General features: G+C 58.8%; 53 protein-coding genes and 1 riboswitch. Of the genes, 37 read left to right on the forward strand and 16 right to left on the reverse strand.

The window, feature by feature from the left end; genetic code table 11:
* Positions 1–30: 30 nt before the first annotated feature.
* The 5 genes from proX (QEP12_RS02005) to QEP12_RS02025 all read right to left on the reverse strand — a co-directional run bounded on the left by proX (QEP12_RS02005) (position 31) and on the right by QEP12_RS02025 (position 5,826).
* Positions 31–1,113, reverse strand: coding sequence for a glycine betaine/L-proline ABC transporter substrate-binding protein ProX (gene proX / locus QEP12_RS02005; RefSeq protein ID WP_284213206.1), 1,083 nt, complete (start codon positions 1,111–1,113; stop codon positions 31–33).
* A gap of 91 nt (positions 1,114–1,204) precedes the next feature.
* Positions 1,205–2,218, reverse strand: a complete 1,014-nt coding sequence (proX, locus tag QEP12_RS02010) for a glycine betaine/L-proline ABC transporter substrate-binding protein ProX (RefSeq protein ID WP_284213207.1) — start codon at positions 2,216–2,218, stop codon at positions 1,205–1,207.
* A gap of 74 nt (positions 2,219–2,292) precedes the next feature.
* Positions 2,293–3,396, reverse strand: a complete 1,104-nt coding sequence (gene proW / locus QEP12_RS02015; RefSeq protein ID WP_174863444.1) for a glycine betaine/L-proline ABC transporter permease ProW — start codon at positions 3,394–3,396, stop codon at positions 2,293–2,295.
* Complete coding sequence (proV, locus tag QEP12_RS02020) at positions 3,393–4,727, reverse strand: glycine betaine/L-proline ABC transporter ATP-binding protein ProV (RefSeq protein ID WP_284213208.1); 1,335 nt, start codon at positions 4,725–4,727, stop codon at positions 3,393–3,395. Before proV ends, proW begins: the two co-directional genes overlap by 4 nt.
* A 529-nt stretch (positions 4,728–5,256) precedes the next feature.
* Positions 5,257–5,826: a TIGR00645 family protein gene (locus QEP12_RS02025; RefSeq protein ID WP_257469230.1), complete on the reverse strand. Its 570-nt coding sequence runs from the start codon at positions 5,824–5,826 to the stop codon at positions 5,257–5,259.
* A 257-nt stretch (positions 5,827–6,083) separates the two neighbouring features.
* Between QEP12_RS02025 and acs the strand changes: the two genes are divergently transcribed.
* Complete coding sequence (acs, locus tag QEP12_RS02030; RefSeq protein ID WP_284213209.1) at positions 6,084–8,084, forward strand: acetate--CoA ligase; 2,001 nt, start codon at positions 6,084–6,086, stop codon at positions 8,082–8,084.
* 261 nt (positions 8,085–8,345) lie between these two features.
* Positions 8,346–8,861 carry a LapA family protein gene (locus QEP12_RS02035; protein ID WP_174863395.1) on the forward strand — a complete coding sequence of 172 codons (516 nt, stop codon included), beginning with the start codon at positions 8,346–8,348 and terminating at the stop codon, positions 8,859–8,861.
* Between the two features lie 298 nt (positions 8,862–9,159).
* Here QEP12_RS02035 and QEP12_RS02040 read toward each other — a convergent pair whose 3' ends face one another.
* On the reverse strand, positions 9,160–9,465 hold the full coding sequence (locus QEP12_RS02040) for a c-type cytochrome (protein WP_174863396.1): 306 nt from the start codon (positions 9,463–9,465) through the stop codon (positions 9,160–9,162).
* Between the two features lie 106 nt (positions 9,466–9,571).
* On the opposite strand from QEP12_RS02040, the gene QEP12_RS02045 reads away from it, so the two are divergent.
* From QEP12_RS02045 to QEP12_RS02060, 4 genes are all read left to right on the forward strand, one after another.
* Complete coding sequence (locus tag QEP12_RS02045) at positions 9,572–9,826, forward strand: TIGR04438 family Trp-rich protein (protein WP_174863397.1); 255 nt, start codon at positions 9,572–9,574, stop codon at positions 9,824–9,826.
* Between the two features lie 150 nt (positions 9,827–9,976).
* Positions 9,977–11,836: a dihydroxy-acid dehydratase gene (gene ilvD, locus QEP12_RS02050; protein ID WP_284213210.1), complete on the forward strand. Its 1,860-nt coding sequence runs from the start codon at positions 9,977–9,979 to the stop codon at positions 11,834–11,836.
* Positions 11,837–12,082: 246 nt separating this feature from the next.
* Positions 12,083–13,087 carry a Bug family tripartite tricarboxylate transporter substrate binding protein gene (locus tag QEP12_RS02055; RefSeq protein ID WP_284213211.1) on the forward strand — a complete coding sequence of 335 codons (1,005 nt, stop codon included), beginning with the start codon at positions 12,083–12,085 and terminating at the stop codon, positions 13,085–13,087.
* A 192-nt stretch (positions 13,088–13,279) separates the two neighbouring features.
* The gene (locus QEP12_RS02060) at positions 13,280–14,710 is read left to right on the forward strand and encodes a malonyl-CoA decarboxylase (RefSeq protein WP_284213212.1); all 1,431 of its coding nucleotides are present in this window, start codon (positions 13,280–13,282) and stop codon (positions 14,708–14,710) included.
* 80 nt (positions 14,711–14,790) lie between these two features.
* Here QEP12_RS02060 and bfr read toward each other — a convergent pair whose 3' ends face one another.
* A complete protein-coding gene (gene bfr / locus QEP12_RS02065) occupies positions 14,791–15,267 on the reverse strand; it encodes a bacterioferritin (RefSeq protein WP_174863398.1) in 477 nt (158 codons plus the stop codon).
* A gap of 202 nt (positions 15,268–15,469) precedes the next feature.
* Between bfr and lgt the strand changes: the two genes are divergently transcribed.
* The 4 genes from lgt (at position 15,470) to QEP12_RS02085 (ending at position 18,533) form a co-directional block, all read left to right on the forward strand.
* A complete protein-coding gene (gene lgt / locus QEP12_RS02070) occupies positions 15,470–16,282 on the forward strand; it encodes a prolipoprotein diacylglyceryl transferase (protein ID WP_284213213.1) in 813 nt (270 codons plus the stop codon).
* Positions 16,283–16,357: 75 nt separating this feature from the next.
* Positions 16,358–17,338 carry a Bug family tripartite tricarboxylate transporter substrate binding protein gene (locus QEP12_RS02075; RefSeq protein WP_284213214.1) on the forward strand — a complete coding sequence of 327 codons (981 nt, stop codon included), beginning with the start codon at positions 16,358–16,360 and terminating at the stop codon, positions 17,336–17,338.
* Position 17,339: 1 nt separating this feature from the next.
* Positions 17,340–18,116 (forward strand): enoyl-CoA hydratase/isomerase family protein, encoded by a 777-nt coding sequence (locus tag QEP12_RS02080; protein ID WP_284213215.1) that lies wholly within the window; start codon positions 17,340–17,342, stop codon positions 18,114–18,116.
* 36 nt (positions 18,117–18,152) lie between these two features.
* Positions 18,153–18,533, forward strand: a complete 381-nt coding sequence (locus tag QEP12_RS02085; protein WP_174863401.1) for a hypothetical protein — start codon at positions 18,153–18,155, stop codon at positions 18,531–18,533.
* An 84-nt stretch (positions 18,534–18,617) separates the two neighbouring features.
* On the opposite strand, the gene QEP12_RS02090 is transcribed toward QEP12_RS02085, so the two are convergent.
* Entirely contained in the window at positions 18,618–19,061 is a 444-nt protein-coding gene (locus QEP12_RS02090) for a universal stress protein (protein ID WP_174863402.1), read from the reverse strand.
* 71 nt (positions 19,062–19,132) lie between these two features.
* Here QEP12_RS02090 and QEP12_RS02095 point away from each other — a divergent pair, with 71 nt between their 5' ends.
* From QEP12_RS02095 to QEP12_RS02135, 9 genes are all read left to right on the forward strand, one after another.
* Positions 19,133–21,601, forward strand: coding sequence for a heavy metal translocating P-type ATPase (locus tag QEP12_RS02095; protein ID WP_284213216.1), 2,469 nt, complete (start codon positions 19,133–19,135; stop codon positions 21,599–21,601).
* Positions 21,602–21,611: 10 nt separating this feature from the next.
* Positions 21,612–21,749 carry a cbb3-type cytochrome oxidase assembly protein CcoS gene (gene ccoS / locus QEP12_RS02100; RefSeq protein WP_174863403.1) on the forward strand — a complete coding sequence of 46 codons (138 nt, stop codon included), beginning with the start codon at positions 21,612–21,614 and terminating at the stop codon, positions 21,747–21,749.
* 64 nt (positions 21,750–21,813) lie between these two features.
* A complete protein-coding gene (gene ccoN / locus QEP12_RS02105; RefSeq protein WP_284213217.1) occupies positions 21,814–23,253 on the forward strand; it encodes a cytochrome-c oxidase, cbb3-type subunit I in 1,440 nt (479 codons plus the stop codon).
* Between the two features lie 18 nt (positions 23,254–23,271).
* On the forward strand, positions 23,272–23,895 hold the full coding sequence (ccoO, locus tag QEP12_RS02110) for a cytochrome-c oxidase, cbb3-type subunit II (RefSeq protein WP_219164296.1): 624 nt from the start codon (positions 23,272–23,274) through the stop codon (positions 23,893–23,895).
* Between the two features lie 13 nt (positions 23,896–23,908).
* The gene (locus QEP12_RS02115) at positions 23,909–24,046 is read left to right on the forward strand and encodes a cbb3-type cytochrome oxidase subunit 3 (RefSeq protein ID WP_174863406.1); all 138 of its coding nucleotides are present in this window, start codon (positions 23,909–23,911) and stop codon (positions 24,044–24,046) included.
* A gap of 26 nt (positions 24,047–24,072) precedes the next feature.
* Entirely contained in the window at positions 24,073–24,990 is a 918-nt protein-coding gene (gene ccoP, locus QEP12_RS02120; protein ID WP_174863407.1) for a cytochrome-c oxidase, cbb3-type subunit III, read from the forward strand.
* A 71-nt stretch (positions 24,991–25,061) separates the two neighbouring features.
* The gene (ccoG, locus tag QEP12_RS02125; RefSeq protein ID WP_284213218.1) at positions 25,062–26,492 is read left to right on the forward strand and encodes a cytochrome c oxidase accessory protein CcoG; all 1,431 of its coding nucleotides are present in this window, start codon (positions 25,062–25,064) and stop codon (positions 26,490–26,492) included.
* A 68-nt stretch (positions 26,493–26,560) separates the two neighbouring features.
* Entirely contained in the window at positions 26,561–26,848 is a 288-nt protein-coding gene (locus QEP12_RS02130; RefSeq protein ID WP_284213219.1) for a FixH family protein, read from the forward strand.
* Positions 26,849–27,086: 238 nt separating this feature from the next.
* Complete coding sequence (locus tag QEP12_RS02135; RefSeq protein WP_321207387.1) at positions 27,087–27,278, forward strand: hypothetical protein; 192 nt, start codon at positions 27,087–27,089, stop codon at positions 27,276–27,278.
* A gap of 98 nt (positions 27,279–27,376) precedes the next feature.
* Here QEP12_RS02135 and fnr read toward each other — a convergent pair whose 3' ends face one another.
* The gene (gene fnr, locus QEP12_RS02140) at positions 27,377–28,102 is read right to left on the reverse strand and encodes a fumarate/nitrate reduction transcriptional regulator Fnr (RefSeq protein ID WP_219164300.1); all 726 of its coding nucleotides are present in this window, start codon (positions 28,100–28,102) and stop codon (positions 27,377–27,379) included.
* Between the two features lie 203 nt (positions 28,103–28,305).
* Here fnr and hemN point away from each other — a divergent pair, with 203 nt between their 5' ends.
* Together hemN and QEP12_RS02150 are read left to right on the forward strand one after the other, a co-directional pair.
* Positions 28,306–29,685, forward strand: a complete 1,380-nt coding sequence (gene hemN / locus QEP12_RS02145) for an oxygen-independent coproporphyrinogen III oxidase (protein WP_284213220.1) — start codon at positions 28,306–28,308, stop codon at positions 29,683–29,685.
* A 5-nt stretch (positions 29,686–29,690) separates the two neighbouring features.
* Positions 29,691–30,404, forward strand: coding sequence for a sulfite exporter TauE/SafE family protein (locus QEP12_RS02150; RefSeq protein WP_174863410.1), 714 nt, complete (start codon positions 29,691–29,693; stop codon positions 30,402–30,404).
* Positions 30,405–30,617: 213 nt separating this feature from the next.
* Here the strand turns inward: QEP12_RS02150 and QEP12_RS02155 are convergent, their stop codons facing one another.
* Both QEP12_RS02155 and QEP12_RS02160 read right to left on the reverse strand, forming a co-directional pair.
* Positions 30,618–31,139, reverse strand: coding sequence for a cell division protein ZapA (locus QEP12_RS02155; protein WP_174863411.1), 522 nt, complete (start codon positions 31,137–31,139; stop codon positions 30,618–30,620).
* Positions 31,136–31,348, reverse strand: a complete 213-nt coding sequence (locus tag QEP12_RS02160) for a DUF904 domain-containing protein (protein ID WP_174863412.1) — start codon at positions 31,346–31,348, stop codon at positions 31,136–31,138. Before QEP12_RS02160 ends, QEP12_RS02155 begins: the two co-directional genes overlap by 4 nt.
* Before the next feature lie 171 nt (positions 31,349–31,519).
* Positions 31,520–31,762, forward strand: a riboswitch (cobalamin riboswitch).
* A gap of 65 nt (positions 31,763–31,827) precedes the next feature.
* Here QEP12_RS02160 and QEP12_RS02165 point away from each other — a divergent pair.
* From QEP12_RS02165 to cobT, 13 genes are all read left to right on the forward strand, one after another.
* Positions 31,828–33,690 carry a TonB-dependent receptor domain-containing protein gene (locus tag QEP12_RS02165; RefSeq protein WP_284213221.1) on the forward strand — a complete coding sequence of 621 codons (1,863 nt, stop codon included), beginning with the start codon at positions 31,828–31,830 and terminating at the stop codon, positions 33,688–33,690.
* Position 33,691: 1 nt separating this feature from the next.
* Positions 33,692–35,080 carry a cobyrinic acid a,c-diamide synthase CobB gene (locus QEP12_RS02170; RefSeq protein WP_284213222.1) on the forward strand — a complete coding sequence of 463 codons (1,389 nt, stop codon included), beginning with the start codon at positions 33,692–33,694 and terminating at the stop codon, positions 35,078–35,080.
* Positions 35,081–35,092: 12 nt separating this feature from the next.
* A complete protein-coding gene (locus QEP12_RS02175) occupies positions 35,093–35,704 on the forward strand; it encodes a bifunctional adenosylcobinamide kinase/adenosylcobinamide-phosphate guanylyltransferase (protein ID WP_423119676.1) in 612 nt (203 codons plus the stop codon).
* The gene (locus QEP12_RS02180) at positions 35,701–36,627 is read left to right on the forward strand and encodes an ABC transporter substrate-binding protein (RefSeq protein ID WP_284213223.1); all 927 of its coding nucleotides are present in this window, start codon (positions 35,701–35,703) and stop codon (positions 36,625–36,627) included. The genes QEP12_RS02175 and QEP12_RS02180 overlap by 4 nt, the downstream gene beginning before the upstream one ends.
* Positions 36,617–37,645: a FecCD family ABC transporter permease gene (locus QEP12_RS02185; protein ID WP_246254326.1), complete on the forward strand. Its 1,029-nt coding sequence runs from the start codon at positions 36,617–36,619 to the stop codon at positions 37,643–37,645. The genes QEP12_RS02180 and QEP12_RS02185 overlap by 11 nt, the downstream gene beginning before the upstream one ends.
* A 2-nt stretch (positions 37,646–37,647) precedes the next feature.
* Positions 37,648–38,472, forward strand: coding sequence for an ABC transporter ATP-binding protein (locus QEP12_RS02190; RefSeq protein WP_246254327.1), 825 nt, complete (start codon positions 37,648–37,650; stop codon positions 38,470–38,472).
* A gap of 49 nt (positions 38,473–38,521) precedes the next feature.
* Positions 38,522–39,091 (forward strand): cob(I)yrinic acid a,c-diamide adenosyltransferase, encoded by a 570-nt coding sequence (gene cobO / locus QEP12_RS02195; protein ID WP_174863418.1) that lies wholly within the window; start codon positions 38,522–38,524, stop codon positions 39,089–39,091.
* 10 nt (positions 39,092–39,101) lie between these two features.
* Positions 39,102–39,842, forward strand: coding sequence for a 5,6-dimethylbenzimidazole synthase (gene bluB / locus QEP12_RS02200; RefSeq protein ID WP_284213224.1), 741 nt, complete (start codon positions 39,102–39,104; stop codon positions 39,840–39,842).
* On the forward strand, positions 39,839–40,924 hold the full coding sequence (gene cbiB, locus QEP12_RS02205) for an adenosylcobinamide-phosphate synthase CbiB (protein WP_284213225.1): 1,086 nt from the start codon (positions 39,839–39,841) through the stop codon (positions 40,922–40,924). The genes bluB and cbiB overlap by 4 nt, the downstream gene beginning before the upstream one ends.
* Positions 40,914–41,945 (forward strand): aminotransferase class I/II-fold pyridoxal phosphate-dependent enzyme, encoded by a 1,032-nt coding sequence (locus QEP12_RS02210; RefSeq protein ID WP_284213226.1) that lies wholly within the window; start codon positions 40,914–40,916, stop codon positions 41,943–41,945. Before cbiB ends, QEP12_RS02210 begins: the two co-directional genes overlap by 11 nt.
* 186 nt (positions 41,946–42,131) lie before the next feature.
* Positions 42,132–43,583 (forward strand): cobyric acid synthase, encoded by a 1,452-nt coding sequence (locus QEP12_RS02215; RefSeq protein WP_284213227.1) that lies wholly within the window; start codon positions 42,132–42,134, stop codon positions 43,581–43,583.
* 117 nt (positions 43,584–43,700) lie between these two features.
* Positions 43,701–44,270 carry a hypothetical protein gene (locus QEP12_RS02220; RefSeq protein WP_284213228.1) on the forward strand — a complete coding sequence of 190 codons (570 nt, stop codon included), beginning with the start codon at positions 43,701–43,703 and terminating at the stop codon, positions 44,268–44,270.
* A gap of 145 nt (positions 44,271–44,415) precedes the next feature.
* Positions 44,416–45,495: a nicotinate-nucleotide--dimethylbenzimidazole phosphoribosyltransferase gene (gene cobT / locus QEP12_RS02225; RefSeq protein WP_174863428.1), complete on the forward strand. Its 1,080-nt coding sequence runs from the start codon at positions 44,416–44,418 to the stop codon at positions 45,493–45,495.
* A 218-nt stretch (positions 45,496–45,713) separates the two neighbouring features.
* On the opposite strand, the gene QEP12_RS02230 is transcribed toward cobT, so the two are convergent.
* The 3 genes from QEP12_RS02230 to QEP12_RS02240 all read right to left on the reverse strand — a co-directional run bounded on the left by QEP12_RS02230 (position 45,714) and on the right by QEP12_RS02240 (position 49,443).
* A complete protein-coding gene (locus QEP12_RS02230; protein WP_284213229.1) occupies positions 45,714–47,021 on the reverse strand; it encodes an NAD(P)/FAD-dependent oxidoreductase in 1,308 nt (435 codons plus the stop codon).
* Positions 47,022–47,275: 254 nt separating this feature from the next.
* Positions 47,276–48,745 (reverse strand): sensor histidine kinase, encoded by a 1,470-nt coding sequence (locus tag QEP12_RS02235; protein WP_174863421.1) that lies wholly within the window; start codon positions 48,743–48,745, stop codon positions 47,276–47,278.
* Positions 48,742–49,443, reverse strand: coding sequence for a response regulator transcription factor (locus tag QEP12_RS02240; protein WP_174863422.1), 702 nt, complete (start codon positions 49,441–49,443; stop codon positions 48,742–48,744). Before QEP12_RS02240 ends, QEP12_RS02235 begins: the two co-directional genes overlap by 4 nt.
* 174 nt (positions 49,444–49,617) lie before the next feature.
* Here QEP12_RS02240 and QEP12_RS02245 point away from each other — a divergent pair, with 174 nt between their 5' ends.
* From QEP12_RS02245 to QEP12_RS02255, 3 genes are all read left to right on the forward strand, one after another.
* Positions 49,618–50,583, forward strand: coding sequence for a Bug family tripartite tricarboxylate transporter substrate binding protein (locus QEP12_RS02245; protein ID WP_284213230.1), 966 nt, complete (start codon positions 49,618–49,620; stop codon positions 50,581–50,583).
* A 107-nt stretch (positions 50,584–50,690) separates the two neighbouring features.
* Complete coding sequence (locus QEP12_RS02250) at positions 50,691–51,245, forward strand: tripartite tricarboxylate transporter TctB family protein (RefSeq protein ID WP_284213231.1); 555 nt, start codon at positions 50,691–50,693, stop codon at positions 51,243–51,245.
* Entirely contained in the window at positions 51,245–52,768 is a 1,524-nt protein-coding gene (locus QEP12_RS02255; protein ID WP_284213232.1) for a tripartite tricarboxylate transporter permease, read from the forward strand. The genes QEP12_RS02250 and QEP12_RS02255 overlap by 1 nt, the downstream gene beginning before the upstream one ends.
* A gap of 83 nt (positions 52,769–52,851) precedes the next feature.
* Here QEP12_RS02255 and QEP12_RS02260 read toward each other — a convergent pair whose 3' ends face one another.
* Both QEP12_RS02260 and nth read right to left on the reverse strand, forming a co-directional pair.
* A complete protein-coding gene (locus QEP12_RS02260) occupies positions 52,852–54,381 on the reverse strand; it encodes an SLC13 family permease (RefSeq protein ID WP_219164319.1) in 1,530 nt (509 codons plus the stop codon).
* A gap of 140 nt (positions 54,382–54,521) precedes the next feature.
* On the reverse strand, positions 54,522–55,163 hold the full coding sequence (gene nth, locus QEP12_RS02265) for an endonuclease III (RefSeq protein WP_174863423.1): 642 nt from the start codon (positions 55,161–55,163) through the stop codon (positions 54,522–54,524).
* Positions 55,164–55,486 lie beyond the last annotated feature (323 nt).

Genomic DNA, 55,486 nt, shown 5'->3' on the forward strand with positions numbered 1-55,486 from the left:
ATCCCATCGTCAGATGAAAGCGCGTTGCGTTTAGCGAGTGGCCGCAGCGCGCGCTTGGATGAGCCACGCATCGAATGTGGTTTGGTGGGCTTTGATCCATCCGTTTACATGGCGCTCAATATCGGCGGGCTTATTCTGACCATCGTGGAGCAGCCGGTTTTGCTGGCTGATGTCGTTCAGCGGAATCTGCATCACCTCAAACAGCTTGGCTGCGGCGGGGTGTTGCGCCGCCCACGTTTTGTTGGCAACGATGTACTGGTTGTTCAGCGGGAAGCCGTAATTCTTGCCGTTAGGAAGCTGGGTATCGGTATTGGCTTGCACACCCGGCATTGATGAGGACGGTACCTGCAGCCACACGACTTCGTGCCCCGGGCGCAGCACATTGCTGAGCCAGTAAGGGGTCCAAGCGTAGTACAGCACGGGTTTTCCGGCTTTAAAGCGCGCCAAGGTGTCGGCAATCAGGGCTGGGTAATTGCCTTGGGTGTAATTCACGGTGTTTTGCAAACCGAATGCGCTGATTTGGTGGGCCACCACGGCCTCGCCACCCCAGCCAGCATTGGGACCAATCAGGTCGGCTTTGCCATCTCCGCTGGCATCAAACAATTGCGCCAGTTGGGGGTCTTTCAGCTGATCCAGGTGCGTGATGCCGTGGGCATCGGCGGTTTTTTTGTCGATCATGTAACCCTGAACCGCTCCTGCCGCGTAGACCCCTTTGCGCGAGAGTTTGGCATCACCGCCTGCGCGCAGGTAGAACTCGGCATGGTGCGGGTTCCAGTGGTTGGCCATGAATGTCGCTTCACCATTGGCTATGGCGATATGTATCAAGGGATAGTCCAGCTCCTCCCAGGGCTTGACCGTGTAGCCCAACTGTTCCAAGGCTTTCATGACCAGCAGGGTTTGAAAGCTCTCTTCGGCCAACGCGCTTTTCAGGGGCTGCACGGTCACGCCTTGCCCTGGTAGCGCGTTGCTTGGCAAACTCTGACCTGTCGCCCATGCAGCAGGGTGCAGCAGGCTGAGTGTGGCCGCTGCAGTGGCACCCAGTAACCACTGGCGTTTTTGGTGGTTGCGGGCGGTGAGTGGGCGAGGGGTCATGGTTTGCAAAGTCTTGGTCATCCTTGGGGGTTCTCCTTGTAGAACAGTGGGCCAAAGCCCTATAAAAAAACGGCGCCCGCCGGAGCGGATGCCGTGGTGCATCGTTGCGAAATCAGGATTTCTTGGCAGCAGCCAGGGCTTGCTGGATCCAGCTGTCAAAAGTCTTTTGGTGGGCTTTGATCCAGCCGTTCACATGGCGCTCAATGTCTGCAGCTTTGCCTTGGCCTTGGCTCATCATGTAGTTCTGTGCATTGATGTCCGAAACGGGCAGTTGCATGATGGCAAACAGCTTGGCAGCGGCAGGGTTTTGGTCAGTCCATGCTTTGTTGGCCAAGATGTGCTGCTTGTTCACCACAAAGCCATAGTTTTTGCCGTTGGGCAACTTGGTGTCGACACCCTTTTGTGCACCCGGCGAGGATGAAAAAGGAACCTCCAGCCACACCACGTCCTTGCCTGGCTTGAGTTCATTGCTCACCCAGTAAGGTGTCCATGTGTAGTACAGCACGGGCTTGCCCGATTTGTAGCGGGTGATGGTGTCGGCAATCAGGGCCGAGTAGGTACCTTGCTGGTGGGTGACGGTGTTGCGCAGCTTGTAGGCATCCAGGTGGTGTTCAATCATGGCTTCGCAGCCCCAGCCGGGGTTGCAGCCCGTCATATCGGCCTTGCCGTCACCGTCGGTATCAAACAGTTTGGCGATCTTGGGGTCTTGCAACTGCGCAATATTGGTGATGTTGTGTGCTTCGGCAGTCTTCTTGTCGATCAGGTAGCCCTGTGCAGCGTTGTCTGAGTACACGCCTTGGCGGTAGAGTTTGGCATCACCACCTGCGTTCTTGTAGTAATCCGCGTGTAGGGGATTCCAGTGCGATGCGATGAAGGTGGCGTCGCCGTTGCCAATCGCCAGGTGGGCCGTGGGGTACTCGACTTCTTTGATGGGCTGTACGTCGTAGCCCAGCTGTTCCAAGGCCTTCATGACCAGCAGGGTCTGGAAGGTCTCTTCAGCGATCGAGCTTTTGAGCGGATAAACCTTGACGCCTTTGCCGGGCAGTTCATTGGCGCTGACGCTGAAACACGTCAGCGCGAGGGTGCTTGCGGCCACAGCGGCCAGGGTGCGGGTGATTGCGGTCATCGTCGTCCTCCTGGTTAAAAAAATAGTCAAATCGGCCTCTAGCGCTTATTGAATAAGCGCTAGAAGCTATTAAATTAAGATTGCTTGCGAGGTTTGAGTAGCAAACCCAGAGGGCCGCGGTGCCACCAGCGTTCACCACCGCGCTGGGCTTGACCCATGGCCTGGGTGATGCGATCCAGCACAATGGCCAGCAGCACAATGCCCAGGCCGCCTACGGTGGCCAGACCCATGTCCAGGCGGCCAATACCGCGCAGCACCATCTGGCCCAGACCGCCCACGGCGATCATGGAGGCGATCACCACCATGGACAGCGACAACATCAGCGCCTGGTTGATGCCCGCCATGATGTTGGGCATGGCCAAGGGCAGTTGCACCTTCCACAGCAGTTGCCAGGGCGAGGCGCCATAGGCGCGGCTGGCCTCAATCAAATCAGGGCGCACTTGGCGAATGCCCAGATTGGTCAGGCGCACCAGCGGTGGCAATGCAAAGATGATGGTGACAATGACCCCGGGCACATTCCCGATGCCGAACAGCATCACCACAGGCACCAGGTACACAAAGGCCGGGGTGGTTTGCATAGCGTCCAAGATGGGACGGGTCCAGCGCTGGGCACGGTCACTGGAGGCAATCAAAATCCCCAGTGGCAGGCCAATCACAATACAGAACACCAGTGAAGTCAGCACCAGCGACAAAGTCACCATGGCTTCTGGCCAAATGCCCAGGGCTGCCACGGCGATCAGCGATAACGCGGTACCAATCGCCAGGCCACGGCCTGCAAACTGCCAGGCAAGCAGCGCAACCAAGGCGGTCAACACAGGCCATGGCAATGCCAGCATGGCCTGTTCTACGCCCGACAAGGTGGCATCAATCGGCGTGCGTACCGCCTGAAAGAAGGGGCGGAAGTTCTCGACCACCCAGCCCAGACCTTGGTTGATCCAGGCTTCAAGTGGCAGGCCATCCGTTTGAATTTGTGCCCACCAGCTCAGCGGTGCATCTGGCGTGGCATCGATGGGAGCACTGAGCCAGTCCCCGCCTCCGGCGGCGTCGGGGCTGGTTCCGGAGGCTCCCCAGGGATCGCTGGCAGCTTCTGCCGGGGCGCTAGCGGCACTCCAGGGATCCGCACTCGCTGCTGCGGTGCTGCTGCTCCAAGGATCGGTCGTTGTTGTCGTTTCACTCATTGTTGTTCTCCTTGTGGTTGGCGGGTAGCGCTGTCCGAGTGCTCTTGCAGCATGGACGGCGAATCGGCTTCACCAGTGGGGAACAAGGGGTTGAGTGTGACGGGAGGCTGCACCTGCTGTGGTGGTGGCACAGGAGGGGTGTCACGGTCCAAAAAGCGCAGCATGGTGGTGCGACTGATGATGCCCAAAAACTTGCGGTCTTCGCCCAGTACGGGCAGCGGGCACGGCGCAGTCGCCATGGGGCCAAACAAGTCGGCCACGGGGGTGCTGGCATCAATTGGTGTCACGTTGTCGATGAAAGCATGCTTGAGGCCCAGCATGCCTTCGTGCCCGTGTAGCGCATCACGCAGCGACTGGGCCGACACCACGCCCAGCAGACGTTGGCGGGCATTGAGCACGTAAGCATGGTCACGGTCCGAGTCTTCAATCAAACGCAGCGCAGCGCGGCAGCCACGGTCGTTGTGCTCAGAGATGATGGTCAGCGCCTGGCGAGTAATGTCGCAGGCCTTGAACACTGCGGCCGCATCGACGCCCTTGATAAAGCTGCGTACGTAGTCGTTGGCAGGACTGCGCAAGATTTCATCGGGCGTGCCTACCTGGATCACCTGGCCATCTTTCATGATGGCAATGCGGTCACCAATGCGCATGGCTTCGTCCAGATCGTGCGAGATGAAGACGATGGTGCGGCGTTTGGTTTCTTGCAGACGCAGCAACTCCGACTGCATCTCGGTGCGAATGATGGGGTCTAGCGCTGAAAAAGCCTCGTCCATCAGCAAGATCGCCGGGTCTGAAGCCAGCGCACGGGCCAAGCCTACGCGCTGTTGCATGCCGCCGGACAACTCATCGGGGTAGCTGCCTCCCCATGCACCAAGGCCGACTTGCTCCAGCGCCTCTTGCGCGGCTTGCTGACGGGCCGCTTTGTCCACGCCCGCCATCTCTAAGCCGAATGCGGTGTTGTCCAGCACCGTCATATGCGGCATCAGTGCAAACGACTGAAACACCATGGAGATATCTTTGCGGCGCAAGGCGCGCAAGTCTTTGTCGCTCAAGGCATTGATGTCCTGCCCGTCGACCACGATGCGGCCGCTGGTTGGCTCAATCAAGCGATTGAGCATGCGCACGAGGGTGGATTTGCCTGAGCCCGACAGGCCCATGACGACGAAGATTTCGCCCGCTTCAATGGTGAAGTTGGCATCGAACACGCCAATCGATTGGCCGGTGCGTTCGAGGATTTGTTGCTTGGAAAGCCCTTGGCGCACCAGGTCCAAGGCCTGCTTTGGCTGATCGCCAAAGACCTTGAAGACGTGTTCGATGCGAATTTGTTTGGCCACTGGTTGTCCTCCCTTGATTTGTTCTTGGGGGTTACACACAGTGCAGCCGCGTCACAAGCTGGGCTTGGACGGCCTACACGCGAAGCCGAATGTCGTGGTCACCGATGCACCGGCGTTGCATAGAGCAAGCCGCAATGAAGGGTTAGAGACCGGGCCCGAATGGCAGCGTAGTGGTGCGCAAGGGCCGCAAGCGAGGGCAGAGGCAACGCACACGCCAGAAGGTATGCGAGACATGATCCAAAGTGTCCGTGCATCAGTGCCAGAAATCCGGCGCTGTGGTGGCAGCTGTCTGCAAGTGCAGTGCTGACACCGGGTTAATCCATGTTGAAAAAACATGGATTACCTGCATGGCAGGTTGTTAATAAGTTGTTTATTCTAACTATTGGGTATATGGCTGTCAATAGTAAATCTGCACTTTTGGGGCTTTTCTACTGCATTCGCTGGCATCGTGCAGTCAGGTGTCGGTAAAACGGTGTAAAAAATAAAAAAACCCGGCATCGGCCGGGCTTCTGGGTTGAAGAGGGATTCTTCAGTGTGCGTCGGAGTGCTGGCTGTGAATCAGCTTGTCGGTATAGGCAATCGCCAAAGCGCTCAGCAAGAACACCACGTGGATGATGGTTTGCCACATCAAGACTTTGATGTCGTAGTTGGCGGCGTTGATGAAGGTTTTGAGCAGGTGGATAGAGCTGATACCAATGATCGATAGGCCCAGCTTCACTTTGAGCACCGAGGCATTGACGTGATCCAGCCATTCAGGCTGGTCCGGGTGGGTGTCAAGGCCCAAGCGGCTCACAAAGGTTTCGTACCCTCCCACGATCACCATGATCAGCAAATTAGAGATCATGACCACATCAATCAGTGCCAGCACGACCAGCATGATCACCGTTTCATTCAAACTGGTAAGCGGCGCATCGGGCTTGTAACCAATATTGTTCACGAGCAGCTGCAGGGCTTCTTGGCTGCCAAACGCAGCTTCAATCAAGTGCCACAACTCCAGCAAGAAATGCCAGACGTAAACGCCCTGGGCGGCAATCAGGCCAAGGTACAGAGGCAGTTGCAGCCAGCGGCTGGCAAAAATGAGACTGGGAAGAGGGCGCATAGGAGAGGGTGTGTGGGCTGGGGCTGTCGACTCGTGGATAGGGTCAGGGTGAGCCATAAATGCAATGCGAAGACGTTGAAATAAAGCTGCGCAGAAACGAAGCAGGGCGCGCATTGTAGAGGCAGTGACTCATGGTTAACCCTTGATAAGTCTTTCATTTTCCTCAGGTTTAAACCATAGGGAGTCAGTGGTATGTAAGTGCCGGCGCCGACATTTGCTCGCAAACTACTACCCCTAAAGAGCAAGGAGACAAAGCCATGAATGCACCTACTTCAGCCATTGAATCTGTGTTGGTGGAAAACAGAGTGTTTCCCCCCTCAGAGGCGATTCAAAAAGCAGCCCGTGTCTCGGGCATGGCCGGTTATGAAGCCCTGTGCGCAGAGGCAGAAAAAGACTATGAGGGCTACTGGGCCCGCTTGGCGCGTGAAAACGTGGTCTGGAGCAAGCCTTTCACCCAGGTGCTGGATGAAAGCAATGCCCCGTTTTACCGCTGGTTTGCCGACGGAGAGCTCAACGCCAGTGCCAACTGCCTGGACAAGCACATGGGCACGGCGACAGAGCACAAGACGGCCATCATTTTTGAGGCTGACGATGGGCAAGTCACCAAGGTCAGCTACCGTGAGCTGCTGGAGCGTGTGGCGCAGTTTGCCAATGGCTTGAAAGCGCAAGGGGTGAAAAAGGGTGACCGCGTACTCATCTACATGCCCATGACGATCGAAGGCGTGGTGGCCATGCAGGCATGCGCCCGTATCGGTGCTACGCACTCGGTGGTGTTTGGTGGTTTTTCCGCCAAGGCGGTGCAAGAGCGGATTGTGGATGTGGGCGCTACTGCAGTGATTACGGCCAACTTCCAGATGCGCGGTGGCAAAGAGCTGCCACTGAAAGCGATTGTGGACGATGCCCTGCAAATGGGCGGCTGCGAAGGCGTGAAGCATGTCTTTGTGTATGAGCGCACCGCTTCTGCGTACAGCAAGGTGGCAGGCCGTGACATGAGCTTTGCAGAACTGCTGGCCGGGCAGAGCACCGAGTGCCCGCCCGTAGCGGTGGAAGCGGAGCATCCGTTGTTCATCCTCTACACCAGTGGCTCAACTGGCAAGCCCAAGGGCGTGCAGCATTCCACTGGTGGCTACATGCTGTGGGCCAAACAGACGGTGGAGTGGACGTTTGACATGCAGCCCTCCGATGTGTTTTGGTGCACCGCAGACATTGGCTGGATCACTGGTCACACCTACGTGGCTTATGGCCCGTTGGCCGCAGGTGCCACGCAAATCGTCTTTGAAGGCGTGCCTACGTTCCCGCACGCAGGGCGTTTCTGGGAAATGATTGAGCGCCACGGCTGCACCGTTTTCTACACAGCGCCGACAGCGATTCGCTCTTTGATCAAGGCCTCGGAAACCGACGAGAAGGTGCACCCCAAGAACTGGAATTTGTCCAGCTTGCGTATCTTGGGCAGTGTGGGTGAGCCAATCAACCCCGAGGCGTGGATGTGGTACTACCGCAATGTGGGTGCAGAGCGTTGCCCGATTGTGGATACCTTCTGGCAGACCGAAAACGGTGGCCACATGATCACTCCGCTGCCCGGTGCCACGCCCTTGGTGCCTGGCTCGTGCACCTTGCCTTTGCCAGGCATCATGGCTGCCATCGTTGACGAAACCGGCAACGATATGCCCAATGGCGCGGGCGGCATGCTGGTGGTCAAGCGCCCATGGCCCAGCATGATTCGCAATATCTGGGGCGACCCTGAGCGTTTCAAAAAGAGCTATTTCCCGGAAGAGCTGGGCGGCAAGACCTATCTGGCGGGCGATGGTGCTGTGCGCAGCGAAGACCGTGGCTACTTCCGCATTACGGGACGCATTGACGATGTGCTCAACGTCTCTGGCCACCGTATGGGCACCATGGAAATTGAGTCCGCTTTGGTGAGCAAAACCGATCTGGTCGCTGAGGCTGCCGTGGTAGGCCGCCCTGACGATCTGACGGGCGAGGCGATTTGTGCGTTTGTTGTGCTCAAGCGCCCGCTGCCAAGCGACCCTGAGGAAGCCAAGGCGCTTGCCAATGAGCTGCGCAACTGGGTGGCCAAGGAAATTGGCCCGATTGCCAAGCCCAAGGACATTCGCTTTGGTGAGAACCTGCCAAAAACGCGCAGCGGCAAGATCATGCGCCGCTTGCTGCGCTCGATTGCCAAGGGCGAGGCCATCACCCAAGACACCTCCACGCTGGAAAACCCCGCCATCCTGGAGCAGTTGGGCAAAACCCATTAATCCATGCGAAATGGCGCGGTGACGGCACTTGCTCAGTCTCCGCCTCAACCTTGGGCAGATGTTTGGGGTGCTGGGCCAAGCGCCGTGGAATTCCCAACGCCGCATCGCGTTGCATGAAGTTCAAGCCACCTTCGGGTGGCTTTTTCTTGTGCTGTAGGAAACCAAGCCAGCCATGAAAGCGTTACACACTGGCTTGGCTGTGGGTGGTATTGAGGTACAAACCAGCGCATACAGAGCAAATACAGAGCAAAGGAAATAGGCATGAAATCACGCATCGCACTGCTGGTACTCATCATTGTTTTGATTGGGGTGTTGGGCTTTTTTAACTTCCCCTACCTAGCGCAGACGGTTCCCATGTCGTTGGGGATCACAACGATAGATGCTCCCTTGGGGCTGATCTTGCTGGCACTGACGGCTTTGATGGCCGTGGTGTTTGTTGCGTATGTAATTGCCATGCAAGGCGCATGGCTGCTGGAGGCGCGCGCACATGCCAAGGAGATGGCTGCGCAGCGTGAGCTGGCAGACAAGGCAGAGGCATCGCGTTTTACGGAGCTGCGCATTGCCATCGAAAATCTGCACAGAGAGGAAGAGCGCAAGCTGCTTGAGCGCCTGGATGTGCTGGAGTCACACCTGCAGGCCCGCGCGCAGGAGAGCGATAACTCCACCGCCGCTTATGTGGGGCAGCTGGAGCAGCAGTTGCGGGCCAGGTCGCATGCAGCGTCCGCTGTGCCCAGCGGCGATCCGCTGGACGTCACGCCGCGCAACACGCAGTTTTAAAGAGGGTTCCCTGCTGCTGTCCTACGAGGGTGTGGCAGGGCGTTTATCACGCGCACATGCCGTCTTGTGCACAGAGCGCGGTGTGCAGCATGGCTGGCTACGCGTAGGGCGAAAAAGATAGCTGGTGGCGCTTGTATTTTCAGGTTTTTAGACACAAAAGTATCTTTATCCTCGATTGGATAAGCGCGGGCAGCTATCAAAAAATACAGGGTGGGGTGGCCCCACCAGAGCAACGCATTCCACAGCCCAACAAAAAGCCACCCGAAGGTGGCTACTTTTTGGAGGGGCGACGCGGTGCTTACTTCAAGCTCAGTACCCAGGCCGCCAGTTTTTGGGCATCGGCTTCACTCACCTGGTTGTTCGCGGGCATGGGCACGGGGCCCCACACGCCGCTGCCGCCTTTGACGATTTTGCTGGCCAATTTGGCCTTGGCGTCGCTTTGGTTGGCGTAGCGGTTGGCCACGTCTTTGAATGAGGGCCCCACCAATTTCTTTTCGACAGCGTGGCAAGCCATGCAGTTTTTCGATGTTGCCAACGCCTGGTCGGCCAGCGCGGGGGCAGCCACGCTCAGTGTCAAAGCAAGGGTGATCAAAGAACGCTTCATCGTTACACTTTCCTCTATCAGGGGATGGTTTGAACCATTGTAGAGCGACGTGTCTTAAACAGGCGGTTAGCACCAGCGAAGCTATGGTGCAGAAAGGTGACAAATTATGTGGTTGTTAAGCGCGGTAACGGTGCTGGCTTTGCTAAAGGTGCTGGCGCATCTGGATGTGGTGGATGTGGGCGGTATTTCCGCGCTGTCATGGTGGTGGGTTGTGGGCGGATTTGCGCTGTCAGCGGCATGGTTTAGCTATGCCGATCGCTCGGGGCTGAGCACGCGCAAAGCCATGGAACGGCTCGATCAGCGCAAGCAAGAGCGTATCCAGAAGCAACGCGAGTTGCTGGGCTCGCGGCGCAAGCGCTGAAGCCTGCGTTCGCCAATAGCGAGGTCTGCAGGCCGTGGCTTGCGGGGTGTTACGTATCGGGTGCGCGCAGAGGGTGGGTCATAATCAAACGATGGGCCGCAAGTGCCCACTTGTGAGACATTGACCGCAACCAAAAAACTCAGCTCCACCATGCCTGCATACCGTTCCAAGACCTCTACCGGCGGCCGTAACATGGCCGGTGCCCGCGCCCTGTGGCGTGCCACTGGCATGAAAGATGGCGACTTTGACAAGCCCATCATCGCCATCGCCAACTCTTTCACCCAGTTTGTGCCCGGCCACGTACACCTGAAGGACATGGGCCAGTTGGTGGCCCGTGAGATTGAGGCGGCAGGCGGTGTGGCCAAAGAGTTCAACACCATTGCGGTGGACGACGGCATTGCCATGGGCCACGACGGCATGCTGTATTCGCTGCCCAGCCGCGATTTGATTGCGGACTCGGTCGAGTACATGGTTAACGCCCACTGCGCCGATGCGTTGGTGTGCATCTCCAACTGCGACAAGATCACCCCTGGCATGCTGATGGCTGCCATGCGCCTGAACATTCCGGTGATTTTTGTCTCCGGTGGCCCCATGGAAGCGGGCAAGACCAAGCTGGCCAACCCCGACACCAAGGTCATCGAGTTCAAGAAGCTGGACTTGGTGGATGCGATGGTGATTGCTGCCGACCAGCGCTTTACCGACGAAGAAGTGGCCCAGGTCGAGCGCTCGGCCTGCCCCACTTGCGGCTCGTGCTCGGGCATGTTCACCGCCAACTCCATGAACTGCCTGACCGAGGCGCTGGGCTTGTCCCTGCCCGGCAATGGCACCGTGGTGGCCACGCACGCCGACCGTGAGCAGCTGTTCAAACAAGCAGGCCACCGCATTGTCGAGCTGGCCAAGCAGTACTACGAACAAGATGACGAGTCCGTGCTGCCACGTTCCGTGGGCTTCAAGGCCTTTGAGAACTGCATCACCCTGGACATTGCCATGGGCGGCTCCACCAATACCATCTTGCACCTGCTGGCGATTGCGCAGGAAGCGGGTATTGACTTCACCATGGCCGACATTGACCGCCTCTCGCGCGTCGTGCCCCAGTTGTGCAAGGTGGCGCCCAACACCCAAAAGTACCACATCGAAGACGTGCACCGCGCAGGCGGCATCATGGCCATCCTGGGTGAACTGGCGCGGGCGGGCAAGCTGCACACCGATGTGCCCACCGTGCACGCCAAGACCATGGCCGAGGCCCTGGCCAAGTGGGATGTGATGGTGACGCAGGATGAAGCCGTCAAGCACTTTTACCTGGCTGGCCCCGCAGGCATTCCTACACAAACTGCTTTCAGCCAGAACACGCGCTGGCCCAGCCTGGACTTGGACCGCGCCGAAGGCTGCATTCGCTCGTACGAGCATGCGTTCAGCAAGGAAGGCGGCTTGGCCGTGCTGTTTGGCAACATTGCGCAAAACGGCTGCGTGGTGAAGTCGGCGGGCGTGGACGAGTCCATCTTGGTGTTTGAAGGCACAGCCCACGTGACCGAGTCGCAGGACGAAGCGGTGGCCAACATCTTGGACGACAAGGTCAAGGCCGGTGATGTGGTCATCGTGCGCTATGAAGGCCCCAAGGGCGGCCCCGGCATGCAGGAAATGCTCTACCCCACCAGCTACATCAAGTCCAAGGGTTTGGGCAAGGCCTGTGCGCTGCTGACGGACGGGCGCTTTTCGGGCGGCACTTCGGGCCTGTCGATTGGCCACTGCTCACCCGAAGCGGCAGCAGGCGGTGCGATTGGCCTAGTGCAAAACGGTGACCGCATTCGCATCGACATTCCCAACCGCAGCATCAATGTGCTGGTCAGCGACGAAGAGTTGGCCCGCCGCCGCGCTGAGCAAGATGCCAAGGGCTGGAAGCCTGCGCTGCCTCGTCCACGCAAGATTTCGGCTGCTTTGAAGGCCTACGCCAAGTTGGTGACTTCTGCCGATACAGGTGCGGTGCGCGATCTGTCCAAGCTGGAAGACTGAGCGGGCGGACGTGCCCGTGCAAAAAAGCCGCCGGCTCGGGCGGCTTTTTTTCATGCCGCAGCGCACCGAAGCGCGGGGGTGGGAGGCTTGGGTGAACTTATCCCTCAGTTGATATCAAAAAAGAAGCTGCTAGTGCAGTAAATACAAGCATTTCATCAATAAATGTATTGGAAAGTATTGCTGGATAAGCGCAAGCAGCTCATGTTTATGAATTTAACGTTCTTTGCTAAGAAAGTGGTGTCTGTCATGTTGTTGCCAAGTTGGATGCGTCGCACGTGGTGCACCGCAGTGTGTATGGGCTTGGCCAGTGTGGCCCTGCCAAGCTGGGCGCAAGCGCAGCCGTATCCCCAGCAGCGCCCGATCAAGCTGGTGGTGCCCTTTGCAGCGGGGGGCTCTACCGACATCGTGGCGCGCTTGGTGGCTGAAGGTATGCAGGCGCAGTTGCAGCACCCCATCTACATCGAAAACAAGGCGGGCGCTGGTGGCATGGTGGGCGCAGAGTTGGTAGCCCATGCTGCGGCAGATGGCTACACGGTGGGGCTGGGCTCTATCAGCTCGCTGGCAGTGAATCCCGTGGTGCTCAAAGCCGCACGGGTGCAACCGCTGCAAGACTTCAAAATGGTGGTGCCCTTGGCGTCGATTGCCTCGGTGTTTGCTGTGCCGCCGTCTGCCGGTGTGCGTGATTTCGCCCAGTTTTTGCAGGTGGCTCGCAAGCAAGGTGATGCATGGGCGGTGGGCTCTTCCGGTGTGGGCTCTGTAGGTCATGTGATTTTGGAAGCACTCAATGCGGACTTGGGTTTGCGTATGCGCCACATTCCGTTCAAGGGCATGGGCCCTGTGGTGCAAAGTGCGCTGGCAGGTCAAACACAAGTGCTCAGCGATCAATATCCGTCTTCAGCCCCTCACATCAAGGCTGGGTACTTAATTCCTTTCGCCGTGGCTGCCAACAAGCGTTTGCAAGCGTTGCCGCAAGTGCCTACGCTCAAGGAACTGGGTTATCCGCAGCTCAACGCACTGGCTATTACCTGGTTTGGTCTGGTGGTGCCAGCGGCCACGCCAGATGCGGTGGTACAACGCCTGAATCAAGCGGCGAATGCCGCGTTGGCACAACCCGAGCTGCAAGCGCGCTTGAAGGCATTGGGGGTCGATGTTTTGGGGGGCACATCCGCAGACTTGGTGCGCATGGTGGAGGAAACCAGCGCGCAGGTACGTACCTTGGTACAACAGCGCGGTATTACTGACGGCATGTGATCCGGTAATTCACCACTATGCAACGCTCCAAGTGAGCGCAGTGTTTGTGGCTTGGCTGCACAGCGTGGTCTTGCACTTGTAGGTGCAGGTCGCCGTGGTGACGACTGGTGCACAGGGCATGCTGATAATGAAGCAGCACCCTCCCGTTGGGTTGGGGCACTTTGTTTATTCACCCTAGCTAGATCTTGTTCCATGAAAGCAGCTCCTGATTGGTTAGCCCGTAGCGTTGATAAATTGCGTGGCACCGCTGCACAACCTGTGGCCGGTGCAGCCCAGCGGCCTATGGCGCAGCGTTTGAAAGCCACATTGCGCCGCGGGCCAGAGGCTTTGTCTCCGCATGTCTTGCGGCGCTTGATGGACGACTTGCAGGCCGCTGCGAGTGAGCAGCTCAGCGAGGTGGAGGCGGCCAAGCATGCGCAGTCCGTCATGGATTGGTATGCCAGCGCAACGGATGCGCAAAAAGCCGATCTGTGGCTGTTGATGTGCGAAGAGTTTGGCCCCGATGCACAGCGCATTCAGGCCGTGCGCCTGCAATTGGAGCAAGCGCGCAACCCGGGTGAAATGACGCAGGCAGAAATCGATTTGCGCAAAGTGCTGGTGTCCGCACGCACCCGGCTGCTGCAGCGCTTTTCTGTGCCCGAAGGCGGCATGCGCTTTCTGATCGACATGCGTGCTGAACTGCTGAAGCTACCTAAAAGCGACAAACGTTTTGTGGCGCTGGATGCAGAACTGGAGCACTTGTTTGCCAACTGGTTTGATGTGGCTTTTTTGGAGCTGCGCAAGCTGACCTGGGATTCGCCGGCATCACTGCTGGAGAAGTTGATTCAATATGAAGCGGTGCATGACATCCGCAGCTGGGCAGATCTGAAAAACCGCGTAGACAGTGATCGTCGCTGCTATGGTTTCTTTCACCCCAAAATGCCCAATGAGCCACTGATTTTTGTGGAGGTGGCGCTGGTTGAGCAAATGTCTGCGGCGATTGCTCCTTTGCTCGATGAGCATGGCGCACGCGCTGACTTAAGCAAGGCCAGCACTGCAATTTTCTACTCCATCAGCAACACCCAAAACGGATTGCGCGGTGTGAGCTTTGGCAACTCGTTGATCAAGCGTGTGGTGGATGATTTGCTCTCGGAGTTCCCCAAACTGCGCAGTTTTGCCACCTTGTCTCCCATTCCTGGCTTGCGGCAGTGGCTGCTCAAGCACGGAGATGCGGTGACCGCACAGTGGACACCCAAGCAACACACGGCGGTTGCCCAGGCGCTCGGCGTGACTGCACCAGTGCAAATCGCGCAACTCGTACAGGCAGGTGGTGATGTGCAGCAGTGGGCAGAGACGCATGTGCTGCGCAAAGCCTTGATGGCGTGTGCGGCACATTATTTGGCCAAGGGGATGGACCAAGGCCGCCCTCTAGACCCTGTGGCGCGCTTTCACCTCGGCAATGGTGCCCGGGTGGAGCGCATCAACTGGGCGGCAGACTTGTCCAGCAAAGGGTTAAAGCAATCGCTGGGTTTGATGGTGAATTACTTGTATGACCTCAAGCGCCTGGATAAACATCGTGACTCTTTGGCGCAAGGCAAAGTGCCTGTTTCAGCAGAAGTGGATGCATGGCGCAAAGGGTGGTGAAGCAGTATGCTAGCACGTAAAAAAAGCGCCTTCGAAGGGCGCTTTTTTGGGTTTGTGCTTGTCTCAGGGAGGGGGGTGTATCAAGCCGCTGTGCCCATTTGGGCCTGCAGATAATTGGCCAAGCCCACCATCTGAATCAGCCCCAGCTGCTTCTCCAGCCAGTAGGCATGGTCTTCTTCGGTGTCTTTGAGTTGGGCCAGCAGCAAATCACGTGACTGGAAGTCATGGTGCTTTTCGCACAGCGCCATGGCAGCGCGCAGGTTGTCGCGCACCCGGTATTCCACAGCCAAGTCTTTGCGCAACATTTCTTCCACGGTGTTGCCAGCTTCAAAGGCGTGAGGGCGCATATCGGGCTTACCACCCAAGAACAAGATGCGGCGCAAGATCACATCCGCGTGCAGCGTTTCTTCTTCCATTTCGTGGTTGATGCGCTCATACAGACGCATGAAGCCCTGATCTTCATACTGGCGCGAGTGGATGAAGTACTGATCGCGCGCAGAAAGCTCGCCGCGCAGCAATTCGTTGAGGCAGGCGATGACTTCGGGATGACCTTGCATAGTTATTTTTCTCAGGAAAGTGATGGATGCTTGCAGTATGGCTTTAAGCAAAAGCTTCGCCAAATCACTGGTTCATAAATCCCTAGCACGCTGCATTGCATGCATGCGAAACACAGAATCATTCGCGATTGGCTGAAATTAGGAGTGGGTGTGCCGCATTGGTGCCATCAGATGGTCATTGGCCTGCGGCACAATGCACACCATGCTGATGTACCCACAGATTGATCCGGTGGCCCTGCAATTGGGTCCTCTCGCCATTCACTGGTATGGCTTGACCTATTTGGCAGCGTTTGGGCTGTTTTTGTGGCTGGGCACACGCAGGCTCAAACACCCTCCGTTTAACCGCCTGCAAGGCGAGGCGGCATGGACGCGCCGCGATGTGGAGGACTTGCTGTTCCAAGGCGTTGTGGGGGTTATTGTGGGTGGGCGCTTGGGGTACTGCCTGTTTTACAAGCCCGCGTATTACCTCAGCCATCCGCTGGAGGTACTTGCAGTGTGGGAAGGCGGTATGAGCTTTCATGGCGGGCTGCTGGGTGTTATTGCTGCCATGGTGTGGTTTGCTGTGACACGCAAGCGCTCTTGGCTGCAAGTCGTGGACTTTGTGGCGCCGTGCGTGCCAACTGGCCTGGCCGCAGGCCGTATTGGTAATTTCATCAACGGGGAGCTGTGGGGCCGTTTTGCCGATCCTGCTTTGCCGTGGGCCATGGTTTTTCCTCAGAGTGGCTCGCTGTTGCCGCGGCATCCTTCGCAGATTTATCAGTTTTTGATGGAAGGCTTGTTGCTGTTTGTATTGCTATGGCTGTATGCACAAAAACAGCGCAAGCCTGGGCAGGTGGCTGCCGTGTTTTTGATGGGCTATGGCACGTTCCGCTTTGTTGCAGAGTACTTCCGTGAACCCGATGCTTACCTCGGCATTCTTTCGATGGGTATGAGCATGGGGCAGTGGCTTTGCGTACCAATGATCGTAGGTGGCGCCGCTATGTGGATGTGGGCGCGCCAGCGCAACGTGGCTTAAGGCTTGCAAACCATAAGAAAAAGAAAGTAGGTGGGCGTGGTAGAGCGGCGTGCATATTTGCAATGGTTAGCAGCAATGGCGGTTGCAGCACCCGCGTGGGCACAAACTGCAAAGACACGTCGTCACAGCGTGGACTGGCCCAGTCAGGCTGTCAATCTGATCGTTCCCTTTCCTGCCGGGGGCTCTAGTGCGATTTTGGCCAAGCAAGTTGCACTCTCGTTTGAACGCACCACAGCGCAATCTTTGCGCCTGCAATACCAAGGTGGCGGAGGAGGGGTGCAGGGGGCCAGCTTTGCTGCCAAGGCGCAGGCGAATGGACAAAACATTTTTATTGGTGGCAGCCACCTTGCAGTAGCCAGAACGCTCAGCGTGGATGAAGATTTTGATCTGATTGAAGATTTGCGCCCCTTGGCGCTGGTGGCTCTGGTGCCGCAGGTGGTGGTGATCAATCCGGAACGTATTCGAGTGCGGACGGCCATGGAGTGGCTGGCAGACTTGGCGCGCAAGCCGATGCGTTATCGCATGGCTACAGCGGGAGTTGGATCCTCCAGCCATGTTTCTGCAGAAATCCTGAGGTATCAAGAATCGCTGCGCTTTGATTTTGTGCACTTTCGTGGTGCAGGCCCTGCTTTGCAAGATTTGCTGGCGGGGTCGGTAGACATGATGGTAGATGGGTTGATATCTTGTCTGCCGCATGTGCGCTCAGGTCGATTAAAGGCCTTGTTGGTGACGGGGCGCCAGCGCGTAGCGCTTTTGCCTGATGTGCCATGTGCGCTGGAGATGGGCGTGCATGCGCTGGATAGCGTGACTTGGTATGGTTTGTTTGCACCCAGTCAGTTGACGGATGCACAGGCGCAGGCAATGCAGGCCGTGTTCATGCAGATGGGGCGCGATGCCACGTTGCAAAATAATTTGGCAACCATGGGCATTCACTGGGGCGATCTCTATGGTGAGGAATTCGCAGCCATGGTTCGGCAAGAAACTTTGCAGTGGGCGCAACGGCTCAAAAGCATAGGGTTTAAACAGCAATGGCTAAAAAATACTGAAGAGAGCTAAGGTGAACGATCAAATCGCTGTGCACCATGGTGTGGATGAGCAAGGGCAACCTACCGGGATTGTCGAAGTCGCAATCACGAATTCTGGCAAGCTGAACGCAATGACGCGCAAGATGTGGCGGGAGTTGCGTTCTGTTTTTGAGGTCATCCACAACAACTCTGCCGCTCGTTGCGTTGTGATTTATGGGCAGGGTGAGTCTTTTTGCGCGGGCGGTGATATCTCGGAATATCCGGCGTTCCGTTTTGATCCCATTACTTTGGCTGCTTTCCATGAAGATGATGTATGGGGAGGGCTGAATGCCATCTTGGCCTGTGACGTTCCAGTCATAGCGAGTATTCAAGGGGCGTGCATGGGGGCAGGGGTGGAAATTGCCAGCTGCTGTGACGTGCGTTTGGCGGCTGAAACCGCTAGGTTTGGTGCGCCGATTGCCAAACTTGGCTTCCCCATGGCCCCAAAAGAGTTGCAGTTGGTAGCATCGGCACTTGGTGGCCATACCGCTAGACGCATGCTGTTGGAGGCGGCCGTTTTTTCTGCCCATGAAATGGCCGCGATTGGCTGGTGTGCTCAGCCATTGAGTGGACAGCAGTTGCCCCTTGAGGTCGCGCGCACGTCTTCGCGCATTGCCAGCTTGGCTCCGCAAGCTGCGCGCTTGAACAAGCAGACCATGCGTAGTTTGGCCAGTGGTCGTCCGGTGCCGACTCCCTATGCGTATGCCAATTCGGCAGAGCACCGCGAGGGGATTGGCGCATTCTTGGAAAAACGAACCCCAATTTTTTGATGGATGGACGCGGGTCTACGGCTGCACAATACGCCAATGTCTGATGTGATGCCTCGTATTCAAGTCTCTGCGCAGTGGCGATCTTTCGTACAGCCTATTTCCCGGCTTTTCCAAAGCGTTCCAGTGAGTAACGGTAGTGTTGTGTTGCTCATTCTGCAGAGTGAGGAGGCACGGGCGGCAATTTGTGCAGCAGCTCGCGCAGTCGATTGTGAATGTGTCGAAATTTCCGTGAATGCTGCGCAAGCAGATGTCCAGCAAGCCATCGTGCAACATTTGCCCGTGGTCGTGGTTTGTGTGCCTGAAATTTTTGGCTGGGTATCGAAAACTGCCTTCGTAGCAGGCTGTGCTGCTATTTACACCTGCGGGGAAAATTCAGAAGGAACGCTACTGGCGCGCGCAGCGCATTTCGCAGCATGAAACAGTTGCTTGATTGCTCAGTTGGTCTAAGGCGCTATAAATAAAAAAAGGATCCTAAGGATCCTTTTTTTGGGTTTTGCCGAATTAACGTAGCACGAGTACAGGCACTTGAGAGTGTGTGAGCACATGTTGTGTCTCGCTGCCCAGCAGCAGGCGCTTGATACCCTTGCGGCCGTGCGAAGCCATGATGATCAGGTCTGCATTTTGCTTATCGGCTGCTGCAATGATGGACTCCGCAATCAAGTCAGACTTGGCAATGCTTGTCTTGACTTTTACGCCAACTGCTTTGCCATCGGCTTTGATTTTGTCCAGCACGGCTTGAGCCTGTTCGGTCCACTGTGCTTCGATGCGCTTAATTTCCGAAAGCTCAACGGTTGCGCCGCCTTCTAGGTAGCTGCGGGGGTAGCGAGGAATGACCTTCAGGGCGATCAGCGAAGCGCCAGTGAGTTTGGCCAAGTCCATCGCATGGCTGACTGCCTTGTCGGACAGAGGGGAGCCATCAGTTGCAACCAGAATCTTTTCGTACATATTTGATCTCCAAGTTTTTATTAAGGGAGTGTGATGCCTAGAGCTTAGGCGAGTGGTGTAAAGGGTTCTTGATGCACATCAAGATACTTGGGGTGTTTGTGGATACGCTTGCGGCCATGTCTGCAAACTCCCAACAGCCGTCTCTGGATTTAGAGAGGGTTGATTCATCTTGCCTAAATTCTGCTTCTACTGCTGTAGGCGAGTTGCACCTGCTTGATGATCCCGGTGAATGGGCAAGTTTTGGTAAACCGTATGGCGAGCAGGGTGCTCAAGTGGTTCCGCCTGAGGATGTCGAAGTCTGGGAGTCACAAGTTGCGCTGGATGGCATGTACTGCGCAACGTGTGCGTTAACAATTGAAGATGCTTTACGTGCTGTGCCAGGTGTGCAGCAGGTAGAGGTCAGTGCAGCAGCTAAGCGCGCCAAAGTTGTCTGGTCACCTGACAAAGTGTTGCCATCGGAATGGATCAAGGCCATTGAAAAAGCAGGCTATCAAGCGGTGCCTGCTAACGATGCTTTGGCGCGTGAATTACGCCAAGCGCAGCATAGAAAGGCGCTGTGGCGCTGGCTGTTGGCAACGTTTTGCATGATGCAAGTCATGATGTATGCATGGCCTTCTTATAGCGCCAATCCTGATGATTTACTCATGGAGTACGAGCGGCTTTTGCGCTGGGCCTCTTGGGTGATTTGTATTCCCATGCTGATTTTTGCTTGCGGCCCATTCTTTAGTGGCGCATGGCGTGACCTTAAGCAGTTTCGAGTCAGCATGGATATGCCTGTGGCTCTGGGCATGATCATTACCTTTATCGTCAGCTCGATAGGTACGTTCGCGCCAACCGGGATATTTGGTAAAGAAGTTTTTTACGACTCTTTGACCATGTTCGTCTGCTTTTTGTTAACGGGGCGATGGCTGGAAATTCGTTTGCGTGATCGTACGGCAGGGGCTTTGGATGCTGTATTAAACCGTTTGCCTGATAGCGTTGAGCAGCGTCAGCCTGATGGTGGTTTTATACGAGTGCCGTTGCGGAAAATAAGTGTGGGTGATGTTTTGCGCGTCTTGCCTGGAGAAGCGTTTCCTGCGGATGGGCTGATTATTGCTGGGCGTACGCAAGCAGACGAGGCGTTGCTAACGGGGGAGTCTCGCCCGGTCTCGCGTGGCGAGGGCGAGCGAGTGATCGCAGGCAGCTATAACTTGACGGCACCTGTGGAGTTGCAGGTTGAGCACGTAGGTGGGCAGACAAAGTTTGCACAGATCGTGGATCTGATGGAGAGTGCATCCACGCAGAAGCCGCGCTTGGCTCAATTGGCAGATAAAGTTGCCGCACCTTTCTTGATTGTGGTGCTGGTATTAGCTGCTGCCTCAGCCATGTATTGGTGGTCAGAAAGTCCAGGGCAGGCATTGATGGTAGCTGCCTCGGTACTGATTGTGACGTGCCCATGTGCGCTTTCTTTGGCAACTCCGGTGGCCATGCTCACATCAGCTGGTACTCTTGCGCGCCAAGGGGTGTTGGTGCGCAATTTGCAGGGCTTGGAGGCGCTGGCATCCATTGATACCTTGGTATTTGATAAGACGGGCACGCTCACCAAGGACGGGATGGAAGTCTCTGGAATGGCAGTGCTCAATCAGTCTAAAGCGAAGGATTGGCAAGGATTGGCGGCTGCGATTGCTCTGCAATCTCGTCATCCTGTATCTAAAGCAGTTGCTGGCTTTGGTGTGGCCCTTGCTGCTGAGTGGCAGGTTTTGTCGTTAGAGGAAATCAGTGGGCAAGGACTGCGTGCCCAGGTTCAAAAAGCGAACGATGCGGCGGTTTCCATGTGGGTGCGCCTTGGATCGCAAAAATTTGCTGGAACAGGGCAGTTGTGCAGTGAAAAGCAGGCCGTCTATTTGGCGCAAGAAATATCGGCTCAAGAAGTGCGTTCGCTCGCATTCTTTGAGCTCAATGAGAGTGTGCGTAAAGAGGCTCAGCAGGTGGTGACTGCTTTGCAGCAAAGCGGAGTTGATGTTCAGTTGCTGTCTGGTGACGGGCGTCAAGCGGTATCACGTATTGCTGCACAGCTCGGTATTGAGCGCTATGACGCTGAGTGTTCGCCAGAGACTAAGCTCAAGACCATCCTCACTGCACAGCAGGCGGGCCATCGTGTCGGCATGGTAGGGGATGGTCTCAACGATGGGCCGGTTTTGGCGGGAGCGGATGCGTCGTTTGCTTTTGGTAAGGCGGTACCTTTGGCCCAGGCAAAGTCTGACTTTGTGGTGTTGAGTGACAACTTAGAGTTGGTGTTGCAAAGCATATTGCTGGCCCGCAAAACTTTGCGCATTGTGCGTCAAAACTTGTTTTGGTCAGCGTTCTATAACGCTGCCTCTATTCCGTTGGCCATGATGGGGCTTATGCCGGCGTGGCTGGCAGGGCTTGGGATGGCTTTGAGCTCTTTATTGGTGGTTCTGAATGCGGCGCGATTGGCCAAACCTTCGACATTCGCCGCTGTGCAGTTGAGCGCAAGCACGTCTTTGCAGACTCCTGGCGTGGTGGCTCTGGCTAAATAAAGGGCATTCCGTGGAAATTCTTTATCTACTTATTCCTTTGTCCGTGATTTTGGTGTTGTTCATTGCAGGTGGTCTGTGGTGGGCAATTTATCGCGGCCAATTTGAGAGCGTCGAGCAAGAGGCAGAGCGCATTCTTCGAGACGATTGATGTTTGTCAACAACGAAAAAACCATAACAGTGAACACTTTCGACTGCATATTAAGAGGTGCCCGATGGATTCTCTAAAAACTAGTGCTGCACACTACAGTGATACCGTAGTTAGGCAGTTTTCAATCATGGCCGTCGTGTGGGGGGTAGTAGGCATGTTGGTCGGCGTTTTTATCGCCGCCCAATTGGCTTGGCCCGAACTCAACTTCGGTATTTCTTGGCTTAGCTTTGGTCGCTTGCGCCCATTGCATACAAACGCGGTAATTTTTGCGTTCGGCGGAAGCGCCTTGTTCGCAACCAGCTACTACGTGGTTCAGCGTACCTGCCAAACCACGTTGTTCTTGCCTAAGTTGGCTGCATTTACCTTCTGGGGTTGGCAGTTGGTTATTGTGGCTGCAGCTGTTAGCTTGCCTTTGGGTTTTACCTCGGGCAAAGAATATGCTGAACTGGAATGGCCTATCGACATCTTGATCACTTTGGTGTGGGTGTCTTACGCGATTGTGTTCTTTGGCACGGTTGGTACACGTAAGGTTAAGCACATTTATGTGGCTAACTGGTTCTTTGGTGCCTTCATCATCGCCGTAGCTTTGCTGCACGTAGTGAATAGTGCTGCTATTCCTGCAGGCTTCATGAAGAGCTACTCCGCTTATGCCGGCGTGCAAGACGCGATGGTGCAGTGGTGGTATGGGCACAATGCGGTGGGCTTCTTCTTGACCGCAGGTTTCCTGGGCATGATGTACTACTTCGTGCCTAAGCAAGCTGGCCGTCCTGTCTACTCGTATCGCCTGTCGATCGTGCACTTCTGGGCGCTGATCTTTACTTACATGTGGGCAGGTCCTCACCACTTGCACTACACCGCGCTGCCTGACTGGACGCAGTCCGTTGGTATGGTGTTCTCACTGATTTTGTTGGCACCTTCTTGGGGCGGCATGATCAACGGTGTGATGACGCTGTCTGGCGCATGGCACAAGCTGCGCGAAGACCCCATCCTGCGCTTCCTGATCGTGTCGCTGTCGTTCTACGGTATGTCCACTTTCGAAGGTCCGATGATGGCGATCAAGACAGTGAACGCACTGTCGCATTACACCGACTGGACCGTGGGTCACGTGCACTCTGGTGCATTGGGCTGGGTGGGTTTAATCACCATGGGCTCTTTGTATTACCTGATCCCGCGTTTGTTCGGTAAAACCGAAATGCACTCCAAGTCTGCGATTGAGCTGCACTTCTGGATGGCCACGATCGGTATCGTGCTCTACATCGCCGCGATGTGGATCTCCGGTGTGATGCAAGGCCTGATGTGGCGTGCTGTGAATGCTGACGGTACTTTGACCTATACCTTTGTGGAAAGCGTGAAGGCTTCTTACCCCTTCTATGTGATCCGTGTGATCGGTGGTCTGTTGTACTTGTTTGGCATGTTGATCATGGCTTGGAACGTTATGAAGACAGTGGCTTCGGGTCGTTCTGTGAAGGTGGCAGTGCCTGCCGTTAACCCTGCTCACGCCTAAGTACGAGGAGCCTGAAAAATGTCCGCAAACAACAACAAAGGGTTCACCCACGAGAAGGTCGAAACCAGCAATTTCTTGATGATCGTTTTGATCTTGCTGGTAGTGGCTGTGGGTGGTCTGGTGGAAATTGTTCCGCTGTTCTTCCAAAAATCTACGACAGAAGCTGTGCAAGGCGTAGAGCCTTACCAGCCTTTGCAGTTGATGGGTCGTGATGTTTATATCCGCGAGGGCTGCTACAACTGCCACTCGCAGATGATCCGTCCTTTCCGAGCAGAAACCATGCGCTACGGCCACTACTCGGTGGCGGGTGAGTTCGTGTACGACCATCCCTTCCAGTGGGGTTCCAAGCGTACAGGTCCTGACCTGCACCGCGTGGGTGGCAAGTACAGCGATGAATGGCATCGTATCCACTTGAACAATCCACGTGACGTGGTGCCCGAGTCGAACATGCCTGAGTACCCTTGGCTCAACAAAAATACGGTTGACCATACGGTAGTTGCTCAGCGTATGACGGCCTTGCGCACTATTGGCGTGCCTTACACCGATGAGCAAATCGCCGGTGCTGCAGAGCAAATCAAGGGTAAGACTGAGATGGAAGCAGTGATTGCTTACCTGCAAGGTCTGGGTACAGCGCTTAAGTAAAAAGGATAGGGCTATGGACATCACCACAATGCGCATTGTTGCAACATTGGTATCGATGGCGCTGTTCATCGGCATCTGGTGGTGGGCGTATGCCCGCCGCAATCAGGAGCGTTTTGACGAAGCGGCACAGCTGCCGTTTCAACAAGACTGATTCCCCATCCAGAACGAGAACATCCCATGAGCGATTTCGTAAATAACTTCTGGTCGGTCTACGTCGCTGGCATTACTGTGGTGGGCATCATTGCTTGCTTGGTACTGCTTATCATCACTGCCCGTAAAAAGGTTGTGGCTGACGGCGATAACACCACTGGCCACGTGTGGGACGAAGACCTGCGCGAATTGAACAACCCGATGCCACGTTGGTGGGTCTGGATGTTTGTGATCACTGTTGTCTTTAGCCTGCTGTATTTGCTGGCATACCCAGGTTTGGGCTCTTATGCTGGCAAGATGCAGTGGAGCCAGGTGGGTGCATATCAGGCAGAGGTTGAAAAAGCAAATGCAGAGTTGGAGCCTCTGTATGCGCGCTTTACAGCCATGAGTTCGGAAGATATGTCCAAAGACAGCCAAGCAATGGCTGTTGGTGAGCGTTTGTTCATGAACAACTGCGCCCAGTGCCACGGCTCGGATGCTCGCGGCAGCAAGAGCTTCCCTAACTTGACCGACGGGGACTGGCTGCATGGTGGCGCGCCTGCAAACATCAAGCAAACCATTACTGAAGGCCGTGTGGCGATGATGCCGCCTCAGGCTGAAGTGGTCGGCACTCCTGATGATGTTCGTAACTTAGCGCACTACGTGATGAGCTTGTCGGGCAGCCCCCATGACTCTTTGAAGGCTGCTTTGGGCAAGTCCAAGTTCACCGCGTGTGCGGCATGCCACGGTACGGATGCCAAGGGCAACACCATGCTGGGTGCACCTAACTTGACCGATGATATCTGGCTGCATGGCTGGGGTGAGCAAGCCATTGTGGACATCATCACTAACGGCAAGATGAACGAAATGCCTGCACAGAACAAGAAATTGACTCCTGCGCAGATTGACGTTTTGACTGCTTATGTTTGGGGCTTGTCTAATAGCAAGCCTGGAGCAACCAACTGATCGTTGTGGCGATCGTGAAGGCGGCACTGTGTGCCGCCTTTTTCTTTGGTGCGATTTAGGGAGTTTGACTCATGAGTTCCGAGCAAAAAAAACCGCAAAAAATCATTCCTATCAAAGCGGATAGCCAGGAAAAAACCATATCGTTTTTTGAAGCGCACAAGAAGATTTATCCGCGCTCCATCAGCGGACGTTTTATGAGCTGGCGCTGGGCCATGGTGTGGCTGACGCAGCTGATTTTTTATGGTTTGCCGTGGCTGGATTGGGGCCAGCGCCAAATGGTCCTGTTTGACCTGGGTGCGCGACGCTTTTATCTGTTCGGCTACGTGCTGTATCCGCAAGATTTCATTTACCTGACGGCCTTGCTGATTGTCAGTGCGCTGTCGCTGTTTTTATTTACTGCGGTGGCCGGGCGCTTGTGGTGCGGCTTTACGTGCCCACAAACGGTATATACCGAAATATTTATGTGGATCGAGCACAAGGTCGAGGGTGACCGCAGTGCGCGTATTCGCTTGGACCAAGGTGGCTGGACGCTGGAAAAAATCTGGCGCAAAACCCTCAAACAATTTTTGTGGATTGCCTTGGCGCTGTGGACGGGCTTTACCTTCGTAGGCTACTTTGTGCCTATCCGCGAGTTGGGTGGAGAGTTGCTGGCGCTCCAAGGCGGCTGGCAGATTTTCTGGGTGTTGTTTTACGGTTTTGCGACGTATGGCAATGCGGGCTACATGCGTGAGCAGGTTTGCAAGTACATGTGCCCTTATGCGCGCTTCCAAAGCGCGATGTTTGACAAAGATACATTGGTCGTCAGCTATGACGCCAAGCGTGGTGAAAACCGTGGCCCTCGCAAAAAAGACCTGGATTACAAAGCCCAAGGCTTGGGCGACTGTATCGACTGCAAGTTGTGTGTACAGGTCTGCCCGGTTGGAATCGACATTCGCGATGGTTTGCAGTACGAATGCATCGGTTGTGGCTTGTGTGTGGATGCATGTAACAACGTGATGGACAACATGCACTATCCGCGTGGGTTGATACGCTTGACGACACAAAACGCGGTGAGCCAAGGCTGGACCGGCGCGCAAATTTGGCGCCGTATTGCGCGTCCCCGCGTGCTGATTTACACCATGATTTTGGTAGGTTTGACGTCGGCCATGGTCTTTAGTATGGCGGTGCGAGAGCCCCTCAAGGTTGATGTGATTCGGGATCGTGCATCGTTGGCGCGGATTGTGGCCGGTGGCAAGCTGGAGAATGTCTATCGTTTGCAGGTGATGAATGCTACGGAGCAAGCCCAAACTTATAGCGTTGCTGTGAAGGGGCTGGAGGGCATTGCGATGGCAGAAGGCACTACCGTGGACGTGGACTCCGCCCAAACGCGCGGTGTCGCCGTGCGTGTACAAATTCCGTATGGAACTGCTGAACCTGGTTCACATCCTATTGAGTTTGAAATCACGGCGCAAAGTGGCAAAGGCCATGTGCTTGAAAAATCAGTTTTCTTAGTGCCTCGCTAAGAACGCAGCATTGTTGGTGTGCAAGACTGAGTGCTTGCACACTGCGTTTGATGGAAAGAGAGTGGGTTATGTCTCAGGTAGCAAAAAAGCTGGAAGTGCCATCAGGTCCTTGGTGGAAATATGGCCACGTATGGTTGGTGTTCGCAGGGCCTGCCGTGGTGGTCGTGGCAGGTATTGCGACGGCCATGATTGCCATGAATGGCGCGGATCCCGTTGTGGACAACGATTACTACCAAAAGGGCCTGAATATCAACCAGGAACTGCGCCACATCGAAAAGAGCTTGGCGCCAGCGGGTGCTGCGCGTAACCATGTGACAACCCCCGATGCTGATTTGCCCAATCTGGCACCTAAATAACGGTTTATTTTAAAAAAAGTAGCTGCCTGCGCTTTAAATATGCTGACTTCAAGTGCTTTTAATGCACAAGTCATTGTGAATATTGCGCTGGCAGCTATTATTTTTATTTAGCGTTTGTCCCACGCAGCCTGGTTGGGAATGGTGCTCACAATGTCCACATGATTCACGCAAAGGAGTGCACATGTGGACACGACGTTTAATGTGGATTGTTTGGCCCGCTTTTTTGGCAGCTGGTGTGATGGAAATGCTGGTGTTTGCCGCATTCGACCCGCACGATATGTTGTGGCTGGGGCAAGGGATTGAGCTATCTCGCACGGCGATTTATACCCTGGCCTTTTTTGCTTTTTGGGTGGTTTTTGTGGTTGCTGGATATTTGACGGTTTTGCTGTCTATTTCTGCTTCAGAAGTGAACGCCCAGCCTAGCATGTAACGAAGATAGTGTTGTGGCAGTCGCGGCATAAAAAACCGCCCATAAAAAAACCTCCCAGCGTAGGCTTGGGAGGTTTTTTTATGGGAAAGCCAGAGCGCTTACTTGTTGCACTCGTGCTGGCTGTTGACCAAGCGCTGCAGTGCAGCAGTGTCCAAAATGCGCACGTGGCGCTGTTTCACCTCAACCATGCCTTCTTCCACAAATTTGGAGAAGGTGCGGCTGACTGTTTCAAGCTTCAGGCCCAGGTAGCTGCCAATTTCTTCGCGTGTCATACGTAGCACCAGTTCAGACGAGGAGAAACCGCGTGCATGCAGGCGTTGTACCAAGTTCAGAATAAAAGCAGCCAAGCGCTCTTCGGCACGCATGCTGCCCAGCAGTAGCATGACGCTGTGTTCACGCACAATCTCGCGACTCATGACCTTGTGCACATGGCTTTGCAAGGCCGTCACTTCACGCGAAATTTCTTCCAATCCGTCAAAAGGCATGACGCAGACTTCGGCATCTTCCAGTGCTACGGCATCACAGGTGTGGTGGTCATTGACGATGCCGTCCAGGCCAATGATTTCACCAGCCATCTGGAAGCCAGTCACTTGGTCGCGACCATCCTCTGTGGCCACGCAGGTTTTGAAAAAGCCCGTGCGAATGGCGTACAGCGATGTGAATGCTTCTCCGTTGCGAAACAGTGTTGCTCCGCGTTTGACTTTGCGGCGGGTAGCCACAATGTCATCGATGCGCTGCAACTGTTGCTCATTCAGGCCCATGGGCATGCAGAGTTCACGCAAATTGCAGTTGGAGCAGGTAACTTTGATGGTTGGAGGAGTCATGTACTCGAAAGCCCAAGAGTCTTGTGTAAGAAGATGACTTGTGCAGTTAAAAAATCAGATAAGAGACTATGGGATAGCTCGAAGGAGTAAGGAATGATGTCGCTCAAATTGTGACATTCCTTGTACATCAACCTCTTGATTCACGTCAAGGATAAACGTGGCCGATTGTTGCAAAGTATGGTCATCAAGGAAAAGATTCATTCATGACCGTCGTCACCCCCGAACTCTTGCGTCGTTATGACGTGCCAGGCCCGCGCTACACCTCTTATCCCACTGCGGATAGGTTTGTGGAGGCGTTTGGTGATAGTGACTATATCTTGGCGTTGAAGCAGCGCAAAGTTGCAGCTGCTGTAAACCAGCCGATGTCGCTCTATGTGCACATTCCATTTTGTGACTCCCTGTGTTACTACTGCGCGTGCAACAAGATCATCACTAAGCACCATGAACGTGCTGTGACATACATGCGCTATTTGGAGCGCGAAATTGATTTGCATCTGCAGCACTGTGGTCGTGGGCAGGTTGTGAGCCAGTTCCACGTGGGAGGCGGCACGCCCACTTTCTTGACAGACGATGAGCTGCGTAACCTGTGGCGCATGCTGCGTGAGCGGTTTGTGTTTGAGGCGGCGGGTGAGTACTCGATCGAAGTTGATCCACGCACAGTGACGCGTGAACGCCTGGCAGTGCTCAAAGAAATAGGCTTTAACCGCTTGAGCTTTGGGGTGCAAGACTTTGATCCGGAAGTGCAAAAAGCGGTGCACCGTGAGCAGCCTGCGGAGCAGGTGTTTGATTTGGTGGCTGCTTCGCGCGAACTGGGCTTTCAGTCGGTGAATGTGGATTTGATTTACGGCTTGCCCAAGCAAAATCCCGAATCGTTTGCTCGCACGCTCAAACAGGTGACAGAGTTGCGCCCAGATCGTATTGCGCTGTATGCCTATGCGCACTTGCCAGAGCGCTTCAAGCCACAGCGCCGTATCTTGCAAGCAGACTTGCCATCAGCCCCCGACAAGGTGGGTATGTTGTCTTCTGCCATAGAAAGCTTTATTGAAGCTGGCTACGTTTATGTGGGAATGGATCACTTTGCGTTGCCGGAAGACGCATTGGCGATTGCGAAACGCCAAGGTCGCTTGCACCGTAATTTCCAAGGCTATAGCACGCAGCCAGACTGCGATTTGATCGCCTTGGGCGTTTCCGCGATTGGTCGCGTGGGTGCAACCTACAGCCAAAATGCCAAGACGCTGGAAGAGTATTACGACCTTCTGGATCAAGGGCGGCTGCCTGTTGTCCGTGGGCTCGCGTTGACCCGCGACGATACGATTCGCCGTGCCGTCATCATGACGATCATGTGCCAGGGCGAGCTGTTTTTTGAATCTATCAACAGCGCTTGGCTGATTGATTTCAAGCAGTACTTTGCTGCTGAAATCGAAGCTTTGGCTGCGCAGCAAGACGAAGGTTTGGTAGAAATTACGGACGACTGCCTCACGGTGACTGCCAAGGGCTGGTTCTTTGTGCGCGGCGTAGCCTTGGTCTTTGACCGTTATTTGCAAGCAGACCGCAACAGAGCCAGGTTCTCGCGGATCATCTGATCCCTATGACTTTTTCTTTGCTTTGGACCGCTTTCTTTATGGGGCTCGTGGGGGGGCCCCATTGTCTTGCCATGTGTGCAGCCCCTTGTCATGCCGTCATTCAAGGCCATGGCACGGCGGTGCAAATGCACGGCAAGTTGTCGCGGCACACCACGGTATGGAACTGGAGTGCGCTTCAATTCCATATGGGCCGTCTGGCTGGCTACGGTGTCTTAGGAGCCATTTCTGCTTTTGCCATGGAGCAGGTAGCATGGTTTTCTGATCAAACTTCTGCCTTGCACCCGGTGTGGGTGGTGATGCACTTGGCGATTTTGGCTTGGGGGCTGTTGATGCTATTCCAAGGCCAGCAGCCAGCTTGGCTGGAGCGCGCTGGCCGGGCTATGTGGCAGAAGGTGCAGCCCGTACTTTCGATGCGCGGTGGAGCGCTTTTTGCAGGTATGTCTTGGGCGTTCATGCCTTGTGGGCTGCTGTATTCCGCTATCTTGGTGGCCGCCTTAAGCGGTGCTGTCTGGGCGGGTGCTGTCAGCATGGTGGCATTTGCCGTCGGTGGGGCATTGTGGCTGGCAGGAGCACCTCTGGCTTGGCGCTGGCTCAGTGGCAGAGTGGGGCGCTGGCGTGCAGACTGGGGTACACGCGCAGCAGGCCTGATGTTGGTGGCGGCGTCACTATGGGCACTGTGGATGGACTTGATCTACAAGCCATCAGTGTGGTGCCGTTAATTTTTTGGGAATGTGGCAGATGCGCCGAGAAGGTGTCTGCAAAACCGCCGAGCCCTCAACCTGAACCGGGGGTTCAGGTGGGCGAGAGCAACCTAGCGTTGGGTTCGTCTGACGCGAGACGATCACGCTTGCTAGGCAATGTATCAAGCCCGTGCTCAATGAGCATTGGTTCAAGGCAATATAAAGCCCGGCGGATTGCAGACGGTTCTGATTTTACTGGTTTTCAGGGACTGCGAAAGGCAAGTCCACTTCACTCGCGTTGTCTAAATGGGTGACCAAGCTCTCGGCGACTTCTTTTGCCTCGGGTGGGGCAGCAAGGTCTTGCAAGGCAGCTTCTGCGCTGGTTGGTGCTGTGGGTTTTTCGTGCAGAGCTAGCGCTTCATCCAGGCGCAGGGTGAGCTGGCGGGCGGCTGCATGCTCTTGATGCAGTTGGGCCTCGAGGTTTTGCAGGCGCTCTGCTTGAGCATCCGCTTGGGCTGTATCCGTGGTGCCTTGCAGTTGCGCTAACTGTTGCTGCAAGGCTTGGAGTTGTTGACGGAGCTCCAAATTTTCAAAAGCCAAATTCACAGCCAGCAAAACACCCACACGCTCTCTAGAGCGCAGCTTGGTGGTGTCGAGCATCTGCTGAAATTGCTGATCCACGCGCTCAACAGCTTCTAACAGCTGTGCTTCTCGCCCATCTGGGCAGGAGAGCACGTAGTGTTGGTGCAGGATTTGCGTGTCTAGCTGGCTCAAGACGCCTCCCGGTTGGCTGGTAATCGTTCGATCAAGTCATCCACGCGCGCGCGCGCTGCTTTGAGGCGAGATTGCAAGGAGTCACGCTCTTTGCGCACAGCCTCAATTTCTTCGGTAAGCAGGCGGTTGGTCTGCACCAAAGCCTCGTACTTGGCTAGCAGCAGCTCGACGCGCTCAGCAACGGGGTCAAGAATGGATGTCGTCGTCATGGATGCTCGCAATTGTAGGGCGCGCCCTCAGAGAGAATTGCAAATTTATGGCAGATCACGGGTTATGGTCACAAAAGCTTGTTTCAAGCTGTCAATGACTCAGCTTAGAAGTCAGTAGAGTATTCGTGGCGTGAGGGGCACTACTGTTTGAGATGTGTTTTGGGTGATTAGAATCAGCGCCTATATGTTGGTGCCCGCAACTTGGTTCACAGGTTGCAGTTCAACGAGAAGCAGGGTGGAGATGCTGGCCTTCAGCACTTCCTAGCCTGCGCTGCCCCCGCAACGGTGAGTTCTTGGCGTTAGCACGTAACGCACACACCATCTCATAAGCCACTGAGTGCCTTGAACAAGCATTTGGGAAGGCGATGGTGTTGAGGAACCAGCCCGGATACCGGCCAACATTGGTGCATCTGTCTGTCAGGTGCGTTGTACCCATTGCTGGCGGGGAGGCTGGCGCGGGTGATTTTGCATTTTGTTCTATGCGTTCCAATACTTTACAGGCCCGTTCCTGCGCGCCTGCATGCGCTTATTCTTCCATCATGCTGGCGGTGTGCTGCGCTTATTCTGCGGGTGCTTACGCGCAGTCATCCGCTGCCACGGGTGTCGTGATGGAGGAGACTGTGGTGGCTGCAACACGGTCATCACAGCCGTTGTCGGATACGTTGGCAGATGTCTCGATTGTGGATCGTGAGACGCTGGATCTGAGTGGTGCCGCAGCCTTGGAGGATGTGCTCTCGCGTCTGCCAGGGGTTGAGATGGTGCGTAACGGTGGCCCTGGCTCGACCACTAGCGTGTACCTGCGTGGTGCCAGCAATGAATTTACGGCGGTGTATATCGACGGGATTCGGGTGGATATGCAAAGCGGCTCTGGTGGTGCTCCGTGGGAGGCCATGCCCCTGGAGGCTATTGAGCGTGTGGAGGTGCTGCGTGGTCCAGCCGGTGCGGTGTATGGCTCGGATGCGATTGGTGGCGTGATTCAGATCCTGACCCGCAAGGGCGAGGGGCCTGCACGCCCTTCGGTCAGCGTGGGGGCGGGCAGCTACGGCACCCGCAACGGTGCGGCGAGCCTCAGCGGTGGAAACGGTGTGGTGGATTACGCGCTGGGTGTGTCGTACGCCGAGGCGGATGGATTCAGTGCCCGTACCCGACCCCAGGACAATCCGGATGATGATGGCTACCGGCGTAAGTCGGCACGTGCCCGTGTGGGGCTGCAGTTGAATGCAGACCATCGCCTGGAAGGCACGTTGCTGCACAGCACGTCGAATGTGGGGTATGACACTTCCAAGGCGGATGATCGTGCGATCAATTCTTTGAATGCCGCAGGCCTGAGCTGGAGCGCGCAGTGGAGTGCGCACTATCGCACCAAGCTGTCGCTGGGGGAGTCGCGCCAAGAGTATGAGACGCAGCCTTCGCCCTATCAGACCAAAACCCTGCTGCGCAATTATCTGTGGCAGAACGAGTGGCAGGCAGGCATCCACCGATGGAGCGCGACACTGGAGCGGCGTGAGGATCAGTTGACGAATGCCTCCATCACGCCACAGCAGCGGCAGCGCCATCAGAATGCGCTGGCGCTGGGCTGGGGCATGCAGTCGGGAGCGCACACACTGCAGCTGAGCGCGCGCCACGATGTCGATAGTGAATTTGATGGCAAGACCACAGGCAGTGCTGCGTATGCGTATGCGTTGACACCGCAGTGGCGTGTACATGCGTCGACCAGCACAGCGTTTCGTGTGCCCACGCTGTACCAGCGCTTTAGTGCCTATGGCGATGCCAGATTGCGCCCACAGGACAGCAGTAATGCCGAGATCGGCGTGCGCTGGGCGCAAGGCAGCCAGCAGTTCTCGGCTACTGCCTACCGCAACCGTGTGCGCAACCTGATTACGTATGTTGAGGGGAAGGGGGCCTGTGCGAATAAGGGTGGCTGCTATGAAAATGTACAGGCAGCTGTGTATGAAGGCATCACTTTGGCTGGTGCTTACAAGCTCGGTATGGTGCGCTGGAGTGGTTCGCTGGATTTCCAGAATCCGCGCAATGAAACCCTGGACAAGCAGCTGGCACGCCGTGCCAAGCGCCATGCAGTGCTGGCTGCGGACACCATGCTGGCAGGCTGGAATCTGGGGGCGCAGATGCAGGCTTACAGCCAGCGCTTTGATGATGCGGCCAACCGCAAGACTCTGGGCGGCTACACCTTGTGGAACCTGTATGCCAGCCGTAGTCTGGGGCGCGATCTGACCCTGCTGGCACGCGTGGACAATCTGGCGGACAAGCACTACCAACTGGCCGATACCTACGGTGTGGCAGGGCGTGCTTTCTATGTCGGTTTGAAATGGGAACCTCAGTAACATGACGACACCCCCTGATGTGCACACCTGTGTGGCTGTGCTGATTGCGGCCCCGGCTTCGGGGCAGGGCAAAACCACGGTGACAGCAGCGCTGGCCCGCTGGCATACGCGCCAAGGCCGGCGTGTGCGGGTGTTCAAGTGCGGGCCTGATTATCTGGACCCTTACTGGCACCAACTGGCCAGTGGTGCCACGGTGCACAACCTGGATGGCTGGATGGTCGGCATGCCCGAGGTGCGTGCACGCCTGCATGCGGCGGCAGCGCAGGCCGATGTGATCTTGATCGAAGGTGTGATGGGCTTGTTTGATGGCAGCCCCACAGCCGCCGACCTGGCAGCCCAGCTGGGCATTCCGGTGTTGCTGGTCATGGATGCTTCGGCCATGGCTGGCAGCTTTGGTGCGGTGGTGCTGGGCATGCAGCAGTACCAGCCGAATGTGCCGTGGGCGGGCGTGCTGGCCAACCGGGTGGGCAGCAGCATGCATGCACAGATGTTGCAAGCCAGTTTGCGCGATCCTGCGGTGTGGCTGGGCGCATTGCAACGTATGGGCGAGGGCAAAGACGCGCAACTGCTGCCAGAGCGCCACTTGGGCCTGGTGGCGGCGCATGAGCTGCCCGATGCCATGGCGCGCCTGAATGCGGCAGCCGATGCGCTGGCGGATACCCCATTGGGCCAAATGCCGTGGGAAGACTGGCAACGCTGGTCGGTGGAGTTTGCGCTGGATGCCAGTGCGCCCACGCCGCAGATTGAGCCTTGGCTGCAAGGTCGCACCGTCGCTGTAGCCAGTGATGCCGCATTCAGTTTTATCTACCCGGCCAACCTGGATTGTTTGCAGGCCATGGGGGCGAAGCTGGTGTTTTTCTCTCCGTTGGCCGCAGAGCGCTTGCCCGCATGTGATGCCGTGTGGTTGCCCGGTGGTTATCCTGAGCTGCATGCCCACAAGCTGGCTGCCAACACAGGCTTGCAGGCTGACCTGCAGGCGCATGTGCAAGCGGGCAAGGCCGTGTGGGCGGAGTGTGGCGGCATGCTGGCCTTGGGGCACAGCATTCACACGGCGCAAGGCGAGGCTTTGCCCATGTGGGGCATTTTGCCGGGCACTGCGTCTATGCAGCCGCGTTTGGCAGGGCTGGGCATGCAGGAATGTGTGCTGCACGGCGGCCAACTGCGCGGCCATACCTTTCACTACTCGCGTTTTGACAGCGCTGCTGCCGAGGTGGCGCGCACCAGCCGTGCAGGGCAAAGCGTACAGGCGGACAAGGGTGAAGCCGTATACCAGCACGGCAGCATCTGCGCCAGCTATTTCCACGCCTGGTTTCCATCGCACCCCCGCGCGATTGCCGCCTTGCTGGGCGCAGAGGCAGTGCAATGGGCCGATGTGGCTGCAACGGCATAATTTGCGGCGCTTATGAATCTGATGAACCCCCATGCCATGCAGCCCTGGCAAGAATTGATTTTGGGCGGCCAAAAAAGTGGCAAAACCCGCCGTGCCGAGCAGGCTGCCCGCGATTGGGTGGATGCGGGCGCAGGCCGCTATGCGGTGTACCTCGCCACGGGCCAGGCATGGGATGCGGAGATGCAAGCGCGCATTGCGCGTCACCAGGCCGACCGTGCGCTGCGCGTGCCAGGCATGCAGACTGTGGAAGCGCCGCTGCACCTGGGCCAAGCCTTGCAGGCGCACAGCAAGGCGCAGACCTTGGTCGTGGTCGATTGCCTGACTTTGTGGCTGACCAACTGGATGATGCCGATGCAAAGCGTCGAGCAGGCGGCTTCAGAAGATCAGCCAAATCAGGCTCTAGCCCTTGACTGGCAAGCGCAACGTGCTTTGTTTTTAGAAGTTTTACCGCAGTGCCCCGGGCCGGTGGTGGTGGTGGGCAATGAGATCGGCCTGGGTGTCATTCCGCTGGGGCGCGAGGTGCGCGCTTTTGTGGACGCACTGGGCACTTTGAACCAAGACGTGGCACGTGTGTGCAGCCGCGCTACTTTGATGGCGGCAGGTTTGCCGTTGCAACTGAAATGAATGCTTTGTTACGCCGTAGCCTGCGCGCAGTGATCTGCGTGGGAGCACTTGCACTGGTGGGGGTGGCCCATGCAGCGGGTGCCCCAGCAGGTGTGCCTGCCAATGCCCTGAAAGACGAAAGAGGGCGTGTGATTGCCAGAGCGCAGCAGCCCCAGCGCATCGTGAGCCTGCTGCCTTCGCTGACCGAAACAGTCTGCGTTATGGGCGCATGCGACAAATTAGTCGGGGTGGATCGCTATTCCAACTGGCCTGAAAGCCTGCTGACGACCTTGCCGGTGCTCGGTGGCGGGCTGGATCCGAATGTGGAAGCCATCGTGGCGCTCAAGCCTGACGTGGTGCTGCTGTCCAACGCTGCGCGCGTGGTGGATCGGCTAGAAGCCCTGGGCTTGCGCACCGTGGCGCTGGAACCACGCACGCAAGCCGATGTGTACCGTGTGCTGCACAGCATTGGCTTGCTGCTGGGTTTGCCACCCGAGCAGGGGGCAGAGCGCGAATGGCGCCGCATGCAAGCGGGCATCAATGCCGCCGCGCAATCGCTGCCTGCGGGGGTGCACGGCGCCAAGGTGTACTTTGAAGTCAGCCGTGGGCCATTTGTGGCGGGGCCTTCATCGTTCATCGGCGAGTTGCTCACGCGCATGCAGATGGGCAATGTGGTGCCCAATGAGATGGGGCCGTTTCCACGCCTGAACCCAGAATTTATTTTGCGTGCCCGCCCCGATGTGATTTTGATGGGCAACCACAGCATGCAGGTGGCGCACACCTATCCGGGCTGGTACACGCTGGATGCTGTCAAGCACCAGCGGGTGTGTGCCTTTGATGCGCGCGAGTCGGGCGTGATTGTGCGCCCGGGCCCGCGCATGGATGAGGCGGCCCGCATCATTGCCCGTTGTCTGGCAGAGAAAGCGCCACGCCGTGCGGGTTGAAGCCAATTTGTCCCAAGCGCTGGTGCGCAGCCGTTGGTTGGCGGTGCTGCTGCTGGCCGCGAGCGGTGGTTTGCTGCTGCTGGGCGCCAGTGTGGGCAGTACCGGGTGGGAGAGCGTGTTGCGCATGCACAGCGATCCGGTGGCGCAGCAAATTGTCTGGGACATCCGCTTGCCTCGCACCCTGGGCGCGTGGCTAGCCGGTGCCTTGCTGGGGCTGGCCGGTGCCGTGGCGCAGGGGCTGTTTCGCAACCCGCTGGCAGATCCGTACTTGCTGGGCAGCGCCTCGGGGGCTGCGCTGGGTGGGGCCGCGGCCATGGTGTTCAGCGGCACAGCCGCCATGGGCATGGAATGGCTGCAGCGACTGGGCATGACAGGCATGGCCTTTGCCGGTGCGGCTGCGGCCGTGTTGCTGACGCTGATGCTGGCCCAGGGCGTGCAAAACAGCTTGCGCCTGCTGCTGGCGGGCGTGGTTGTGGGCGTGGTGCTGGGTGCGGTGCGCGACATGCTGGAGCTGCGCTACCCCGACATCTTGCAGCCGATGAAGGCCTTTGGACTGGGCAGCACGGCCTTCATCGGCTGGGCTTCGTGTGCGTTGATGCTGGGCGCCTGGGCGCTGTGCGCGCTGTGCGCGTGGGGGCTGTCGCGCGTGCTTGATGGGCTGACCCTGGGTGAATCCACTGCCGCCAGCCTGGGGCTGCCCTTGGCGCCCATGCGCGCAGGTTTGATTGCCGTGATGGCACTGGCCACCGGCACTGCCGTGGCACAGACGGGATTGATTGCCTTTGTGGGGCTGGCTGCGCCGCATTTGGTGCGCAGCATAGTCAGCGTAGGCCATGCGCGCAGCACACTGCTGAGCAGCTTGATGGGTGGCGTGGTGCTGCTGGCGGCCGACATTTTGGCGCGCTGGGTGATGGCCCCCGAAGAGCTGCCCGTGGGCGTGCTGACGGCCTTGCTGGGCGGCAGCTATTTGCTGTGGCTGATGCACCGTGGCCACGCCGCGCGGCAGATAAGGGGTTGACCATGGGCATGCAACAACCCCCCCAAGCTCTGCCAGCGCATGCAGCCGTGGCCCTGCAAGCGCACGATGTGCGCGTGCATGCGGGCAAGCAGTGTTTGCTGCACGGTGTGGACGTACAACTGCCCGCCCGGCAGTGGACCGCGATTGTTGGCCCCAATGGCGCGGGCAAATCGACCTTGCTGCGCGCGCTGGCGGGTTTGCAGCCGCGCAAAAGCTGGAGTGGGCAGGTGCACCTGCTGGGCCAGCCGCTGGCCGACTGGCCGGTGAAAGCCCGCGCTCGGGCCTTGTCGTGGCTGGGGCAGAACGAAGCGGTTTCGCAAGAGCTGTGCAGCTACGACGTGGTCATGCTGGGGCGCATGCCGCACCAGGCGTGGCTGGCGCCACCCAGTGCGCATGACCATGCGGTGGTGGAGCAATGCCTGCGCACCACGCAGGCGTGGGACTGGCGCCACCGCCCTTTGGGTGAGCTGTCGGGCGGAGAGCGCCAGCGCGTGCTGCTGGCGCGTGCCTTGGCGGTGCAGGCGCAGGTGCTGCTGATGGATGAGCCGCTGGCCAACCTTGACCCGCCGCACCAAAGCGCCTGGATGGAGACCGTGCAGGGTCTGGTGGCTTCAGGTCATACCGTGGTCAGCGTGTTGCACGAGCTGGGCATTGCCCTGCAGTCCGACCACATGGTGGTGATGCAAGCCGGGCAGGTGCTGCACCAGGGCGCCACGCACGCTGGCGACACCCACGCTGCACTGGAGGCGGTGTTTGAGCACCGCATCCGCATTCGCCAGATTGAGGGCATGTGGATGGCCTTGCCCACCGCTGCCAAGTCTGCTTAATTTTGAACATAAACGGCCGCTAGCCCTTGTTGGGTAAGCGCTAACAGCTATGCAAATTGAAACACCACCTTCTGAAAAACCTTATGAAAAACCCGAGGGCGAGCGCCGCGGGCTGGTCATTGTCAACACCGGCGATGGCAAGGGCAAAAGCACGGCAGCCTTTGGCCTGGCGTTTCGCGCCACAGGGCGTGGCAAAGCGGTCAAGGTGTTCCAGTTCATGAAAGTGCCGACCGCGCGTTTTGGTGAACACCGCCTGGCCGAGCAAGTGGGCCTGCCCGTGGAAGGGCTGGGCGACGGCTTTAGCTGGAAGAGTAAAGACCTGGACCACTCCGCCCAGCTGGCGCGCGATGGCTGGGAAAAGGCCAAGGCGGCCATCCTGTCGGGCGAGTACTTTCTGGTGGTGCTCGATGAGGTGACCTATCCGCTGATTTACGGCTGGCTGCCGCTGCAAGACGTGCTCGACACCTTGAAAGCGCGCCCCAAAGAAATGCATGTGTGCCTGACGGGCCGCCGCTGCCCGCAGGAAATCATCGACGTGGCGGACACGGTGACAGAGATGCAGATGATCAAGCATGCCTTCAAAGCAGGCATTCCTGCACAGCGCGGCATTGAAGACTGAGAATGCAGGCATGAGCCAAGCCCACGACCCCAGCCACCCCGCGCCCCACGATCTGCAGCACTACCAGACGGTGGCGGCCACGCCGTTTTCCGACGAGGAACGCGCTGCGGTGTACCGCGCCATTCATGAGCGGCGCGATATGCGCCACTTTGCGCCCGGCACGGTGGGGGATGACGTCTTGCTGCGCCTGCTGCGTGCGGCACACCACGCGCCCAGCGTGGGGTTCATGCAGCCGTGGCGTTTTATTCGCATACGCTCGCGCGGCATGCGCGAAGGCATTCATGCGCTGGTCGAGCAAGAGCGTGTGCTGACGGCGCAGGCGCTGGGCGTGCGCCAGGACGATTTCATGCAGCTCAAGGTGCAAGGCGTGCTGGATGCGGCCGAGGTGCTGATTGTGGCGCTGCCGCCGGGGCGCGAAGCCCATGTGTTTGGCCGCCGCACCATGCCAGAGATGGACGTGGCCTCGGCCGCCTGCGCCATCCAGAACCTGTGGCTTGCCGCACGTGCCGAAGGGCTGGGCATGGGCTGGGTGTCCATTTACGACCCCGTGGCGCTGGCGCAGTTGCTGCAAATGCCGCAAGGCAGCTACCCCTTGGCCGTGGTGTGCCTGGGGCCGGTGCAGGCCTACTACGCCGAGCCCATGCTGCAGCAAGAAAAATGGGCCACCCGTGCGCCGCTGCAAGAGATGCTGTTTGACGAGCGCTGGGGCCAGCCTGCGGCGACGAACCCTGAAGCCGCGCCGCGCCCATGAACGGTATCGATTTGACGGCCGTGCTGGCCGTGGCACTGAGCCCGCTGGCGTGGCTGTACCAATGGTGGGGCGCAGAGGGCGCTGCGCACCTGTTCTGGGCGCAGCAAATCATGGCCGCCGCCCTGGCGGTGCTGGTGGCCTTGCTGCTCGATCGCCTGTGGGGCGAGCCGCCCGTATGGCTGCACCCTGTGGTGCTGATGGGCAAGTTGCTGGGTCGCATCGGTCAATGCATAGCGCCCAGCGTTGAGAAAACCAGGGATTACAAGGCATTTGTCTACGGAATGCTTGCCTGGTGTGCGCTGGCAGCTCTCTTTTTTGTGATTTATGCCCTGTGCCAGTGGCTGCTGCCGCCCACGCAATGGTGGTGGCAGGGCTTGGTGGTGGGGGTGTTGCTCAAGCCGTTGCTGTCGTGGCGCATGCTCCAAGACGAGGTGCTGGCGGTGGAAGCTGCCTTGCAGCAGTCGCTGCCCGCAGGGCGCGAGCGCTTGAGCTGGCTGGTCAGCCGCGACACCACGCAACTCGATGCCGCCACCGTGCGTGAAAGCGCGATTGAAACCCTGGCCGAGAATTTGAGCGATTCCGTCATCGCCCCGCTGTTCTGGTTTGCCGTGCTTGGGCTGCCCGGTGCGGCGCTGTACCGCCTGGCCAACACGGCCGACGCCATGTGGGGCTACCCCGGCTGGCGCGGGCAGGGCACGCAACGCCGCCACTGGCAGTGGGCTGGCAAATGGGCCGCGCGCGCAGATGATGTGCTCAGCTGGCTGCCAGCGCGCATTACGGCAGCGTTGCTGGCGCTGGTGGCACGCGGCATCTCCTGGCCTGCGCTGCGGCGCGATGTGGCGGTGACGCCTTCGCCCAACGGCGGCTGGCCCATGGGGGCCATGGCGCAGGCGCTGGGGGTGCGCCTGTCGAAACCCGGCGTGTACCAGCTCAACCCGCAAGGGCGTGCCCCGCAGGCCACCGATGTGCAGCGTGCAGTGGGTTTGGCCTCCAAAGTGGTTGGGGTGCAGGTTTTGCTTACGTTGCTAGCTATTGTTTTTATGGCGATTATTCTGTGGCCATGGGTGGGTGATGCTGTCTGAAAACACCCTGATGGTGCATGGCGGCACCGACGCGCTGGGCGTGCCCGCGCATGACTTTTCCACCAACCGCAATGCCTGCGGGCCATGCCCAGCAGCCGTGCAGGCGCTGCAAGCGGCGCACAGCGCGCAATACCCTGACCCGCACTACACCGATGTATGTGCGCAACTGGCGGCTTTTCACGGCGTGGCGCCGGAACGCATCGTGATCGGCGGCAGCAGCAGTGAACTGATACACCGCCTGACCCAGCATGCCGTGCGCCACGGTGCCACGGCCATCACGCTGCCTCAGCACCACTATGGCGACTATCTGCAGGCCGCCCAGGTATGGGGGCTGCAAGCACACCCACGTGGCAGTGCGCAGGGTGAAGCAGCAGCGCCAGCGCACTTGCACTGGGCTTGTGAGCCATCCAGCCCCTTGGGGGTGCCAGAAACCATGTGGGGTGACTGGCCGCACAGCGCTGCGCCACGGGGTGGCGAGCCTGCTTGGCATGTGCTGGACTGCGCTTACCGCCCGCTGTGGCTGGAAGGCACTGCGCCGCAGCGCGACAGCGATGCCCTGTGGCAGTTGTGGACGCCGAACAAAGCGCTGGGCATGACCGGTGTGCGCGCGGCTTACGCGATTGCGCCGGTGCATGCCTCGGCCCAAGCACTGCAGGCGCTGCGCTGGCTGGCGCCCTCCTGGGTAGTGGGCGCACACGGTGTGGCCATGCTGCAGGCGTGGGTGACGCCGCAGGTGCAGCAGTGGCTGGCGCACAGCCTGCAGCAGTTGCGTGACTGGAAGGCCCAGCAGTTGGCGCTGTGCGCGCGGCTGGGCTGGCAGGTGGTGCCCGGCCATCAGGCCAACTACTTTGTGGCGCGGCTGCCGGTGGGCGACATGGCGGCGTGTTTGGCAACTTGGCGTGCCCAGGGCATCAAACTGCGTGACTGCGCAAGCTTTGGGCTACCCGGCCATGTGCGCTTGGGCGTGCTACCGCCGGCCTCACAGGCCGCGCTGGAGCATGCCTGGCGCAGCATGCCATGACCTTGCATGCCCCACACACTGGGCGCAAGATGCTCACCTTTCTTTCATGATGGCGGCCATGCCCACCAACTCCCTGAGGCAGCGCTGTGCGCCCATCTCGCGTAGCAGCGCGCTGGGCCGGCGTATGCTGATGGCCCCAAGATTGCGGGTGGTACAGCGCTGCCCGCTCAACCTGACAACCAAGACATGACAGCACGTTGCATCATGGTGCTAGGCACCAGCAGTGGCGCAGGCAAAAGCTGGGTGGCCACGGCGCTGTGCGCCTACTACCGCAGCCAGGGCTTGAAAGTGGCGCCTTTCAAAGCGCAAAACATGAGTAACAACGCGCGCGTGGTTGCCACGCCCGATGGGCAGTGGGGCGAGATCGGCACAGCCCAATACCTGCAAGCCCTGGCGGCAGGTGCCGTGCCTGATGTGCGCATGAACCCGCTGCTGCTCAAACCCGAGGCGGACACGCGCAGCCAGGTCGTGCTGATGGGGCAGGCGAATGCAGAACTCAGTGCCCTGCCGTGGCGTGGGCGCAGTTTGAAGGTGTGGCCGCAGATTGCGCAGGCACTGGATGCGCTGCGTGCCGAAAACGATGTGGTGGTGATTGAGGGCGCGGGCTCTCCCGCCGAGATCAACCTGCACGGCAGCGACGTGGTGAACATGCGCGTGGCCAAGCACTGCCAAGCGCACTGCCTGCTGGTCTCGGACATTGACCGGGGCGGGGCGTTTGCCCACCTGTATGGCACCTGGGCGCTGCTGCCCGAAGATGAGCAAGCCCTCATCCAGGGTTTTGTGCTCAACAAGTTCCGGGGCGATGCAGCGCTGCTGGCCCCGGCGCCTGCGATGCTGGAGGCCAAAACCGGCGTGCCCACGGTGGCTTGCATTCCGATGCAGTTTGACCATGGCCTGCCCGAAGAAGATGGCGTGTTTGATGACCGGGGCAGCACCGGTGCAGGGCAGGCGGTGCACACCACGATTGCCATCGTGGCCTATCCGCGCATCAGCAATCTGGATGAGTTTCAGCCCCTGTTGCAGGTGCCCGGCGTGCGCGTGGTATGGGCGCGTTCGCCAGCACAGATTGCCGGGGCGGACTGGGTGATTTTGCCGGGCTCCAAAGCCACGGCGTCTGACTTGCAATGGATGCGCCACCAGGGGCTGGATGCTGCCGTAGCCGCCCATGCCAAGGTGGGTAAGCGCGTGCTGGGTATTTGTGGGGGGCTGCAAATGCTGGGCGAAGCCTTGATTGACCTGCACGGCGTGGATGGCAACGAAGCCGGCCTGGGCCTGCTGCCTCTGGTCACACTGTTTGAGCGTGAAAAGACCGTGCGCCGAGTGTCTGCGCACCTGCCGGCATTGCGCGGTGCATGGGCGGCGCTGCAAGGGGTGGATCTGCAGGTGTATGAAATCCACCATGGCCAGACCCAGTTGCGTTCTGACATGGAAGCTGGCCAAACCCAGTGTGCCGATGAACCCGTGCCCGGCATGGTGTGGCAAAGCGCCCAAGGCAATGTGTGGGGCACGTACTGGCATGGCCTGTTTGAGAACGCTGCCGTGGTGCAGGCGCTGTGGGGTGCAAAAACCCCGTCGCTGGACGATGTGTTTGCCCGCATGGCGCAGGGCGTAGAGCGCTGGTTTACCGTCAAAATGTAAGTGATTGCTAGGGCTGTAGGCCTGAGACTGCAAGCCTTATTGGGCTGAACCGATACCTGTCTGCAGGCAGGGCGCGCATGATGGGGCATCACTCAGTTATCTCAGGAGAACACTTTGATGAAACTGCCTTTGACCGCTTCCTTGCGCGTGACCTTGTGTGCTGTGGCCCTGTCTGTCGGTGCGCTTGCGCATGCACAAACCCAGCCCGCACCCATGCCCGAGCCAGCGCCTGCCATGAAGTCCTATCCTGCCGGGGAAATGCCCAAGCACCGCCCCAAAGACCACCCCAAAGTCATGCCCAAGCACAAGGGGCATCACCCAGCAGGCCACGGCAAATATGCCACCCCGCAGCACCACGAAGCAGCGGCAGTAGCCGGCGAACGCAGCCGCGGTGCAGGCCCGCACAACCCCGGAGCAGGCCAGCCCAACGAGTTTGAGCGCAATGCGCTGCGCCGCTGTGAGATTTTCAAAACCGATCTGGATCGCCAGACCTGCGTGGAGCGCGTGCGCCAGCCGCAAATCTCCGGCAGTGTGCAAGGCGGTGGTGTACTGCGCGAGTACACACAAACCTACCAGGTGCCCGCGCCTGCATCACCAGCAACCCCAGCCGCGCCTGCGGTCATGCCGCAGACCCACCACAACATGATGCACCCGCCCATGCCGCCTGTAGAGCCCATGGGCAAGTAAACACGCCCTGCAGCGCACTTTGAAACCCGGCCCAGGCCGGGTTTTTTACTGCTGAGTTGAGAAAGTTCATCCACCCAGGGCAGGCACAGGGCGCATACTTGCTGCCAAGCGCTGTAGCGCCCTTGTTGATTGTGAGAAGGTGGATATGTTGCCTGTGATTCCTGAAGTTGTTGCTATCGAAGACGCTGCATTGGCTGCCCATGTGCAGGCCTTGCTGGACGACAAGACCAAACCCGTGGGCTCGCTGGGCATGCTGGAGCAGCTGGCGCACCGCATTGCCTGCATCTTGGGCACGGATGCCCCTGTGCTGCAGCAGCCGCAAATGGTGGTATTTGCCGCCGACCACGGGCTGGCGGCGCTCGGGGTCTCGGCCTACCCCGTGGATGTCACGTGGCAGATGGTGGAGAACTTCATGGCCGGTGGCGCTGCAGTGAGCGTGCTGGCGCGCCAACATGGCATTGCGCTGAATGTGGTGGACTGCGGCGTGGCGCGTGATTTTGCGGTGCGTGAGCAAGACCCTGAAGACAAGCTGCCCAAGTCTGGACAGCCCCGTTTGTGGCGCCGCAAAGTGGCCTATGGCACACAAGACTGCAGCCAAGGCCCGGCCATGACGCAGCAGGAGTGCGCGCTGGCGATTCGCAATGGCGTAGAGCTGGTCAAAAAGCTGCCGGGCAATGCGCTGCTGCTGGGGGAGATGGGCATTGGCAATACCTCGACCGCATCCTTGCTGCTGACCAAACTGTGTGGTGTGCCGATTGAGCAGGTTACCGGCATGGGCACGGGCCTGAGTGCCGAAGGCGTGCAGCGCAAGATTGCTGTGCTGCAGCAAGTGCTGTCACGGCATGCCCAGGTGAGCGACCCCTTGGAGGTGCTGGCTGCCATGGGCGGCTTGGAAGTGGCCACCATGGTTGGCGCGGTGCTGCAGGCTGCGGCCGAGCGCCGCGTGGTGGTGGTGGATGGTTTTATCACCACCGCAGCCGTGCTGGTGGCCAGCCGCTTGCAGCCAGCGGTGCTGCAGCGCTGTGTGTATGCCCACAGCTCCGGCGAGCCGGGGCACGCTTTGATGCTGCAAGCGCTGCATGCCAAGGCCTTGCTGGATTGGCAACTGCGTCTGGGGGAAGGCTCCGGCGCTGCTACGGCATGGCCGCTGCTGCCTGCCGCCTGCGCCATCTTGCGCGAGATGGCCAGTTTTGGCGCGGCGGGCGTGGCGACCAAGAGCGTTTAAAAGGCCCAACGCCCATACGCCATACACCCATACGCTCAGTTGCACAGAGCATTGAGCGCGCAAAGTCAAAGCCTGCGAAGTTGGCAAACCTCAGGGTTGATCGCGTTGAACTACTAAAAAAGAGAGCTGTTAGCGTTGGTATTTGCTGGTTTTTACGGTGTTTTTAGTCGTAAATCCAGTCAAAGAAAGCGCTGACAGCTCTCTTTTTTATGGTGGTATCAATCCAGTCGGATGCAGGGGCGCAGGCGGGAGTTGATCAAGTCCACCAGCCACAACAGGCCGCCGCGCCAAAAGCCGTACAGCCGTGCTTGGTGGGAGCGGTACAGCCAGATGTGGCTGAGCATGGCCATGCGCCCTTTGATCAGGCCGCCGTTGAACAGTCCAAATTTACCCAGCGAGCCGTAGGCGTCGTAGTTGGCCAGCGACACCAGCGCGCCAAAGTCGCGGTAGGCAAAGCCTTTGCCCGCATAGGCGTGGGTGCTGTCCAGCACTTTGGGCAGCAGCTCAATCACATAGCGCGCTTGCTGGTGGGCCACCTGGGCGGTGGGCGGCAGTGGCGTACTTTCACCGGGCAGGGTGTAGCTGGCACAGTCGCCCACGGCGTAGATGTTGGGGTCTGCGGTTTGCAAGTCATCGTTGACGATGAGCTGGTGGCCCCTTGTGGTGGGCAGGCCCAGCGTCGATAGAAATGCCGGTGCTTTCACCCCGGCGGCCCACACACTCAGCCCTGCGGGTATCAGTTCTTCGCCATCCAGCACCAAGCCATCGGCTTGTGCCGCCTGCACCTTGCGGTTGAGCAGCACCGTCACGCCCAGCGCGGCCAAGCGTTTTTGGGTGGCGGCAGAAATTTCTTCGGGGAAGCTGGCCAGAATGCGCGGGCCGCTCTCAATCAGTACGATCTGAAATTTGGCGGCCTTGCCCAGGGCGCCGTAGGCTTCGGCGCTTTCGGACAATTGCACCAGCTCGGCCGCCAGCTCCACGCCTGTTGCGCCGCCGCCCACAATGGCCACTTGCAGCGTTTTGCCATCGGTCATGCTGCGCAGCATGCGCAGGCGAATTTCCTGGTTGAAGTCATCGGCCTTGCGGCGCGAATCAATCATGTAGCAGTGCTCCAGCACACCGGGCGTGCCAAAGTCGTTGGCACCGCTGCCAATGGCGATGATGAGCTTGTCGTAGCGAATGCGGCGCGCGGGCACCAGCTCGCGCCCGTCGTCGGTGATGATGGGGTTCAGAATGATTTCCTGGCGTTCTCTGTCCAGCCCCGACATGGCACCGGGCTGGAAGGCAAAGTGGGCATCGGTGGCCTGTGCCAGATAGGTGGTTTGCTGCTGTGCCAGATCGCGTGTGCCAGCGGCAATCGTATGCAGCATGGGCTTCCAGACATGGGCGGAATCGGCGTCGACCAAGGTCACTGAGGCGCTGTGTGGCAGGCGCTGTTTGCCCAAAGCGGTGGCTATTTCCAGCCCCGCGACCCCGCCGCCGACGATCACCACCCGTGCGGCGTTTTTTTGCTGCGCTAAACCCATTGCTGTTTCCTGCCTGTGCTATCGAATGTTATGGAGGCTGTGTGCATGCATGCAGCATGCCTTGAGAGGCAGGCATTCTGCTTAATTTTTTGATAGCGCTTTGCGTAGGATGGGCTTGGTTTTTCTTGGAATTTATGTCTTACAGCAGAGTGCTTCTCAATGCATAGCGCCAACGCCAGCTGTGCGGCGCAGTGATGGCGCGGCCCCCCTCAGGCGTGCGCAGAAACCCCGTTGTAACCATTTTTTGAAAATGGCTATAAGGCAGCAGTGCCAGGGGGCTGCGCAGGGGTCGACTGGACTGCAGCAACCGGCAGGCAAGCCGCCGCTTGCAAGCCAATGATGTGCGGCCCTTGGTAGCGGTTGTGCAGATCCAGGCTGCCGTGCAAGGCCTGCACAATCTCCAGGCAAATGGCCAGCCCCAAGCCAGAGCCTGTGCTGGCGCTGCCTGCTGAAAAAGGCTGGTACAGGCGCTGCAGCAACTCTTCGGACAGGCCCGGGCCCTGGTCGATGATGTGCAGGCAGGCGTGCTGTCTATCGGCCTGCAGGGTCAGCGTGACCAGCAGGGCGCTGCCGATGGGGGCGTGGCGGATGGCGTTGTGCAGCAGGTTGCGCACCAGCTCACGCAGCATCCATTCGTGGGCGCACAGCGGTATGGCGGTGTCGGCTTGCAGCTCAAAATCCAGCAATTTGTCGGCAATCAAAGGTGCCAGGTCCAGCGCCACCTCGCGCACGATGGCATCCCAGGCGGTCAGCTGGCCGGTTTGCGGCTGCTGGCGCAACTGCTCCACCTTGGCCAGCGACAGCATCTGGTTGGCCAGCTGCGTGGCGCGGTCTACCGTGGCTTCAATTTCTTGCAAGGCCGTGGCCGCAGGCATATCGCCCTGGCGGGCCGACTGCACCTGCACCTTCAGTACCGCCAGCGGCGTGCGCAACTGGTGCGAGGCATCGCGCACAAAGCGTTTTTGGTGGCTGAGCAGATCGCGCAGCCGCTCAATCGCACGGTTCATGCCGTCGATCCAGGGCTGCAGCTCGCGCGGCACGGCGTTGCGCTGCAGGGGCTGGAAGTCATGGTGCGGCCGCTGGCCGATGGCGTGGCCCACCTCGCGCACGGCGCGCGTGACGCGCTGCACGACGATCATGATGGTCAGCACCAGCAGGCCCAGCAGTACGGCGTTTTGCCACAGGGTCTCGGTCAGCAGGTTCAAGGCCAGGTTGTGGCGCAGCTGCAGGGTTTCGGCCACCTGGATGACGGCCATGCTGCGCCCCGTGGCGCTGGCCACGGGCTGCAGCAGCACGGCAATGCGCACCGGCTGATCGCGGTAGGTGCTGTCGTAGAAGTCCACCAGCGCCGCGTAGGGGGGCTGGGCCGGGATGGTGCCGCGCCAAAAGGGCAGGTCGTCAAAGCCGGAGATCAGCTGCCCATCCAGGCTGGACACGCGGTAGTACAAGCGCGTGTGGGTGTCGGCCTCGAAGGCCTCCAGCGCCGAATACGGCACCAGGGCGTGGATGCGGGCGTGCTCGTCGTAGCCGTCCACGTCCAGCTGCTCGCCGATGGTCTTGGCCGATGCCAGCAGCGTGCGGTCATACGCGGTGTGCAGCGCCTGCAGCGAGGCGCGGTAGGACCACAGCATGTTCAGCGCGATGCAGGCAATCACTGGCAGCAAAATGCCCACCAGCAACTGGCTGCGCAAAGACCAGATGGGCTTGCGGGAAGGGGTGCTCATGCCGCGGCACCCGCTGCGGTGGGTTTGAGCAAATAGCCCAGTCCGCGCAGCGTGACCAGATCCATGCCCGTGCCAGAGAGTTTTTTGCGCAGGCGGTAGACCACCACTTCAATGGCTTCGTACTTCACATCCACCTCACCGGGAAACACCAGGTCGTACAGGCGCTCCTTGGCAATCGCTTGCCCGGGCCGTGCCAGCAGTGCCTGCATGAGGGCGCGCTCCCTGGGCGTGAAATCCATGGGCAGCCCCAGGTGGTAGATGGCGCCGCTGGCAGCATCCAGCCGCAGCGTGCCAAAGCTGGTGTGATGGGCTGGCTGGTGGGCCTGGTTGCCGCCGCCATGGGCACGCCGCTCCAGCGCACGCAGGCGCGCTTCCAGCTCGTCCAGATCAAAAGGCTTGGCCAGGTAATCATCTGCACCAGCATTCAGGCCCAGTACCCGGTCGCCCACGGTGCTGCGGGCAGTCAGGATGAGTACGGGCGTGGTGGCGTGCAGCGCACGCAGTGCGGCAAGTACCTCCAGGCCGTCACGCCCGGGCAAGCTCAGGTCCAGCACCATGACATCGGGCTGCAGGGCTTGCCACTGGGCAATCGCCTGCAGGCCATCAGCACACAGGCTGACATGGATGCCACGGCGCGCTAAAGCGCGCTGCAAGCTGGTTTGCATGGCGGGATCGTCTTCGACCAAAAGAATGTGCATGGCGGTGACGTTAGCACTGCGCCGTAGGCTTGTGAGTGAGGACGGGTGCGGGTTTTCACGGTGATGGCGGGACAGCTGTTTGACAGGCAAAACCTTCATCATCGCGCTGGGCTCGCAGGGCCGGAGTCTCTGCAGCATCCATCCGAGATGAAACCATCGACAGGAGACAAAACAATGCGACGCGATACCTTTTTGAAGAGCATGGCAGCTTTGGCTGCCGCAGGCCTGGCACCCACGGCCAGCTGGGCCCAGCAAGCGGCGGCCATGAAGATGATGCTGCCCGCCAACCCCGGTGGCGGCTGGGACACCACGGGCCGTGCCCTGGGCAAGGCGCTGCAGGATGCGGGCGTGGCTTCGTCCGTCACCTATGACAACAAGGGCGGCGCGGCCGGTGCCATCGGCCTGGCGCAGTTTGTGAACGGTAGCAAGAACGATCCGAACGCGCTGATGGTGATGGGCGCGGTCATGCTGGGCGGCATCATCACCGGCAAGCCCCCGGTGACCCTCAAGCAGGTGACGCCCCTGGCGCGCTTGACCAGCGAATACAACGTGTTCGTGCTGCCCGCCAATTCGCCGTTCAAGAACATGGGCGAAGTGATCGCACAGCTCAAGAAAGACCCCGGCAGCGTGAAGTGGGGCGGTGGCTCGCGCGGCTCAACCGAGCACATCGCGGCCGCGATGATTGCCAAGGCCGTGGGCGTGGACCCTGCCAAGATCAACTACGTGGCTTTCCGTGGGGGCGGTGAGGCGATCTCGGCCATTTTGGGCGGCAACGTCACCATTGGCGGCAGCGGCTACAGCGAGTTTGCCGAGTACATCGCCAGCGGCAAGATGAAGCCCGTGGGCGTCACCTCCGGCGAACGCTTGGCGTCGCTGAATGTGCCCACGCTGAAAGAGCAGGGTATTGACGTGGAAATTGGCAACTGGCGCGGTGTGTACGGCGCGCCCGGCATCAGCAAGCAGCAGCGCGACGAGCTGATTGCCAAGCTGGAAAAGGCCACCAAGAGCGCAGCCTGGCAAGAAGCGCTGAAGAAGAACGACTGGACACCCGCATGGCTGGCCGGCGATGCCTTCGCCAGCTTTGTCGATAAGGAATTTGAAAGCCTGCAAGACACCATGGCCCGCGCCGGCATGGTGTAACGCGCGGTGCAGCAGCACGGTGCACCCACCGCGCTGCTGAACTTGATAGCTAAAAGCGCTTGCTGCACAAGCGCTAGAGCCTTTTTTCTCTCATAAAGGAGCTCTGCATGTCTGAGAGCTTGAACCCTGTGCCCGCCGAGCAGGCCTGGCACAGTTCGATTCCGCCTGCGCGCTGGCAAGCTGCCGTGGGCGCTGGGGTGGTGCTGGTCGCCGTGGGCATGGGCGTTGGTGCCAGCCAGATTACCGGCGACGCCGGTTATGGCGGCGTGGGCCCCAGTTTTCTGCCCTGGTTGTGTGCCGTGGTGCTGGCCCTGTGCGGCGTCTGGCTGGTCTGGGAAGCCACTACGGGCGGCTACCGCAAGGCGGGTGAGCCCGGCGGCAGTGCCAAGGCCGATGTCGGCCCCTTCGTCTGGGTCTCGGCGGGCCTGCTGCTCAATGCCGGACTGATCGAGCACCTGGGCTTCATCATCAGCTGCACGCTGTGCTTCACCCTGGCCGTGCAAGGCCTGCGCCGGGCCCAGGGCCAGACGGGCACCCTGAGCGGCAAGGCCCTGCTCAAGGACGTGTTGGTGGGCTTCACGATTGCGGCCCCGGTGTTCTGGGCATTCACACAGTTCCTGGCCATCAACCTGCCAGGTCTGACGCAAACAGGGTGGCTGTGATGGACATGTTCGACGCACTGATGCAAGGCTTTGCCACGGCGGCCACTCCGATCAATCTGCTGTGGGCGCTGCTGGGCTGCGCCCTGGGCACGGCCGTGGGCGTGCTGCCGGGCATCGGCCCCGCCGTGGCTGTGGCCATGCTGCTGCCAATCACGGCCAAGGTGGAAATCACCGCCTCCATGATCTTCTTCTCGGGCATCTACTACGGTGCCATGTACGGCGGCTCGACCACCTCCATTCTGCTGAACACGCCGGGGGAAACCGCCAGCATGGTCACGGCCATGGAGGGCAACAAGATGGCCAAAAACGGCCGCGCCGGCGCGGCGCTGGCCACGGCGGCCATCGGCTCCTTCGTGGCGGGCACGGTGGCCACTGTGGTGGTGACGCTGTTCGCGCCCACCGTGGCGGACTTTGCAGTGAAGCTGGGCCCGCCCGAGTACTTCATGCTGATGGTGCTGGCCTTCACCACCGTGAGCGCGGTGCTGGGGCAAAGCAGCCTGCGCGGCATGACGGCCCTGTTCATTGGCCTGGCCCTGGGCTGCGTGGGCATGGACCAGATCACCGGTTCGGCCCGCTACACCGGTGGCAAGATGGAACTGATGGACGGCGTGGACATCGTGCTGGTGGCCGTGGGCCTGTTCGCCGTGGCCGAGGTGCTGTACGCGGCCCTGTACGAAGGCAAGGTCGACCAGTCGCAGAATAAGGTGACGCGCGTGCACATGACGCGCCGTGACTGGAAGCGTTCCGTGCCGGCCTGGCTGCGCGGCACCATCATCGGCACGCCGTTTGGCTGCATTCCCGCCGGTGGCACAGAAATCCCGACTTTCCTGAGCTACGCCACCGAGAAGAAGCTGGCCAAGGGCGAGGACAAGGCCGAGTTCGGCGGCAAGGGCGCCATCGAAGGCGTGGCCGGCCCCGAAGCGGCCAACAACGCCACGGTGACGGCGGCGCTGATTCCGCTGCTGACCCTGGGCATTCCCACCAGCAACACCACGGCCGTGCTGCTGGGCGCGTTCCAGAACTACGGCATCAACCCCGGGCCCCAGCTGTTCAGCAGCGCCGGTGCCCTGGTGTGGGCGCTGATCGCCTCGCTGTACATCGGCAACCTGATGCTGCTGGTGCTGAACCTGCCCATGGTGGGTTTGTGGGTGAAGCTGCTGAAGATTCCCCGCCCCCAGCTGTACGCCGGGATCCTGATTTTCGCCACCGTCGGTGCCTATGGCATGCGCCAGAGCACGTTCGACTTGTTCCTGCTGTACGGTATCGGTTTGCTCGGCGTGCTGATGCGCCGCTTCGACTTCCCCACGGCCCCCGTGGTGGTCGGCATGATCCTGGGCCCGCTGGCCGAAGCGCAGATGCGCAACGCCGTGTCGATCGGCGAGGGCAGCTTCTGGATCTTCCTGCAGCGCCCCATGTCGCTCACGCTGGTGGTGATCGTGCTGCTGGTGCTGATCGTGCCGCGGGTGTTGCAGCGCTGGGCGCAAAAGCGGGCTGTATACCGCGATGCCGCTTTGGATGCTTAGCAACTGGTGCGCAGCTGCAGCGTGCGCCTGTAAAAAAGCCCTGCCACCACTGGCAGGGCTTTTTGGTAGAGGGCTGCTACTGATTAACCAGCGCTAGGCAGCGTCATATAGCCCATCATCGGCCAGTAGGTCAGCGCAAAGATGACCAGCAGCACAGTGGCAGCCAGGGTCAGCATCAAGCCGGTGCGCACATAGTCTTTGATGTCAAAGGTGTCGGTGCCGTAGGCCAGCATGCCCTGGGGCGAGTTCACGGGCAGGATAAAGCCAAAGCTCACCACAAACTGCAGCAGCATGGTCATGCCAATCGGGTTGATGCCGGGTGTCTCCACCGCCTGCAGCACGCTGATGATGATGGGAATCATGGTCGAGGCCAAGCCCGTGGCACTGGCAAAGCCCAGGTGGATCACGATCAGGAACAACGACAGCAGCATCAAAATGGCAAATGCCGTGGCGTTGGCCAGCCCCAGGTTTTGCACAATCAGTTTGGCCAGCCATGGTGCAGCCTGGGTTTTAAGCAGGGCGGAGCCCATGGCGATACCGATGGCAAACAGCACCACGGTGCCCCAGGGGAAGCCCTTTTGTGATTCTTTCCAGCTCATCACACCAATGCGGGGCATGAGCATCAGCGCAATCGCTACGATGGTCGACGAGGTGGTGTCCACGCTGTGCAGCACGCCTTCGGTGGCCCAAAATCCCAGCAAAATCAGGGTGATGGCCAGCAGCTTCCATTGGTTGAGGGTCATCTGCCCCAAGGCCAGCAACTGCTGGCGCACAGCGTCACGGCCACCCTCGATGTGATCCATCTCTGGCTTGAGCATCCGAGTCATGATGAAGTACAAGGCCACGGTCATGGCTGCCGAGAACGGCGCACCGGCGATGAACCACTCTCCCCAGGTGATGGTCTGGCCAAACTGGCGTTCAATAAAGCCGATGGCCACCATGTTTTGTGCCGCAGCCGTTTTGATGCCGACGTTCCAAACGCTGGCAGTCTGTGCAGCAGTAATAACCACCAAAGCAGCAAACTTGCTGCGGCGGTCTGCGCCAAAAGCGGTCAGAAAGCCCAGCATGATGGGCATCAAGCAAGCGACGCGGGCGGTGGCGCTGGGGACGATGAAGGACAGCAAAAAGCCCACCAAAATCGCGCCCATCACCACGTACTTGGCCCGGGCTGGCACAAAGGACAGCACTTGCAGGGCAATGCGCTGGTCCAGGCGGGTCGCTGTCATGGCTGCCGCAATAAAGCAAGCTGCCGCAACAAGCACGGCTGCACTATTGCTAAAGCCGCTCAGGGCATAGGGCAGCGCCGCCTTGGTGCCCATGGCAACGGCGTCTGCAGCTTCTTTGCCCGGTACAGGGCTGATGGCCAGCAAACCCACCATCAAAGCGCCAATGACCAGCGCGGAGACCGCGTAGTCCAGTGCTTCCGTCATCCAGACAATCACGGCGAAAGCCAGGATGCCCAACATCATCTGCCCTGCTTGCGGCAGGCCTGCGATGGGGGGCATGAAAACAATCGCCAATAAGGTGATGAAAGCAGCGGCTAAACCAATTTTTGGCATCAGCTTGGGAGGGGGAGATGCCGCTTGGGGGGTGTTAGCAGAGGCGCTTGACATGGTGTGTTCCTCTTGGTCGATGTGTGTTTAGGACTGTGCTAAATATAGAGGCTATAGGGTTAACACTTATTGCCTTACATCAAGCCTTAACCAAAGTCAAAAGCAGGTGACATTTCGTGACGCTCTGCACACCATTGCCTTTACTTGGGCGCTTCGCTCTTGGGCTTGAAGTCACATTGTGCCGCCACCAAGCATTCCCAGCACTTGGGTTTGCGCGCTTGGCACACATAGCGGCCCAATAAGATCAGCCAGTGGTGGGAGTCCACCGCAAACTCAGCGGGAACGCGTTGGAGGAGCTGTTTTTCGACTTCCAGCGGCGTTTTTCCCGGCGCCAGACCGGTGCGGTTGCTGACTCTGAAGATGTGGGTATCCACCGCCATCGTCGGCTGACCAAATGCCACATTCAGCACCACGTTGGCAGTTTTCCGGCCCACCCCGGGCAGGGCTTCGAGTGCTTCACGGGTGTCTGGCACTTTGCTGCCATGGCGCTCCACCAAAATGCGGCATGTCTCCATCAGGTGTTTGGCTTTGCTGCGGTACAGACCGATGGTTTTGATATAGCTCTCTAAGCCTTCAAGGCCTAAATCCAAAATAGCCTGGGGCGTGTTGGCAACGGGAAAGAGCTTGCGCGTTGCTTTGTTCACGCCCACGTCGGTGGCCTGTGCGGACAGCAGTACGGCTGCCAGCAATTCAAACACGGTGGTGTACTCCAGCTCGGTTTGTGGGCTGGGGTTGGCTTCACGCAGGATGGTGAAGAAGGGTTTGATCGCAGATTTTTTCATGGGCATCAAAAAGGATGGCTGCATTGTCTACCAATGCATCCTGGGGATGCGTCTGGAGTGCATGTTGCGGTGCTTTTGCACGATGGGTGAAGGGCCGTGCTTTCCACACGCCCCTTGTCACACTGCCCACAACATCGGTAACTTGGCACCCGGTTTCAGGTGCGTACGCCCGTTTTGGGACAACAGCTTGCTGCGGGATTGCTGATGGCGCTTGCGGGGCATGGTGCCCTTCTTGCCTTAGATGGGGCAGAACCGCGGGATCTGCAGGCGGTGAGCGCCGAAGCGCCAGCAGAAACCGCTAACATTTGGGCAGTCCGAATGCA

The organism is Comamonas jiangduensis, from assembly GCF_030162955.1.
In the GTDB taxonomy this organism is placed as follows: domain Bacteria; phylum Pseudomonadota; class Gammaproteobacteria; order Burkholderiales; family Burkholderiaceae_C; genus Comamonas; species Comamonas jiangduensis.

What these genes read in the sequence shown, in the direction of transcription:
- QEP12_RS02210 (WP_284213226.1), top strand. Translation starts at nt 40,914, where the DNA reads ATGCTGTCTGAAAACACCCTGATGGTGCATGGCGGCACCGACGCGCTG.
- QEP12_RS02055 (WP_284213211.1), top strand. Translation starts at nt 12,083, where the DNA reads ATGTTGTTGCCAAGTTGGATGCGTCGCACGTGGTGCACCGCAGTGTGT.
- bfr (WP_174863398.1), bottom strand. Translation starts at nt 15,267, where the DNA reads ATGCAAGGTCATCCCGAAGTCATCGCCTGCCTCAACGAATTGCTGCGC.
- ilvD (WP_284213210.1), top strand. Translation starts at nt 9,977, where the DNA reads ATGCCTGCATACCGTTCCAAGACCTCTACCGGCGGCCGTAACATGGCC.
- nth (WP_174863423.1), bottom strand. Translation starts at nt 55,163, where the DNA reads ATGAAAAAATCTGCGATCAAACCCTTCTTCACCATCCTGCGTGAAGCC.
- QEP12_RS02215 (WP_284213227.1), top strand. Translation starts at nt 42,132, where the DNA reads ATGACAGCACGTTGCATCATGGTGCTAGGCACCAGCAGTGGCGCAGGC.
- QEP12_RS02235 (WP_174863421.1), bottom strand. Translation starts at nt 48,745, where the DNA reads ATGAGCACCCCTTCCCGCAAGCCCATCTGGTCTTTGCGCAGCCAGTTG.
- QEP12_RS02245 (WP_284213230.1), top strand. Translation starts at nt 49,618, where the DNA reads ATGCGACGCGATACCTTTTTGAAGAGCATGGCAGCTTTGGCTGCCGCA.
- QEP12_RS02060 (WP_284213212.1), top strand. Translation starts at nt 13,280, where the DNA reads ATGAAAGCAGCTCCTGATTGGTTAGCCCGTAGCGTTGATAAATTGCGT.
- cobO (WP_174863418.1), top strand. Translation starts at nt 38,522, where the DNA reads ATGCAAATTGAAACACCACCTTCTGAAAAACCTTATGAAAAACCCGAG.
- QEP12_RS02180 (WP_284213223.1), top strand. Translation starts at nt 35,701, where the DNA reads ATGAATGCTTTGTTACGCCGTAGCCTGCGCGCAGTGATCTGCGTGGGA.
- QEP12_RS02040 (WP_174863396.1), bottom strand. Translation starts at nt 9,465, where the DNA reads ATGAAGCGTTCTTTGATCACCCTTGCTTTGACACTGAGCGTGGCTGCC.
- proW (WP_174863444.1), bottom strand. Translation starts at nt 3,396, where the DNA reads ATGAGTGAAACGACAACAACGACCGATCCTTGGAGCAGCAGCACCGCA.
- QEP12_RS02250 (WP_284213231.1), top strand. Translation starts at nt 50,691, where the DNA reads ATGTCTGAGAGCTTGAACCCTGTGCCCGCCGAGCAGGCCTGGCACAGT.
- QEP12_RS02230 (WP_284213229.1), bottom strand. Translation starts at nt 47,021, where the DNA reads ATGGGTTTAGCGCAGCAAAAAAACGCCGCACGGGTGGTGATCGTCGGC.
- QEP12_RS02165 (WP_284213221.1), top strand. Translation starts at nt 31,828, where the DNA reads ATGCGTTCCAATACTTTACAGGCCCGTTCCTGCGCGCCTGCATGCGCT.
- QEP12_RS02025 (WP_257469230.1), bottom strand. Translation starts at nt 5,826, where the DNA reads ATGCGCCCTCTTCCCAGTCTCATTTTTGCCAGCCGCTGGCTGCAACTG.
- QEP12_RS02175 (WP_423119676.1), top strand. Translation starts at nt 35,093, where the DNA reads ATGAATCTGATGAACCCCCATGCCATGCAGCCCTGGCAAGAATTGATT.
- QEP12_RS02095 (WP_284213216.1), top strand. Translation starts at nt 19,133, where the DNA reads ATGCACATCAAGATACTTGGGGTGTTTGTGGATACGCTTGCGGCCATG.
- QEP12_RS02260 (WP_219164319.1), bottom strand. Translation starts at nt 54,381, where the DNA reads ATGTCAAGCGCCTCTGCTAACACCCCCCAAGCGGCATCTCCCCCTCCC.
- QEP12_RS02220 (WP_284213228.1), top strand. Translation starts at nt 43,701, where the DNA reads ATGAAACTGCCTTTGACCGCTTCCTTGCGCGTGACCTTGTGTGCTGTG.
- QEP12_RS02190 (WP_246254327.1), top strand. Translation starts at nt 37,648, where the DNA reads ATGGGCATGCAACAACCCCCCCAAGCTCTGCCAGCGCATGCAGCCGTG.
- lgt (WP_284213213.1), top strand. Translation starts at nt 15,470, where the DNA reads ATGCTGATGTACCCACAGATTGATCCGGTGGCCCTGCAATTGGGTCCT.
- ccoO (WP_219164296.1), top strand. Translation starts at nt 23,272, where the DNA reads ATGTCCGCAAACAACAACAAAGGGTTCACCCACGAGAAGGTCGAAACC.
- QEP12_RS02090 (WP_174863402.1), bottom strand. Translation starts at nt 19,061, where the DNA reads ATGTACGAAAAGATTCTGGTTGCAACTGATGGCTCCCCTCTGTCCGAC.
- QEP12_RS02045 (WP_174863397.1), top strand. Translation starts at nt 9,572, where the DNA reads ATGTGGTTGTTAAGCGCGGTAACGGTGCTGGCTTTGCTAAAGGTGCTG.
- QEP12_RS02035 (WP_174863395.1), top strand. Translation starts at nt 8,346, where the DNA reads ATGAAATCACGCATCGCACTGCTGGTACTCATCATTGTTTTGATTGGG.
- bluB (WP_284213224.1), top strand. Translation starts at nt 39,102, where the DNA reads ATGAGCCAAGCCCACGACCCCAGCCACCCCGCGCCCCACGATCTGCAG.
- ccoG (WP_284213218.1), top strand. Translation starts at nt 25,062, where the DNA reads ATGAGTTCCGAGCAAAAAAAACCGCAAAAAATCATTCCTATCAAAGCG.
- QEP12_RS02170 (WP_284213222.1), top strand. Translation starts at nt 33,692, where the DNA reads ATGACGACACCCCCTGATGTGCACACCTGTGTGGCTGTGCTGATTGCG.
- QEP12_RS02160 (WP_174863412.1), bottom strand. Translation starts at nt 31,348, where the DNA reads ATGACGACGACATCCATTCTTGACCCCGTTGCTGAGCGCGTCGAGCTG.
- QEP12_RS02085 (WP_174863401.1), top strand. Translation starts at nt 18,153, where the DNA reads ATGTCTGATGTGATGCCTCGTATTCAAGTCTCTGCGCAGTGGCGATCT.
- acs (WP_284213209.1), top strand. Translation starts at nt 6,084, where the DNA reads ATGAATGCACCTACTTCAGCCATTGAATCTGTGTTGGTGGAAAACAGA.
- proX (WP_284213207.1), bottom strand. Translation starts at nt 2,218, where the DNA reads ATGACCGCAATCACCCGCACCCTGGCCGCTGTGGCCGCAAGCACCCTC.
- hemN (WP_284213220.1), top strand. Translation starts at nt 28,306, where the DNA reads ATGACCGTCGTCACCCCCGAACTCTTGCGTCGTTATGACGTGCCAGGC.
- cobT (WP_174863428.1), top strand. Translation starts at nt 44,416, where the DNA reads ATGTTGCCTGTGATTCCTGAAGTTGTTGCTATCGAAGACGCTGCATTG.
- ccoN (WP_284213217.1), top strand. Translation starts at nt 21,814, where the DNA reads ATGGATTCTCTAAAAACTAGTGCTGCACACTACAGTGATACCGTAGTT.
- cbiB (WP_284213225.1), top strand. Translation starts at nt 39,839, where the DNA reads ATGAACGGTATCGATTTGACGGCCGTGCTGGCCGTGGCACTGAGCCCG.
- QEP12_RS02135 (WP_321207387.1), top strand. Translation starts at nt 27,087, where the DNA reads ATGGAAATGCTGGTGTTTGCCGCATTCGACCCGCACGATATGTTGTGG.
- fnr (WP_219164300.1), bottom strand. Translation starts at nt 28,102, where the DNA reads ATGACTCCTCCAACCATCAAAGTTACCTGCTCCAACTGCAATTTGCGT.
- QEP12_RS02130 (WP_284213219.1), top strand. Translation starts at nt 26,561, where the DNA reads ATGTCTCAGGTAGCAAAAAAGCTGGAAGTGCCATCAGGTCCTTGGTGG.
- QEP12_RS02240 (WP_174863422.1), bottom strand. Translation starts at nt 49,443, where the DNA reads ATGCACATTCTTTTGGTCGAAGACGATCCCGCCATGCAAACCAGCTTG.
- QEP12_RS02150 (WP_174863410.1), top strand. Translation starts at nt 29,691, where the DNA reads ATGACTTTTTCTTTGCTTTGGACCGCTTTCTTTATGGGGCTCGTGGGG.
- proX (WP_284213206.1), bottom strand. Translation starts at nt 1,113, where the DNA reads ATGACCAAGACTTTGCAAACCATGACCCCTCGCCCACTCACCGCCCGC.
- ccoP (WP_174863407.1), top strand. Translation starts at nt 24,073, where the DNA reads ATGAGCGATTTCGTAAATAACTTCTGGTCGGTCTACGTCGCTGGCATT.
- QEP12_RS02115 (WP_174863406.1), top strand. Translation starts at nt 23,909, where the DNA reads ATGGACATCACCACAATGCGCATTGTTGCAACATTGGTATCGATGGCG.
- QEP12_RS02255 (WP_284213232.1), top strand. Translation starts at nt 51,245, where the DNA reads ATGGACATGTTCGACGCACTGATGCAAGGCTTTGCCACGGCGGCCACT.
- QEP12_RS02075 (WP_284213214.1), top strand. Translation starts at nt 16,358, where the DNA reads ATGGCGGTTGCAGCACCCGCGTGGGCACAAACTGCAAAGACACGTCGT.